Source organism: Kosakonia beeri (genome assembly GCF_054165705.1).
In genome coordinates, this window is the sequence record NZ_CM135106.1 from 2,007,132 (window position 1) to 2,064,457 (window position 57,326).

54 protein-coding genes, 3 tRNA genes and 1 pseudogene (2 of these 58 cut by a window edge) are annotated in these 57,326 nt (G+C 53.1%); 40 read left to right on the plus strand and 18 right to left on the minus strand.

Going from position 1 to position 57,326, the window contains the following annotated elements; all coding sequences use genetic code 11:
• A protein-coding gene (locus tag ACUY4S_RS09595; RefSeq protein ID WP_458024261.1) for a flagellin N-terminal helical domain-containing protein crosses the window boundary here: on the plus strand, positions 1-324 show its end. The gene continues 582 nt to the left of window position 1, outside the view; 324 of the gene's 906 nt are visible here — the last part of the coding sequence; its start codon lies off the left edge, out of view; the stop codon is at positions 322-324.
• Between the two features lie 184 nt (positions 325-508).
• Positions 509-4,159: a glycosyltransferase gene (locus ACUY4S_RS09600; RefSeq protein ID WP_458023075.1), complete on the plus strand. Its 3,651-nt coding sequence runs from the start codon at positions 509-511 to the stop codon at positions 4,157-4,159.
• A 38-nt stretch (positions 4,160-4,197) separates the two neighbouring features.
• Here ACUY4S_RS09600 and ACUY4S_RS09605 read toward each other — a convergent pair whose 3' ends face one another.
• Positions 4,198-4,980: a class I SAM-dependent methyltransferase gene (locus tag ACUY4S_RS09605; RefSeq protein ID WP_312691571.1), complete on the minus strand. Its 783-nt coding sequence runs from the start codon at positions 4,978-4,980 to the stop codon at positions 4,198-4,200.
• Between the two features lie 105 nt (positions 4,981-5,085).
• Positions 5,086-8,652 (minus strand): glycosyltransferase, encoded by a 3,567-nt coding sequence (locus ACUY4S_RS09610; RefSeq protein WP_458023076.1) that lies wholly within the window; start codon positions 8,650-8,652, stop codon positions 5,086-5,088.
• A gap of 249 nt (positions 8,653-8,901) precedes the next feature.
• On the opposite strand from ACUY4S_RS09610, the gene ACUY4S_RS09615 reads away from it, so the two are divergent.
• Positions 8,902-10,053 carry a DegT/DnrJ/EryC1/StrS family aminotransferase gene (locus ACUY4S_RS09615; protein WP_312691573.1) on the plus strand — a complete coding sequence of 384 codons (1,152 nt, stop codon included), beginning with the start codon at positions 8,902-8,904 and terminating at the stop codon, positions 10,051-10,053.
• Positions 10,054-10,096: 43 nt separating this feature from the next.
• On the opposite strand, the gene ACUY4S_RS09620 is transcribed toward ACUY4S_RS09615, so the two are convergent.
• The 9 genes from ACUY4S_RS09620 to ACUY4S_RS09660 form a co-directional block, all read right to left on the minus strand.
• The gene (locus ACUY4S_RS09620) at positions 10,097-11,290 is read right to left on the minus strand and encodes an acyl-CoA reductase (RefSeq protein ID WP_458023077.1); all 1,194 of its coding nucleotides are present in this window, start codon (positions 11,288-11,290) and stop codon (positions 10,097-10,099) included.
• Positions 11,274-12,359 carry a LuxE/PaaK family acyltransferase gene (locus ACUY4S_RS09625; protein WP_458023078.1) on the minus strand — a complete coding sequence of 362 codons (1,086 nt, stop codon included), beginning with the start codon at positions 12,357-12,359 and terminating at the stop codon, positions 11,274-11,276. The genes ACUY4S_RS09620 and ACUY4S_RS09625 overlap by 17 nt, the downstream gene beginning before the upstream one ends.
• Entirely contained in the window at positions 12,343-13,725 is a 1,383-nt protein-coding gene (locus tag ACUY4S_RS09630) for an AMP-binding protein (protein ID WP_458023079.1), read from the minus strand. Before ACUY4S_RS09630 ends, ACUY4S_RS09625 begins: the two co-directional genes overlap by 17 nt.
• Positions 13,722-14,687: a transketolase family protein gene (locus ACUY4S_RS09635; RefSeq protein ID WP_458023080.1), complete on the minus strand. Its 966-nt coding sequence runs from the start codon at positions 14,685-14,687 to the stop codon at positions 13,722-13,724. The genes ACUY4S_RS09630 and ACUY4S_RS09635 overlap by 4 nt, the downstream gene beginning before the upstream one ends.
• Positions 14,680-15,498 (minus strand): transketolase, encoded by an 819-nt coding sequence (locus ACUY4S_RS09640; RefSeq protein WP_458023081.1) that lies wholly within the window; start codon positions 15,496-15,498, stop codon positions 14,680-14,682. The genes ACUY4S_RS09635 and ACUY4S_RS09640 overlap by 8 nt, the downstream gene beginning before the upstream one ends.
• A complete protein-coding gene (locus ACUY4S_RS09645; protein ID WP_458023082.1) occupies positions 15,495-16,238 on the minus strand; it encodes an SDR family NAD(P)-dependent oxidoreductase in 744 nt (247 codons plus the stop codon). The genes ACUY4S_RS09640 and ACUY4S_RS09645 overlap by 4 nt, the downstream gene beginning before the upstream one ends.
• 10 nt (positions 16,239-16,248) lie before the next feature.
• Positions 16,249-16,992 (minus strand): SDR family NAD(P)-dependent oxidoreductase, encoded by a 744-nt coding sequence (locus tag ACUY4S_RS09650; protein WP_312691580.1) that lies wholly within the window; start codon positions 16,990-16,992, stop codon positions 16,249-16,251.
• Between the two features lie 3 nt (positions 16,993-16,995).
• Positions 16,996-17,238: an acyl carrier protein gene (locus tag ACUY4S_RS09655; RefSeq protein ID WP_312691581.1), complete on the minus strand. Its 243-nt coding sequence runs from the start codon at positions 17,236-17,238 to the stop codon at positions 16,996-16,998.
• Positions 17,239-17,321: 83 nt separating this feature from the next.
• The gene (locus ACUY4S_RS09660) at positions 17,322-17,966 is read right to left on the minus strand and encodes an acetyltransferase (protein ID WP_312691582.1); all 645 of its coding nucleotides are present in this window, start codon (positions 17,964-17,966) and stop codon (positions 17,322-17,324) included.
• Positions 17,967-18,454: 488 nt separating this feature from the next.
• Here ACUY4S_RS09660 and ACUY4S_RS09665 point away from each other — a divergent pair, with 488 nt between their 5' ends.
• The 4 genes from ACUY4S_RS09665 (at position 18,455) to sdiA (ending at position 22,078) form a co-directional block, all read left to right on the plus strand.
• Entirely contained in the window at positions 18,455-19,174 is a 720-nt protein-coding gene (locus ACUY4S_RS09665; protein WP_061494319.1) for an RNA polymerase sigma factor FliA, read from the plus strand.
• A gap of 64 nt (positions 19,175-19,238) precedes the next feature.
• On the plus strand, positions 19,239-19,790 hold the full coding sequence (fliZ, locus tag ACUY4S_RS09670; RefSeq protein ID WP_312691583.1) for a flagella biosynthesis regulatory protein FliZ: 552 nt from the start codon (positions 19,239-19,241) through the stop codon (positions 19,788-19,790).
• Between the two features lie 247 nt (positions 19,791-20,037).
• Positions 20,038-21,024, plus strand: a complete 987-nt coding sequence (gene dcyD / locus ACUY4S_RS09675) for a D-cysteine desulfhydrase (RefSeq protein ID WP_458023083.1) — start codon at positions 20,038-20,040, stop codon at positions 21,022-21,024.
• Between the two features lie 331 nt (positions 21,025-21,355).
• Entirely contained in the window at positions 21,356-22,078 is a 723-nt protein-coding gene (gene sdiA, locus ACUY4S_RS09680; protein ID WP_312691585.1) for a quorum-sensing transcriptional regulator SdiA, read from the plus strand.
• A 62-nt stretch (positions 22,079-22,140) separates the two neighbouring features.
• On the opposite strand, the gene ACUY4S_RS09685 is transcribed toward sdiA, so the two are convergent.
• Entirely contained in the window at positions 22,141-22,365 is a 225-nt protein-coding gene (locus tag ACUY4S_RS09685) for a DUF2594 family protein (protein ID WP_312691586.1), read from the minus strand.
• Positions 22,362-22,433 (minus strand): hypothetical protein, encoded by a 72-nt coding sequence (locus tag ACUY4S_RS09690; protein ID WP_458023108.1) that lies wholly within the window; start codon positions 22,431-22,433, stop codon positions 22,362-22,364. Before ACUY4S_RS09690 ends, ACUY4S_RS09685 begins: the two co-directional genes overlap by 4 nt.
• A 394-nt stretch (positions 22,434-22,827) precedes the next feature.
• On the opposite strand from ACUY4S_RS09690, the gene uvrY reads away from it, so the two are divergent.
• The 6 genes from uvrY (at position 22,828) to ACUY4S_RS09720 (ending at position 26,368) form a co-directional block, all read left to right on the plus strand.
• Positions 22,828-23,484, plus strand: a complete 657-nt coding sequence (gene uvrY / locus ACUY4S_RS09695) for a UvrY/SirA/GacA family response regulator transcription factor (protein ID WP_312691587.1) — start codon at positions 22,828-22,830, stop codon at positions 23,482-23,484.
• Positions 23,481-25,313, plus strand: a complete 1,833-nt coding sequence (uvrC, locus tag ACUY4S_RS09700; protein WP_458023084.1) for an excinuclease ABC subunit UvrC — start codon at positions 23,481-23,483, stop codon at positions 25,311-25,313. The genes uvrY and uvrC overlap by 4 nt, the downstream gene beginning before the upstream one ends.
• A 56-nt stretch (positions 25,314-25,369) precedes the next feature.
• Positions 25,370-25,918, plus strand: coding sequence for a CDP-diacylglycerol--glycerol-3-phosphate 3-phosphatidyltransferase (pgsA, locus tag ACUY4S_RS09705; protein WP_312691589.1), 549 nt, complete (start codon positions 25,370-25,372; stop codon positions 25,916-25,918).
• A gap of 147 nt (positions 25,919-26,065) precedes the next feature.
• A tRNA-Gly gene (locus ACUY4S_RS09710) sits at positions 26,066-26,141 on the plus strand.
• Positions 26,142-26,194: 53 nt separating this feature from the next.
• Positions 26,195-26,268 (plus strand) — tRNA-Cys (locus ACUY4S_RS09715).
• Between the two features lie 13 nt (positions 26,269-26,281).
• A tRNA-Leu gene (locus ACUY4S_RS09720) sits at positions 26,282-26,368 on the plus strand.
• 137 nt (positions 26,369-26,505) lie between these two features.
• On the opposite strand, the gene tyrP is transcribed toward ACUY4S_RS09720, so the two are convergent.
• Positions 26,506-27,717: a tyrosine transporter TyrP gene (tyrP, locus tag ACUY4S_RS09725; RefSeq protein WP_458023085.1), complete on the minus strand. Its 1,212-nt coding sequence runs from the start codon at positions 27,715-27,717 to the stop codon at positions 26,506-26,508.
• Between the two features lie 224 nt (positions 27,718-27,941).
• Between tyrP and ACUY4S_RS09730 the strand changes: the two are divergent.
• Both ACUY4S_RS09730 and ACUY4S_RS09735 read left to right on the plus strand, forming a co-directional pair.
• A pseudogene (locus ACUY4S_RS09730) lies at positions 27,942-28,295 on the plus strand (PM0253 family protein).
• A 67-nt stretch (positions 28,296-28,362) separates the two neighbouring features.
• Positions 28,363-28,602 carry a YecH family metal-binding protein gene (locus tag ACUY4S_RS09735; protein WP_458023086.1) on the plus strand — a complete coding sequence of 80 codons (240 nt, stop codon included), beginning with the start codon at positions 28,363-28,365 and terminating at the stop codon, positions 28,600-28,602.
• Between the two features lie 38 nt (positions 28,603-28,640).
• Here the strand turns inward: ACUY4S_RS09735 and ftnA are convergent, their stop codons facing one another.
• Together ftnA and yecR are read right to left on the minus strand one after the other, a co-directional pair.
• Positions 28,641-29,138, minus strand: coding sequence for a non-heme ferritin (ftnA, locus tag ACUY4S_RS09740; RefSeq protein ID WP_312691592.1), 498 nt, complete (start codon positions 29,136-29,138; stop codon positions 28,641-28,643).
• 207 nt (positions 29,139-29,345) lie between these two features.
• Positions 29,346-29,678, minus strand: coding sequence for a YecR family lipoprotein (gene yecR / locus ACUY4S_RS09745; protein WP_312691593.1), 333 nt, complete (start codon positions 29,676-29,678; stop codon positions 29,346-29,348).
• Positions 29,679-30,017: 339 nt separating this feature from the next.
• Here yecR and ACUY4S_RS09750 point away from each other — a divergent pair, with 339 nt between their 5' ends.
• Complete coding sequence (locus ACUY4S_RS09750) at positions 30,018-30,656, plus strand: RpiB/LacA/LacB family sugar-phosphate isomerase (protein WP_312691594.1); 639 nt, start codon at positions 30,018-30,020, stop codon at positions 30,654-30,656.
• Positions 30,657-30,705: 49 nt separating this feature from the next.
• Here ACUY4S_RS09750 and ACUY4S_RS09755 read toward each other — a convergent pair whose 3' ends face one another.
• Complete coding sequence (locus tag ACUY4S_RS09755; protein WP_458023087.1) at positions 30,706-32,127, minus strand: MFS transporter; 1,422 nt, start codon at positions 32,125-32,127, stop codon at positions 30,706-30,708.
• A gap of 212 nt (positions 32,128-32,339) precedes the next feature.
• Between ACUY4S_RS09755 and azuC the strand changes: the two genes are divergently transcribed.
• The 8 genes from azuC to otsA all read left to right on the plus strand — a co-directional run bounded on the left by azuC (position 32,340) and on the right by otsA (position 39,755).
• A complete protein-coding gene (gene azuC, locus ACUY4S_RS09760; RefSeq protein ID WP_017458329.1) occupies positions 32,340-32,423 on the plus strand; it encodes a stress response protein AzuC in 84 nt (27 codons plus the stop codon).
• A 121-nt stretch (positions 32,424-32,544) separates the two neighbouring features.
• Positions 32,545-32,796, plus strand: a complete 252-nt coding sequence (locus ACUY4S_RS09765; protein WP_312691596.1) for a DUF2766 family protein — start codon at positions 32,545-32,547, stop codon at positions 32,794-32,796.
• Between the two features lie 130 nt (positions 32,797-32,926).
• Positions 32,927-33,484 (plus strand): DJ-1/PfpI family protein, encoded by a 558-nt coding sequence (locus tag ACUY4S_RS09770; RefSeq protein WP_458023088.1) that lies wholly within the window; start codon positions 32,927-32,929, stop codon positions 33,482-33,484.
• Between the two features lie 317 nt (positions 33,485-33,801).
• Positions 33,802-34,782 (plus strand): arabinose ABC transporter substrate-binding protein, encoded by a 981-nt coding sequence (locus ACUY4S_RS09775; RefSeq protein WP_312691598.1) that lies wholly within the window; start codon positions 33,802-33,804, stop codon positions 34,780-34,782.
• Between the two features lie 70 nt (positions 34,783-34,852).
• The gene (gene araG, locus ACUY4S_RS09780; RefSeq protein ID WP_458023089.1) at positions 34,853-36,367 is read left to right on the plus strand and encodes an L-arabinose ABC transporter ATP-binding protein AraG; all 1,515 of its coding nucleotides are present in this window, start codon (positions 34,853-34,855) and stop codon (positions 36,365-36,367) included.
• Positions 36,368-36,382: 15 nt separating this feature from the next.
• The gene (gene araH / locus ACUY4S_RS09785; protein ID WP_458023109.1) at positions 36,383-37,363 is read left to right on the plus strand and encodes an L-arabinose ABC transporter permease AraH; all 981 of its coding nucleotides are present in this window, start codon (positions 36,383-36,385) and stop codon (positions 37,361-37,363) included.
• Between the two features lie 186 nt (positions 37,364-37,549).
• Positions 37,550-38,356: a trehalose-phosphatase gene (gene otsB, locus ACUY4S_RS09790; RefSeq protein ID WP_458023090.1), complete on the plus strand. Its 807-nt coding sequence runs from the start codon at positions 37,550-37,552 to the stop codon at positions 38,354-38,356.
• Positions 38,331-39,755, plus strand: a complete 1,425-nt coding sequence (gene otsA, locus ACUY4S_RS09795) for an alpha,alpha-trehalose-phosphate synthase (RefSeq protein WP_312691601.1) — start codon at positions 38,331-38,333, stop codon at positions 39,753-39,755. The genes otsB and otsA overlap by 26 nt, the downstream gene beginning before the upstream one ends.
• A 31-nt stretch (positions 39,756-39,786) precedes the next feature.
• Here otsA and uspC read toward each other — a convergent pair whose 3' ends face one another.
• Positions 39,787-40,212, minus strand: a complete 426-nt coding sequence (gene uspC, locus ACUY4S_RS09800) for a universal stress protein UspC (RefSeq protein WP_312691602.1) — start codon at positions 40,210-40,212, stop codon at positions 39,787-39,789.
• A 779-nt stretch (positions 40,213-40,991) separates the two neighbouring features.
• On the opposite strand from uspC, the gene flhD reads away from it, so the two are divergent.
• From flhD to cheZ, 16 genes are all read left to right on the plus strand, one after another.
• Positions 40,992-41,342: a flagellar transcriptional regulator FlhD gene (gene flhD, locus ACUY4S_RS09805; protein WP_061494343.1), complete on the plus strand. Its 351-nt coding sequence runs from the start codon at positions 40,992-40,994 to the stop codon at positions 41,340-41,342.
• Between the two features lie 2 nt (positions 41,343-41,344).
• Entirely contained in the window at positions 41,345-41,923 is a 579-nt protein-coding gene (flhC, locus tag ACUY4S_RS09810) for a flagellar transcriptional regulator FlhC (protein ID WP_061494345.1), read from the plus strand.
• 124 nt (positions 41,924-42,047) lie between these two features.
• Complete coding sequence (gene motA, locus ACUY4S_RS09815) at positions 42,048-42,935, plus strand: flagellar motor stator protein MotA (protein ID WP_094420765.1); 888 nt, start codon at positions 42,048-42,050, stop codon at positions 42,933-42,935.
• Positions 42,932-43,879: a flagellar motor protein MotB gene (gene motB / locus ACUY4S_RS09820; RefSeq protein WP_312691603.1), complete on the plus strand. Its 948-nt coding sequence runs from the start codon at positions 42,932-42,934 to the stop codon at positions 43,877-43,879. The genes motA and motB overlap by 4 nt, the downstream gene beginning before the upstream one ends.
• A gap of 4 nt (positions 43,880-43,883) precedes the next feature.
• Complete coding sequence (gene cheA / locus ACUY4S_RS09825) at positions 43,884-45,947, plus strand: chemotaxis protein CheA (protein WP_312691604.1); 2,064 nt, start codon at positions 43,884-43,886, stop codon at positions 45,945-45,947.
• Between the two features lie 22 nt (positions 45,948-45,969).
• A complete protein-coding gene (gene cheW, locus ACUY4S_RS09830) occupies positions 45,970-46,473 on the plus strand; it encodes a chemotaxis protein CheW (protein WP_312691605.1) in 504 nt (167 codons plus the stop codon).
• 390 nt (positions 46,474-46,863) lie between these two features.
• Positions 46,864-47,433, plus strand: coding sequence for a Csu type fimbrial protein (locus tag ACUY4S_RS09835; protein WP_409429830.1), 570 nt, complete (start codon positions 46,864-46,866; stop codon positions 47,431-47,433).
• Positions 47,434-47,524: 91 nt separating this feature from the next.
• The gene (locus ACUY4S_RS09840; protein ID WP_458023110.1) at positions 47,525-47,998 is read left to right on the plus strand and encodes a Csu type fimbrial protein; all 474 of its coding nucleotides are present in this window, start codon (positions 47,525-47,527) and stop codon (positions 47,996-47,998) included.
• Between the two features lie 14 nt (positions 47,999-48,012).
• Positions 48,013-48,783 carry a fimbrial biogenesis chaperone gene (locus ACUY4S_RS09845; protein ID WP_458023091.1) on the plus strand — a complete coding sequence of 257 codons (771 nt, stop codon included), beginning with the start codon at positions 48,013-48,015 and terminating at the stop codon, positions 48,781-48,783.
• On the plus strand, positions 48,759-51,164 hold the full coding sequence (locus ACUY4S_RS09850) for a fimbria/pilus outer membrane usher protein (protein ID WP_458023092.1): 2,406 nt from the start codon (positions 48,759-48,761) through the stop codon (positions 51,162-51,164). The genes ACUY4S_RS09845 and ACUY4S_RS09850 overlap by 25 nt, the downstream gene beginning before the upstream one ends.
• On the plus strand, positions 51,164-52,126 hold the full coding sequence (locus ACUY4S_RS09855; RefSeq protein WP_458023093.1) for a Csu type fimbrial protein: 963 nt from the start codon (positions 51,164-51,166) through the stop codon (positions 52,124-52,126). The genes ACUY4S_RS09850 and ACUY4S_RS09855 overlap by 1 nt, the downstream gene beginning before the upstream one ends.
• Before the next feature lie 86 nt (positions 52,127-52,212).
• Positions 52,213-53,868, plus strand: coding sequence for a methyl-accepting chemotaxis protein II (tar, locus tag ACUY4S_RS09860; protein WP_458023094.1), 1,656 nt, complete (start codon positions 52,213-52,215; stop codon positions 53,866-53,868).
• A gap of 564 nt (positions 53,869-54,432) precedes the next feature.
• Entirely contained in the window at positions 54,433-55,302 is an 870-nt protein-coding gene (cheR, locus tag ACUY4S_RS09865; RefSeq protein WP_312691610.1) for a protein-glutamate O-methyltransferase CheR, read from the plus strand.
• Complete coding sequence (gene cheB, locus ACUY4S_RS09870; RefSeq protein ID WP_312691611.1) at positions 55,299-56,348, plus strand: protein-glutamate methylesterase/protein glutamine deamidase; 1,050 nt, start codon at positions 55,299-55,301, stop codon at positions 56,346-56,348. Before cheR ends, cheB begins: the two co-directional genes overlap by 4 nt.
• 17 nt (positions 56,349-56,365) lie before the next feature.
• The gene (gene cheY / locus ACUY4S_RS09875; protein WP_023480048.1) at positions 56,366-56,755 is read left to right on the plus strand and encodes a chemotaxis response regulator CheY; all 390 of its coding nucleotides are present in this window, start codon (positions 56,366-56,368) and stop codon (positions 56,753-56,755) included.
• A gap of 11 nt (positions 56,756-56,766) precedes the next feature.
• Positions 56,767-57,326, plus strand: partial view of a protein phosphatase CheZ gene (gene cheZ / locus ACUY4S_RS09880; protein ID WP_312691612.1) — the 5' portion only. It continues 85 nt past the right edge of the window; only the first 560 of its 645 coding nucleotides appear in the window; the start codon lies at positions 56,767-56,769; the stop codon falls past the right edge of the window.

Consider the following 57,326-nt stretch of genomic DNA (forward strand, 5'->3'; position numbering starts at 1 on the left):
GAAGGCTTTGATGTTCTGAGCGGTACTGTGACCACCGGTGGTACCGTTGACGGCAGCCCGCTGGCAGACATCGATGCGGCCATCAAAGCGGTTGACGATCAGCGCAGCCTGCTGGGTGCGTCTCAGAACCGTTTCGAGTCCACCATCACCAACCTGAACAACACCGTGAACAACCTGTCTGCAGCGCGCAGCCGTATTCAGGACTCCGACTACGCGACCGAAGTATCGAACATGTCGCGAGCGCAGATCCTGCAACAGGCCGGTTCTTCTGTACTGGCGCAGGCCAACCAGGTTCCGCAGACCATGCTGTCCCTGCTGCGTTAATTCGCCATTCTTTAAAAAGGCATCCTCGGATGCCTTTTTTTATGGTCAATCGCCAGATATAACCCCTTTTCTGCAAGCTGTTTTTCCTCTCAATCTTTCCTTCGTCGCCCACAATATTGCATAACGACAGGACCGCCTTTTGCCATTGCCCGGCACTCCGCGCCCGGTGATATGAGGATGACAGATGCGAAGCATACTACTCAGCGTTGATAAATTTGACGCCTTTACCCCCCACAGCAGCGAACTGCTCGACATTACCGACGCCTTGCTGGCGGACGGCTGGCGTGTGGATGTAATTACCAGCGCGGCAGGGCAGGCACTGGCCGGGGAAATCGCACGCCTGGAAGCAACCGGGCGCTTTACGGTGATCACCGACAAACAGGGTGAGCCGGAAACGCATTACGACGTTATCTGGGTTTACCGCGGTTTCTTCAGTGAAAAACTGCTGCGCGCGATAGATGAAGGGCAACTGTCCGGGGCGATGGTTTTCCGTCATTTTAGTGATTACAACGATGTCTATATTCCGTGGGGTGTGGCGCTGGAGAACCAGTTTGCCGCGCTGACGCTCGATCTCTCACCGCGTACCTCTGCGCTGTTGCTGCAGACGGGTATCGAACCCGCGCAGCTTCAGACGCTACCGTGGACGGTGCCGGCTGCGTTTGGCCATTACACTCGCACCCGTGAGTCGCAGGCGTTGAGCCGCGTGCTCTACATTGCGGTGAAAATGTCCGCCGAAATGTATGAAGTGCAGCAACGTGTGCGCGATACCGGGATCCAGTTTGAGTGGCTCGATCTCAGCCAGCAGGTGCAGCGCATTGAGCCAGCCTGGCTTGAGCAGTATGACGTTGTCATTGGCAATGAAGACAGTGTGGCAAAAGCCCTGACGCTGGGTATTCCTGTTTTCCTCGTTAACGATGGCTACGTGGAAGGCTATCTCACGGAAGATAACGTTGCCCGACATGAGGCGGAGCACTTCTGCGCCTTATCGCTGCGTGACTGCCCGGACGCTGATGAGTGGGTGGATTTGCTGCAAAACGGCTATGCCAGTGCACTGGCATGGGCGCAGGCGCAGCGCCCGTATTATGCGGTCAAATGGCAACTCGAGGCGGCACTTACGGCCATTTTCGCTCAGAAGCTGGTCGAAAAACCGTTCGTACTGGATGAGAAATCCCGCTACACCCTCAGTTTTCACAGCAAAGCCGTGCTGGCGCAGCAGCAAACCAGCGATTACTCCTTTAATCGCTGGCTGGAAGACCGGCAAATCAGTGATGCCCGGCGTGAAGCACTGCTTACTTTTGCTAACGCATGGCCAGACAAAGCCAGTATTGGCGTGATTATCCTTGGCGATAATGAACACAGCGCATGCACGCTCGCTTCGGTGAAAAGCCAGTCGCTGGCACCGTCCAGTGTGGATGTGGTTGCCGATGATGCCCGTTGGGTTGCGACCGTCAATCAGCTTTTGGCCACACGCGATGCCGAAGCGCTGCTGCTCATCCCGGCAGGCTACACGCTGCGCGACGACGCGTTATTGCGTTTTGCCGAACAACGTATGCAGCAACAAAAGGCGTGGCTATTTTACTGCGACGAAATGACACGGGCGGAGAATGGCGAACCGATCCTGACCCTGCGCCCGGAGGTCAATATCGACCTGCTGCGCGGCCTGCCGTATATCGGTCGCGTCCTGCTGTTTAACCGCGACATCGCCCGGCAACTGGGTGGCCTGAACAGCCAATTCCCGCAGGCGGCGATGATCGATCTGCTGTGGCGTTTTGTAGAAGGGCAGGGGACAGAGGCGCTGGGCCATGTAGCAGAGGTTCTGGTCGAAAGCCCGCACCCGGCAACGCGCTGGAGTGAGACGCCGGAAGTCACTGGCGAATGCGAGCAGATCCTGCTGGCGCATATGCAGCGTCTTGGCATTAACGCCACGCTGGAAGCGGGGCTGGCACCGCAGATCAAACGGCTGCGTTATCACTGGCAGGCTAAGCCGCTGGTATCGATCATTATTCCAACCCGTGACCGATTTGCCTTACTCAAGCGGTGTATTGAAAGTCTGATGGAAAAGACCCGGTACCCGCACTACGAAATAGTCATTGTCGATAATCAGTCGGTGGACGAGGATGCCTGTCGCTTCCTGAATGATCTGGCCGCGTTGGGGATCGATCAGGTGCGTATTCTGCGTTATGACGCGCCGTTTAATTTTGCCGAAATTAACAATGCGGCGGCGCAGCAAGCGCGCGGCGATGTGCTGGTTTTCCTCAATAACGACTGCGAAATCGTGGACGGAGACTGGCTGGACGCGCTGCTGGAGCATGCACTCCGCCCGGAAATTGGTCTGGTTGGTGCCCGGCTGGAATACCACGATGGACGCATTCAGCATGGCGGCTATCTGCTGGGCGTGCAGCATGGCGTGGAAGTTGCTTTCGAGGGCGCCGATGGTCAAAGCAACGGCTTCCAGTACTATCTGAAAACCCCGCGTAACCTCGCGGCGGTCAGCGCCTCCTGCATGATGGTGCGTAAAGAAGTGTTCTTCGCGCTGAATGGCTTTACCCAGGAAACTTACCCACTCTATTTCGCGGATGTCGATCTGGGCCTGCGTGCGCAGAAGCAGGGCTTTCTCAATGTCTGGACGCCATATGCCCGCGTCCGCCATATGGGGGGCGCGACGCGTCTGCTGGGTAATAAATTCCATGTGCAGGAACGCCCGTTACTGCAGGACTATTCCACCCTGCGCCGCGAGTGGCAGCAGGGGCTGCTGGCAGAGCCGTCTTACCATCCGTTAATGCAAAAAATGGGCAAGGCCTTTAGCCTGAGCGCCAGCAGTGCGCGATTGCATGCTCCGTTGCCAGGGCGACCGTTACCGGTGGTGCTGGCACACCACATTAACTGGGTTGGCGGCGGTCACCACCGGGTGATGCAGCCGTTTAAAGCAATGGAACGGCACCTGATGCTTGAAGGCGGGTTAACCAACACCATCCCAGGCGTGATGGAAGTGGCGCAACTTCAGCCGGATGTCATCCTGCTGGAGCTGATTACCGGCAGCCGTTTCCCGGATATCTTTAAGCAACTGCGCGAAGTCAGCCAGGCGAAAATTGTGCTGGAATATGACGACTATTTACTGAATGTGCCGATTAAAAACGGCAACCGTCAGCACTTCCCGCAACAGATGCTGAAAAGTTTCCGGAAAGTGATGGACAGCGCCGACTGGATAGTGGTGTCCACGCAGCCGCTGGCCGAAGCCTATAGCCGTTTCCATTCTGATATTCGTATTGCGCAAAACCGCCTTGCGCCGAATCAGTGGGAGCACTTGCGCAGCGCGCGCGGCGTGGGGAAAAAGGTTCGCGTTGGCTGGGCAGGCGGCAGTTCCCATTCGGGCGATCTGGAGATCCTGTTACCGCTGATCAAAGAGCTGGAAGGAAAGGTGGAATGGGTATTTATGGGGATGAAACCGCGCAATGTACGCTGCGAGTTTCACCCTGGCGTGGCATTTGAAATGTACCCGGAAAAACTGGCGTCGCTGGATCTCGACCTGGCGCTGGTGCCGCTGCAAATCAACCAGTTCAACGAATGTAAGAGCAACCTGCGTCTGCTGGAAATTGGCACCTGCGGCGTGCCGATCATTGCCACCGACATTGAACCTTATCGCTGTGGTTTGCCGGTTACCCTGGTTGAAAACCGTTTCAAAGACTGGATGAATGCGGTTCTGGCTTATATTAACGATGCAGCATTACGTGAACGCCAGGGCGATGCGCTGCGCGAGGCTATCCTGCAAAACTGGTATCTGCGCGATGCCGGGCTGGATGACTGGCGTCAGGGCTGGTTACCTGCCGGGAAATAAAAAAAGGCGCTGCAAAGCGCCTTTTTTCATCGGCAGATTTAGCGGGTTTTCCAGTAATCAACAAAACCCTCTTTACCGAACAACCATTCAGTTTGCAGCTCCGCGTTAATGCTCTCTACCAGAGCCTGGACCTCTCTGTACGGCTTACGCAGCAGCACCCAGGCTTTACTGACAGGGCTATAAATGGAGGACTTGTACCCCCACTGCGCCATCAGCCGCTCCATGCTCTGGTTTGTATGCACGGCAGTATGCACCGGCGTGTCAATGTAGAACCAGTTCGGATCTTTCGGCACGCGTTCCACCACCACGGTATGGATCATCAGTGCCCCGGTATCGGAAACCAGGTCGTTGACCGCATCCAGGTCTGCACGCGTCAGGACATGCTCAAACATGGCCGAGTTAATCACCAGCGACCACGCTTTTTTCTGCGGATTGTCGATATAGTGCTGTTCCGGGTTTCTGACGTACTTATCGTAGCAGGTGATGCCCCGGTTAAAATATTTACGCTGGATATGGCTCAGTGAACCGTAACCGGCGGCATAATCGAGGATGGCACTGTCATCAATAAGACCGTTGCGTGCCAGCAGTTCAACCATCATTGCCTGTGCAAGGTAGGGCGGTTGATTAAAATCGTGCGTCTTGCGCCCTTCTGTTTCAGCATAATGATGCAGGTCGTGATTCAGTTTTTCCCACACCTGCGCGGGTAACGACTGGTGCGTTCGTGAACTGAGAAAATGGCACGCCGGGCATTCATCAAACTGTACGGGAACCAGCTGTTGTGTGAAATTGCGGGTTGAAGGTGCGAGATACGCCTCCTTCACGAAATATAGCCTCATCTCTGTGCCACAAATAAGGCATGTGCTTTTAGACATAACTGTCCTTTATATAATCGATTTGCTGAAAATTGCGGTCCCGGCACCTGACCATCATGCGTCAGGTAGCCAGCTGCGCGCGTGCTGAAGCAAATTCTCACCCCGTAACATGCCATGTTCACGGACCCAGGCTTGCAGCGCATCGCCCTGTTTCCACGTTGCCGGTAAATCGTGCAGGTGCATTTCAATGGCTTCTCGCCATTTCTTCGCTGAACTGGCCACACGGGTGACCGGCAAATCGTTGCGATAGCAGATATTATCGCTGCAAATCACCGCATAGCCGCACGCGCCATACTCGAGCAAACGCAGCGGGCTGAGGTTGCGGTTGAAGAGATTATCGGCCAGTGGGGCCAGCGCGAGGTCCAGATTGAGCGAAGCCAGCCGCTGTGCATACACTTCGCTGGACCAGGATGCGTGATACTCCTTCAGATAAGGGCGCAGTGCCGGCGGGCAATAGCCAAAAAAGATCCAGTCAACCCGGTCGGCAAGCTGGCTGATTAAGGGGTATATCACATCCAGATCGGCGCTGCGTTCCGCGCTACCCACCCAGCCAACGCGCGGCTTCTGCCCGATGCCGCGCAGGCTGGTCAGCCTGGCCCACTGTGCAGGATCAAGGCGTGTAGGGACAACGCGAATATCGTGATTCCAGCCAGCGCAGGTTTCGGCAAGCACATCGCTTGCGACCACCAGACGATCGGCGCTGGCGACCGTGCCGCGCAGAACCTGCTGGAAATCCGCCGGGAATTTTTCCCGTAGCGGCGATTTGGCAGGTAAGGCGGGCAGGTACTCGTCGATATCAAAAACGGTGAAGACCTGGGTCACTTTGCGCAGGCGCTGCAGCCACTCCTGCAGAAACGGCGAGCACTGGCGCGACAGGATCAACGCATCCGGCGCGTAACGCACAATTTCTGCAAACGAGGTGGCGCGGTAGGCGTTTTGTCCATCAGCCAGTGCGGCGGCTTTCAGGCGATCCAGCGGTTGTACCAGCCGCTGTTGCGTCTCCCGGTGATCGCTTAACGGATAGGTAATAAAACGCGGTAGCGGTTTCCAGTGCAACGGCTGCCAGGTATCGTGTTCACCGAGCGTAAACTGGAAGCCTTCGCCCTCCAGCGTCAGATTGGGGTTGTAAGCCGGATCGCTGGCAATCAGCGGCATCCATTTTTCGTACATCGCGTCCTGCTCGCCTATAAAGCGAATGCGCTTCTTCTCCTGCGCGGTTTTGTCCACTTTGTTCTGGCTCACGCTGCCTTCGTGCATCACCATCGCATGTGGCGTCCAGACCGTCAGATACCCGGCTTCGCGCACTTTCAGGCATAAATCGACATCGTTATAAGAGACTTTGAATTTCTCTTCATCCAGCCCGCCCACCTGGTCATAGACCGATTTACGGATCAGCAGGCAGGCGGCCGTCACAACGTTGTAGTTCTGATCAACCTGCAGGCGGTTCATGTAGCCGCTGCGCTCGGACTCACTGCCGATAAACGGATGGTCGGCAGGGCCGCGCAGGCCAAGCACCACACCGGCATGCTGCACTTTGCTGGTTGGATAGAGCAGTTTTGCGCCGGTAATGCCCACTTCCGGGCGCAGGCCATGGTTAAGCAGGTTATCCAGCCAGTTAGCGCTGATGATGGCGGTATCGTTGTTAAGCAACACCAGATACTCACCGCGCGCTTCCCGCGCCGCCATATTGTTAATCGCCGAGTAGTTGAAAGGGTAGGGGTAACGCAGTACACGGATACGTTGTGGATCGATGGTGGAAAGCCCTTCCAGCCATTGCAGGGCTTCCGGGGTTTCGCTGTTGTTGTCGACGATCAGCAGTTCGTAATTCGCGTAGCGTGTTTTTTCCAGCAGGCTCGTGACGCAGGGGATCAGCATCGAAAGCTGGTCTTTGGTCGGGATAATAATTGACACCAGCGGCTGCTGCTCATGCTGGTAGCGCAACGCATACAGACCTGGTTTTGGCGCCTCCACGCGGCCCTGCGGATAACCACGCTGGTGCAGGTGGCGAGTGAGGATCGCCACCTCTTCCGCCTGCGTCATTTGCTGGGGATCCTGTGCGATAACAAAAATTTCCGGCAGATGACCAGCAAACTGAATGCCTTTTTGTTCAATCAAACGCACGATGTAATCGAACTGCCACGCCTGTTGATATTCCGTATTGAAACCCCCTAGCTCGAGCAGGGTCGCACTGCGGAAAATCCAGTGGCGCGCCATCTCCGACGGGTGGCTCAACAGCAGGTCGAGGTTAAAGTCCGGACGGAAGGCCGAGCCGGTCAGTTCGCCGTCAGCGGCCTGGTAAAACGCATCGCCGTACACGGCGTCGCAGCCTGCCGCACTGTCCAGCGCCAGGTCAAACATCAACATGCCGCTGCTTTGTAACGTTTCTCCGGCGTCCAGGCACAACAGCCAGTCGCCGGGGCGGGCGGCAATATACTGATTAACCGCAGTGGCGCGTAGCGCATACGGACAGATGAGCGTCGGTGCTGTTGCGGGCGCTGCTTGCGGGTTTTCGCAAATCACCACCGGGCTGATGGTCAGTCCCACACTTTGGTACGCTGCGATGCTGGCCAGTGTTTTTTCACAGGCAGCGGTGTTGTTGCCCGGTTGAAAAACAAAGACGGTGAGGGTTTGCGTGGTACCGCGTGCTTCCTGAAAAGCCTCCACTAACGGACGATATTGTGCAGGCAGCGTACGCCCAGCAAGCCATTCATGGATTTTGCCGCTGCGAAAATGCGTCAGCGAACGCTGGGCGGAGAGTAACATGGCGTGGTGCAGGTTCTGCTGGCTGAACTGCGTTGGTGCATGCATTGGGGCCACATTGACCCACTGATTCTGTTCAGTATCGCCTTTGTACCAGCCCAGCTCGCGGATCACGATTGGCATGCGTGTATAGGTGCGGGTGACCTGATCCTGGCGTGTCTGGTTCAACTGGCTTTGCTGGTTTCCTGAAATACGGAAAGCGGAAAGTGTCTCAGCGACAAAGGCCAGATTGCCCAGCGCCAGCAGTTTTAATGAAATGGTCATATCGGCCAGAAACGGCATGGCCTCGCCGTTCAGGAGGAACAATCCCTCACCAAACGCCAGTAAATCGTCGCGGTAACATAGGATTACGCTGGGTTCACCAATAAAGTTCACCAGCGTGTCGGCAAAGTAAGCAATGACATCGCGCCCGTCGAGGATCACATCTTCAGCAAACGGCGCGGCAGTGGCGACAATGTCCGCCAGCGGTTTATCGTATTCATCAACGCGTAAACGGCGTGACGTGGCCAGCCGGTTGCCAGGGGCAGACTCCAGTGCGTTCACCAGCCGGGTGATACAGTGTTCGAAGAGGATGTCGTCGTCGTAGAGGAACTTGATGTAATGACCCTGCGCCTCGCGCACGCAGCGCAGGGTGTTATTCTCTTCGCCCAGCGCCGTCTCATTTTTGAAGTATTTTATCGGTGTGGCGGCCTCACGGGCGTAACGCTCGCTGATCAGTCGGATGGTGTCGTCGCGGCTGTCATCGCTGATAATGATTTCGCAATTCGGCCAGCTTTGATTGAGCGCGCTGCACAGTGCGGTTTCGAAGAAATCCGGCTTATACGCCGGAATGATGATACTCACCAGAGCGTGTTCGTTCATTATTCATCCATTGGTTGCGCTTCGCGCGCGAAGCGCTGACTGATCGGTGTGAGGGTATGACTCTGTCATACACTGCCCTTAACTCAGCAGCTAAACATCTCAATTTTTATAGCCCTATTCTGATGATAGTGAGCCGGAAGAGGATTTGTTTAGATTAATTGGCACCGAAAATAGACGTTGTTTTGCCGATCGAAAGTGATTGCTCATCGCTAAGATGAGGGCATTCCTCTTAAATATGCAGGTTCGCTTATGGGCGATAACATCTTTGTCACGAGTCCGCTTTTGCCTCCTCTTGAGGAGTTCATACCCTACATGGAGAAGATTTGGCAAAACCGCATCCTGACCAACGGTGGCGCTTTTCATCAACAGCTTGAAGACGAGCTGGCGAACTACCTTGGCGTAAAACACGTGTGCCTGTTTTCCAATGGTACGCTGGCACTGTTGACGGCATTGCAGGCTTTGCGCGTGACTGGTGAAGTGATCACCACGCCTTACTCTTTTGTCGCGACCTCGCACACCTTGTTGTGGAATGGGCTGACGCCCGTCTTTGCCGATATCGATCCGCAGACTTTTAATATTTGCCCTGAGCGCATTGAAGAGCTGATTACGCCGCAAACGACGGCTATTATGCCGGTGCACTGCTACGGTATTCCTTGCGATGTCGATAAAATCCAACAAATTGCCGATGTCTACGGACTGAAAGTGATTTACGACGCAGCGCACGCCTTTGGGGTTCGTCAGGACGGCGTCAGCATCCTCAATCATGGCGATCTGTCGGTGCTCAGTTTCCACGCCACCAAAGTGTTTAACACCTTCGAAGGCGGGGCGATCATCTGCCACGATGCGCGTACTAAACAGCGCATTGATTACCTGAAAAACTTTGGCTTCGCCGGGGAAACGCGTGTCGTTGCGCCGGGGATCAACGCCAAAATGAACGAAATGGAAGCGGCGTTTGGCCTGCTGCAACTGAAATACATTGATGGCGCGTTAGCTGCCCGTTCGGCGATTTATCAGCGTTACTGTGAAGGGTTGCAAGGCATTCCGGGTATTAACTGGTTTGACGCCGCCGGACGTTTTGACTGGAACCATGCTTATTATCCGGTGCTGGTGGGCGGCGAGTATGCCTTAACCCGTGACGGACTGTACGATGCGCTAAAAGCCGAGGGGATCTACTCGCGGCGCTATTTCTACCCGCTGATCAGCTCCTTTGCGATGTACCGCCATTTAGCGACTGCGTCGGTGGATCATTTACCGGTAGCCAATGCCATCGCAGAACAAATTTTGTGCCTGCCGATCTACCCGGATTTGAAAGAAGCCGATCAGTTGCGGGTGATTGATATCATCCGCAGCCATGCTCAGAAAACGAAAAAGCCCGGTAAATCTGTTCGCCACGTTGCCTGATAAAAAAACGCCGGTTATCCGGCGTTTTTTGTCTCATCCGCCATTAACTGACGACGGTGCGCGTCAACATCGCGACCAGGTCATAGCCATCCCATTGCAGGGTGAAATCCAGCGTTCTGCCAAAGGGTACTATGCGGTCAATACCTTGTGGGCGACGCGCTGCCAGCCACGCATTTACGGTTTCTTTATCAATGCCAAACGTTGCCAGCGTCTGACACCGCTCGCCACAGACCGGCACGATTTCATCCAGTGAACGGGCAACATATTCCAGGAAGAAACCACAATTGCCGCGTAAGTCCATTATCGCGCTATTGACCTCGGGCAGTTCAACGCGCACCAGTAAATTATCTTCACCCGGCACTTGTTTAACGCCCGGCCAGGTTGCGCCCAGCAGGCAAAGCCGTGTCAGTTTATTCACAGCGGCCACCGGCTCCAGGGTGTAAAAGCGTGACGCGAAGGCATGAAAATGTTGCCAGAATACGTCGCGAGCGCTCTGAGTCTCTTTGCCCAGCCAGACCAGCAGCGACGGTGAAGAACAGGCGTTTTGATCGTTTAGCAGCGTGTCGTTAAAGAATGCCTGCGCCAGTTTATCTTTGTGTGCATGCGCCAGATAGCTGTCTGCGTCAATGGCGGCAATGGAGTAGCGGTCGGCAAAAGCGATTTCCCGCGCGCGCGGTTTCAGCGGCGAGCGACGGATCTGCGCGATAGTTTCATCGCCGCCCCAGATAATACGGGTATCGCACAGTGCAGAAAGGGCGTCAGTCACGGACTGCTGGCGTTCATAACGCAGCAGACAGATATAGGGCGCCAGCGCAGGATGCTGCGTTAACGCACCCGCCAGCAATCGCACAATGATCGCCACCTGCGGGTGATCACGCCCCGGTAAACGAACAATATTGGCATTGCCGGTCAGTAAGCCGGTAAACAATGAGTAAGCGAAGTTGGCAGCCACATTGCCGGGGGCGATATGAAAAGCGACGCCGCGGCCATAGCAGTGAGTCAGATCGGCGTAAGCTGCACGCATTTGCATCAGCGAGGCTTCCCGGCACCAGAAACCAAGGCTGATCACATCCGGCCACGCTTTTGCTTCAGCATCGTGCAATGCCAGCCGGGAAAAGGTGTACAGCAATGCCAGAATTTCCGGGGCAAAAGCCGGGTACGTTGCCTGTTCAGGCATCGCCCGCAGTTGCGCTTCGTTGCCCATAATAAAGGTCAGACCGTTAAAACTCTGCTGCATATGTGTCGCTACACCCGCGTAATTCGGCCTTTTTCAGGCGGCCAAGGATCCGGAAATATTTGCCTTTGCGTCCGCACAGGCAATCGTCTTCGCCAAGCAATACGCCTTCGTCTTCTGTCAGCAAAGAGTGGCCTGGGTACGATTCAGGCAACAGCGACAGCACCTGGATGATCCCCGGCTTCCCGACGGGAGCGCAGGAAAAATTCAGGGGATCGCGAATAATCACATCGGAGAAAATCGATGCGTGCAGATGGCCCTGCTCGCATTGCATATAGATACAGCCGGTTTGTTCGACCATGCCGTAATAATCGTGCACCGCAGGTAAACCGCAGACATCCTCTAACCGCCGTGCGAAGTCGGCGGGCGACACGGCTTCATGCTGTAACTTTTTCCAGCCGCCACCGTGGATCAGTAGCGCATTGTTCAGCGCCAGTGTTTTACCGCTGGCGACCAGCGCTTTATAAAAATGCTGCCACACCATAAATGTGAAGCCGAAGAGCAGAATGCGCTTACCCTGGTGTTTTTCCAGGAACGCCTCGATCACCGGCATGTTCAGCGCCATGTTTTCATCCAGCGCCCAGGCGCGATCGGCACCAAACAGCGAAAAGCCAAGAATGCCCGCACCGCGTGCTGAAAATTGCAGACGGTCTTTCAGAACATCCGGGGAGTCGATAATTAACATTGGCAGACGGCTGGCGCCTGTAAACTGGCTGACGATCTTTACCAGCACTTTTTGCTGATGAGAAGCCGTGCTTTTATCGAGAAAGATACGCGATACCTGCTGGCCCGTGGTGCCGGACGATGTCATGGTTTTGACAATCTCATCGTCCGGGATGCTTTTCAACGCCAGCGATTTAAACAGCGAAACAGGAAGAAAGGGAATATCTTCCAGCGTAGCAACAGATGCAGGACGCACGGACTGCGCATCCAGCATGCCGCGATACGCTTCGCAACGTGCATAGTGCTGCGTGGTTAAGGCCTGCAATCGTGCCTGTAATAGCGCACGTTTTTCCTCGCGAGCCAGCGAGTAGGGCGCAATGTTAAGGATCGCTTCAAACGGCAGGGACATAATCTTTCAGCTTATGGTAGAGCGTCTTGCCTGCCGGATTTTTGGGGATCCCGGCAAGGGGAATAACGCGAAATGCCGACGGGTGAAGTTTGCTGATGTCCGCCGCATACTGTTTAGCCGCCGTAGCAAGCGACGCATCGGTAATAAAGATGCACAGCAAGTCATCACGCCCATCGCAGGCGATTGATGTATCCGGAAAGGCTGTTTTGAGCAGTGCTTCCATTTCGTCCAGCCCTACGCGGTTGCCGAATATTTTCAGGAAGCGTTTTTTACGCCCGACAATCCGATAAAAACCCTCGCTGTCGACAGTGGCGATATCACCGGTATGCAACCGGCCGGCAAAATCGTCGCCGAGGGCGAGATCTTCGCCGCGCTCAGCATAACCGAGAGCCACGTTTTCACCGTGGTAGATCAATTCGCCGTGCACCCCAGGCGTGGTCACCGGGTGGTTATCCTCCCCGAGCAGCAGGAATTCACCACCGGGGATAGGCTTGCCGATAAAACCGTAACGCGACGCGGCGTCTTCTGGCGGTAGCCAGGCCATACGCGAAGTGGCTTCTGCTGCGCCGTACATCACGATAAAGCGTTTACCTTGTTGAGCGGCGAATTCGGTGTACTCCTGCTGTAAAGCGGGCGCCAGCTTACCGCCTGCCTGAGTCAGCGTGCGTAAATCCGGCAGATCCATGCGCATAAACCGCAGTTTACGCAGCATCTCCCAGGTGTAAGGCACGCCAGCGAAGGAGCTGGCACGCTCGCTGCGGACAAAATCCCACAGCTCACGCTGCATCACGCTGTGCCCGGTCAGCAGCAGGCTGCCTCCGGCATGAAGATGGCTGTTGATAATCGACAGCCCGTAAACGTAGTTCACCGGCAGACTCACCAGACCGCGCTCGTGGCGATCAATTTGCAAATAATGCGCAATGCTGGCGGCATTACTTTGCAGGTTGCGTTTAGTGAGTCTCACCAGTTTCGGGCTGCCTGTTGAGCCGGATGTCGTCATCAGCAACGCGAGAGAATCATGCAGCGGCCAGGGCGTTAACCCTGTCGTCTTCAGCCGGTAGCTGCCGTCGTGCGGTTGCCAGAGATAGGACGGGCGATAGGTGTCAATAAGCTGCTGCGCGAGTGCGGTATCAAGGGCGTCATCCAGCAATAACGCTACCGCATCTTGTTTCAGACAGGCCAGATAGCCGGTGACGGTTTCGGCCTGGTTACGGCAAAAAATAAACACCAGCGCGCGGGGTGGAATGTGCTGCGCCAGTTCGTCAACGCGTGCGGTCAACTCTCCGTAACTGAGGCTTACGCCACGATCGTCTTTCAGCGCCAGTTGTGAAGCCGGGTGCTGGTGGGTATGCCAGAAAGCATTCATTGCAGTGCGTCCATGACCTGTGCTGTGAGGTTTTCTGCTGTCAGACCGCTTTGCTCCAGCATCCAGCCATAATCGCCCGCATGCGGGTAACCTTGCGGAATACCGAGGGTTAACTGTCTGGGGCGTTGTGTTTGCGCGCCGACATATTCGGCGACAGCGCTGCCGAGACCGCCAATAATGCTGTGCTCTTCAATAGTCACCAGCAGCTTTTTACCGAGATGGACGGTGATAGCGGCTTCATCGAGCGGTTTCAGGGTATGCATATCTACGACTGCGGCATCAATCCCGCGGTCCGCCAGTTGACCCGCACTGGTCAGGGCAACATGCACCATGCTGCCGGTGGCAATAATGGCGATATCTTTGCCTTCACGTAAGGTAATGGCTTTGCCGGGGATCAGTTCAAAATCATCTTTATACACGATAGGTGCGCGCATACCGCCGGTAAGACGCAGGTAGACCGGGCCATCATAGGCGAGTGCGGCCTGGGTCATTTTGACGGTGGCGGTACAGTCTGCCGGGGAAAAAATAGCGATATTAGAGACTGAGCGGAGCATTGCCAGCTCTTCAATACCGTGGTGTGTGGCACCAAACATGCCGGTTGCCAGACCCGATGCCAGGCCAACCAGCTTAACGTTTTCCTGCATGTAACCGAGATTCAGGCGTACCTGCTCTGCGGCACGCAGGGTCAGAAAGTTAGGGAACGAGGTGGCAAAAGGAACATAGCCGCTCGCTGCCAGCCCGGCAGCAACGCCGATCATGTTCTGTTCGGCGATGCCAGTATTGAAGAAACGCTCGGGGTACGTGGTGCTAAAGCGATCCAGACCGGAAGATTTGCACAAGTCGCCGGACAGGGCGACGATGCGATCGTTATCGTGTGCGAGTTCCAGCAGCGCCATGCCAAATGTGCCGCGCGAGCCGAGCATCGCCCAGGAGCGAATGGTAGCGGGTTTAAACTCAATCATGCTGGCCCCCATTCAGTTCATTCAGCGCATCCGTCAACTGCTGAGCAGAGACGCGGTTACGGTGGAACTCTTTATTGTTTTCCATAAATGAAAGGCCTTTACCTTTCACCGTATTGGCGATGATCACTTTCGGTTTACCCTGGTGCGGTGCGTCGAAAGCCGCCTGCAACGCGGTAATATCATGACCATCGCAAACCCGCGTTTCCCAACGGCAGGCGCGCCACAGCGCTTCAAGATCCATCGACATGACGTCGCGGGTGAATCCATCAGATTGCAAACCGTTGCGATCGACAATCAGCGTCAGGTTATCAATGTTATGGTGTGCTGCCATAAACGCGCACTCCCAGATAGCCCCTTCGTTGCATTCCCCATCGCCGACCAGCACATAGGTCTGCCACGTTTCGCCTTTCAGGCGACGCCCCAGCGCCAGCCCGGTAGCAAAGGAGAGTCCCTGTGCCAGGCTGCCGCCCGAGAAGTCGATGCCGTATTCCGGGTGTTTGGTGGGATGAACCTGCAACACGGATCCGTTGATCTCAAACTCATTGAGTTGATCTTCGCTAATAATGCCGTACTCGCACAACGTGGCGTACAGCCCCAGCGCCGCGTGGCCTTTACTCAGAATAAACTGGTCGCGCTTGCGGCTGGTGATGTTCTGTGGGTCATAACGCATGACACTGCCATACAGTGTACTCAGAATGTCGGTCATCGACAGAGCAGGGGAGACGTGTACTCCATCACTCGGCGCGTGGTGCGCCACATTGACGATACGGGTACGAATGCGTCGGGCCGCATCCTGAATTTTTTGCGTCATTTGAGACCACCATCCACGCGAATTGTCTGGCCTGTGATATAGCTGGAGAGATCGCTGGCGAGGAATAACGCCGCCTGAGCAATTTCCGCCGGTTCGCCGGCACGGCGCAAGTCAGCGCCATTTTTGGCATCTTCAACCACTTGTGCCGGCATGGTGAGCAGCATCTCAGTATCGGTAATGCCCGGCGCGATGCAGTTGGCGCGAATGCCTTTCTCACCCAGTTCAGCAGCAATGGATTTTGTCATGGCAATCAGCGCCGCCTTTGATGCGCCGTAAGCAGACTTGCCCGGATTACCATCTTCTCCTGCCGTCGACGCAATATTGATGATGCTGCCATGTTGATGGCGGGTCATCAGTTTGGCGACGTACTGCGTAAAGAGGTACACCGAGAAGAAGTTCACTTCAAACTGGGCGCGGAGTTGCGCTTCGCTGGTCATCTGGAACAGACTGTTTAGCGTAATGCCGGCGTTATTCACCACAGCATCCAGCGGGCGTTTGTCGGACATGATACGTTTGACCGCCAGTTTCATGGCCTCGTAGTCAGTCATATCAAAGCCAAGCGACCAGATTTGTACATCGTAACGGGCAGCGACCTGCGCCATTTCCTGGGTAAAGGCTTCATCGGCTTCACGTGCGTGGGCATAAATATTTGCACCACTGGCGGCAAATACGTCCACCATGGCGCGGCCCATACCGCGACGGCAACCGGTGATCAGTACCGTTTTTCCTTGCATCAACATGTTTATTTCCTCAACCCATGCCGCCATCAACGCGGATGACCTGGCCTGTGGTGTAACTGGAAGCGTCAGATGCCAGCCACAACAATGTGTTGGCCACTTCTTCCGCGAGTCCAGGACGCTTCAGCTCGCAGCGTGACATTTGTCGCGCCATGACTTCTTCAGACAGCGATGCCGTCATCGCGGTACTGATGACACCCGGTGCTACAGCATTGACGCGCACACCTTGCGGCCCTAACTCGGCAGACATTGTTTTGGTCGCTGCAATCCACGCCGCTTTGGCACTGGCGTAAGCCAGTTGGCCCGGATTACCGTCCAGTGCCGAAATGCTGGAGATGTTAATGATGCTGCCTTTTTTCTGGCGCAACATCAGGCGGGCAATGTACTGGGTAAAAGCGATCTGCGAGAAGAAGTTAATGGTGAAGGTTTTTTGTAGCTGTTCCAGCGTCACCATCTGGAAATTGGCATCGAAATTAGCCCCCGCGATATTCACCAGAATATCGACCGGTTTCTTTGCTTTCTGAATCGACATCGCCGCCTGTTTTATCGCGTCGTTGTCGCTCAGATCGAAGTAAACCGGGACGATCTCGACCTGATGCTCAGCGCTCAGTTGCGCAATAAATTGGGTGAACTCTGGCGTTTCGGCCTGACAACAGGCGAAAACATCGGCTCCCGCTTTGGCGAAGGTTTCCAGCGTTGCCTTGCCAATGCCCTGCAGGCAACCGGTGATAACGGCGGTTTTCGCTTTTAGCAACATGGCTTAGTCCTGAAGTTCAACGTCGTATTTCTTCAGGATCTCTCTGCCTTTTTCCCAGGAAGAAAATTCGATGATGTCATCTGTGTCCATCATGATGTCGAATGCATCTTCCAGCGAGGCAATCATCGTCATATGGCCTACCGAGTCCCAGGACGGCGTGTCCTGATATTTGTATCCGGCAAGAATGGCTTCATCAACTTCGAAGGTTTCAACGAAGATGCGGTTATAAGTTGCTAAATTTGACATCGTGTTTCTCCAGAATAGCGTGGAAATTAAATCTGTATCTGTCCCGCGTTATCGCGTACGACCGCGCGGGGGAATAGGGTTGCTTAACGAAAAACTTTTTTATCGTCGTTTGCGCGGATCGCGCGTGCCGGGTTGCCCATCGCAATCACGCCGGCGTTGATATTGGCAAATACAGCGGCACCCATGCTAATGATGGCGTCTTCGCCAATAACCGTGCATTCGCGAACGACTGCATTCATACCAATAAATGTACGCGCACCCACCTGACACTGACCCGCCAGATTGGCATAAGAAGAAATGACGCAATCGTCACCAATCTGGCAGTCATGGCCGAGACTGGCGTTGGGTTGCAGATGCACATTACGACCAATCACCGTGTCACAAGAGATAAATGCCCCGTAACAGACCACGCAGCCTTCGTTAAAGGTGACATCCGCACTGACTTGCGCACCGGGATGCACCAGCACAGGCAACGTAAAACCGGCGGCACGTGCTTTATCAGCTAATTTCTGCCGTAATGCTGGCTCACCCACCGCGATCACCACTTCATATTCATTGGTGTCCAGCGCGTCCAGTGTGACGACAGGGTGGCCTTTAAGCAGTCGGTCTGCGTGCAAATCGTCGATAAAGCAGAATGCGTCCCAGCGCGGGTGGGCGGCGTTGATGTGTTTCGCCAGCTCGAGGACTTCTCGTCCCAGCCCGCCTGCACCATAAATTGCCAGTTTCATCGTATCCTCGAAGTGCGGTATTTCAGGGTATGCCCGGTTATCTGACCGTCCTGCTTGCGTCGGCGAGTCTTGCGCGGGCGTAATAAGAGGCAGTCGGGATCAATGCCCTAATGTAAATGACCAGGGGGTTCTATCAGGGTGGGAATAACCATCATTTTCTCTCGCTTATTAGCGGATAGAAAGCTGCATAAACATTGGTCAACAGCTAAAATTTCAATTAGGGTAAAAAGGCTAGGGGCGGTTTGTTAATAACAGTGACAATACCGGGCAACATTTGCAGAGTAAAAAGTGAAGAATGACGCGTTTTTAGCCTTGCTCATTTATTGCATTGATAATTCGGTGTTTCTTCATTTCAAGAGTTGTTGGATTCATTGCAATTCTTTTATTAATGCAAATAAACCCCCATTTCACCCATTATTCATCCGATTAAAACTACTCCAGAATCGGATAATCATGCCGATAACTCATTTAACGCAGGGCTGTTTATCGTGAATTCACTGTATACCGCTGAAGGTGTAATGGATAAACACTCGCTATGGCAGCGTTATGTTCCGCTGGTGCGTCACGAAGCATTGCGCCTGCAGGTGCGCTTGCCGGCGAGTGTGGAACTGGACGACCTGCTACAGGCGGGCGGCATTGGGCTACTGAACGCAGTAGACCGTTATGACGCCCTGCAAGGAACGGCATTTACCACTTACGCAGTGCAGCGTATTCGTGGGGCGATGCTGGACGAATTGCGCAGCCGTGACTGGGTGCCGCGAAGTGTCCGGCGTAATGCCCGCGAAGTGGCGCAGGCTATGGGGCAACTTGAGCAAGAGCTGGGACGTAACGCGTCGGAGACGGAAGTTTCGCAGCGTCTTGGCATTCCTGTAGAGGAATACCGTCAGATGTTGCTCGATACGAATAATAGTCAGCTTTTCTCCTACGATGAGTGGCGGGAAGAGCACGGCGACAGTATCGAGCTGGTGACGGACGATCATCAACAGGAAAACCCGTTATTCCAGTTAATGGAAAGTAATTTACGTCACCGTGTGATGGAGGCTATTGAATCCCTCCCGGAACGTGAACAACTGGTGTTAACACTGTACTATCAGGAAGAACTCAATCTGAAAGAGATTGGTGCTGTTCTTGAAGTCGGGGAATCACGGGTCAGCCAGCTTCATAGCCAGGCCATTAAGCGCTTACGTACCAAGCTGGGTAAGTTATAGGTCGGTGATTCTGCATCGCCTCCTGGGAAAATGCCGTACAACGCATTGACAACCAGGAGTTATCATGACGGTGCAGCAACCTAAAAGACGGCCTTTAAGCCGCTACCTTAAAGACTTTAAACACAGCCAGACGCATTGCGCCCATTGTCACAAGCTGCTTGACCGCATCACTCTGGTACGTCGGGGCGAAATCGTGAACAAAATCGCGATTTCGCGCCTGGATACACTGTTGGATGAAGCGGCCTGGCAGCAGGAACAAAAAGAGTGGGTTGCGCTATGTCGCTTCTGTGGTGATTTGCATTGCAAAGAGCAGAGTGATTTCTTTGACATCATCGGCTTTAAGCAATACCTCTTTGAACAGACCGAGATGAGCCACGGCACGGTGCGCGAATATGTTGTGCGTTTGCGCCGGCTGGGGAATCATCTTAGCGAGCTGAATATCTCCCGTCAGTTGCTGGAAGAAGGCTTCCTTGATGAAAATCTGGAGCCGTGGTTACCCGCGACCAGCACCAATAATTATCGGATTGCTCTGCGCAAGTACGCGCAATTTAAAGCCCAAATGCGTTTTGCAACGGTGCAAAAAATCGCCGTCGGCGCTACGTCCGATCTCTATTAAGCAACGATTCGTCGCAGGGTGCGGTTATGCGCACCTGCGGCGTTATGCTGCAACAGGCTGATGCTGCTGCCATCACGGCCTGGCGACACACGGCTGCCTGAAAAGGAAGTGTGCCCAGGGTGGGGCTTAACTCACCGGGACATTGTGGTTCGTAAAAAAGGCGCTGAAACCAGCGCCTTTTTTATCAGGCTGGTTTAAGGTGCATAATCAAACCCATACCTAACCTTACCCCGCCTCCGGAGGACCTATGCCGCTGCACAACGTGACCCGCTTTCCCCGTCTGGAATTTATTGGCGCGCCGACGCCACTTGAGTATCTGCCGCGACTTTCTGATTACCTGGGCCGTGAGATTTTTATTAAGCGGGATGATGTCACGCCGGTCGCTATGGGAGGCAATAAGCTACGCAAACTGGAGTTTCTTGCCGCCGATGCGTTACGCGAGGGCGCAGATACCCTGATTACTGCCGGTGCGATCCAGTCCAACCATGTACGCCAGACGGCAGGCGTCGCCGCAAAACTCGGCTTGCACTGCGTGGCGTTACTGGAAAACCCCATCGGCACACGGGCGGAAAACTATCTGACCAATGGCAACCGTCTACTGTTGGATCTGTTTAATGCACAAATTGAGGTTTGTGAGGCGTTGACCGACCCCGTCGCGCAGTTGGAGGAACTGGCGACGCGCGTTGAAGCACAAGGGTTCCGCCCGTATGTGATCCCGGTGGGCGGCTCAAATACCCTGGGGGCCATGGGCTATGTGGAAAGCGCGCTGGAGATAGCGCAGCAGTGTGAAGGTGCGGTCGCGCTCTCCTCGGTGGTTGTTGCATCGGGCAGTGGCGGAACCCATGCCGGGCTGGCCGTTGGGTTAGAGCAGGTGATGCCGGATGTCGAACTGATTGGCGTCACCGTGTCCCGCGCTGTTGCTGAACAAAAACCGAAAGTAGTTACCTTGCAGCAGGGGATTGCGCAGGCACTGGACGTCGAAGCGAGCGCCGATATCCTGCTGTGGGACGACTATTTTGCGCCAGGTTATGGCATGCCGAATGATGAAGGCATGGAGGCGGTAAAGCTGCTTGCCAGGCTTGAGGGAATTGTTCTCGATCCTGTGTACACCGGGAAAGCAATGGCAGGCCTGCTTGATGGTATTGAGCAACATCGTTTCAAAGATAACGGGCCGATTCTGTTTGTGCACACTGGCGGAGCGCCAGCGTTATTTGCCTATCATCCTCATGTTTAACTCGCAACAGCCAGCAGCGATAGTGGATTGATATAGAAATAATGACTGCGATCCGGGTAATAATGTTAGCTGGATCGCATAAATTTGGCTTAGGTGAGATTTTATGCTGGTTGATTAATGACATAGACAATGCAGGGGAATATTTTGGCCGTGACCTTGCCTGACTGAAAACGCCCCCAGATCTTCCATCCTGCCGCCGCTGTTAAAGTCGGTAATAAAACCAACTTATTTCCAGAAACGCCGATATTTTATATTTATAATTAAGTTTTATGTGTTAGTTTATTGTATACAAAATAATGATTATTAAAAACCAGGGGTATTACCGGTCGGTATGCAGGAGAAAGATTTTTTTAACTGGCGTCGCGATATCTTGGCGCGATTCCAGGAGATGACAACCGCGGAAGAAATTTATTCCGAGTTACAGCGGCAGACGCAGCAGCTGGAATTCGATTATTTTTCGCTTTGTGTTCGCCATCCGGTGCCGTTTACCCGGCCGAAGATCAGTGTGGAAACCACCTATCCCGTAGCGTGGATGCAGCACTATCAGGCGGAGAATTTTTTCGCCATCGATCCGGTGTTGAAAGCGGAGAATTTTATTCAGGGACATCTGCCATGGAATGACAAACTCTTCCAGGACGCCATGACCTTGTGGGATGCTGCCCGCGACCACGGTTTGCGCAAAGGTATTTCCCAGTGTCTGATGTTGCCGAATCATTCGCTCGGTTTCCTGTCGGTTTCCCGTAGCAGCATGCTGGCAAAAATGATGCCTGATGATGAAATCGAAATGCGCCTACAGACGCTGGTGCAAATGAGCCTGCTCATGTTGTCCCGACTGGGGCACGAGCTGGTTGTGACGCCGGAAATGAAATTCAGTAAGCGGGAAAAAGAAATCCTGAAGTGGACGGCTGAAGGGAAAACGTCGGCGGAAATCGCGATGATCCTGTCGATATCGGAAAATACCGTCAACTTTCACCAAAAAAACATGCAGAAAAAATTCAACGCGCCGAATAAAACCCAGATTGCCTGCTATGCGGCCGCGACTGGCATGATTTAAGCCGACTTTGGGCAGTGCATGCCAGACAAACGGCTGCCGGAAATATCCGACAGCCGGCTTAATTACTGGCGATAAGCTTGTTTAATTTGTTTAACAGTGCTGGAAAAAACGGCCGCCTGCGTTTCATCTTCCATCTGATCGATTTGTTTTTCCATTTTAATGATGACGCGGCCTGCGTCAGCCTGTCCCATTGCCTGTAACATCAATGTCATCAATGATTTCAGGCAGGAAACTTCCAGTGCCAGTTCCTTTGCATTATCAGCAGTGGAAAAATCAGGTGTGCTCAATTTATTTTCCTCGTTACGTTGCCGCGCCTCTGCGCGACGATCACTGTCAAAGCGCGCGAGTATACCATATTGCCCGCAAAAGAAAGCAGAGGATGTTTTTTATCCTGACAGGGGTTATTAAATTAAACTTGCGATGCATTAAAAATGAGCAGTTATTTTGCCCCGGAAAATATATGATCTATCGAAGCGGGATGAGTTTAATAGTTGTTACAAATTTCATGGCTTAATTATTGATAACGGAAATACATTTTTTCGGTAACTTTATGAAAAATGGCGCCAAAATTTTCCCGCGCTGCGCTTGAAAACAGAAGATGCGTTTCCACTTTTTGTACAATCTAATTTCCAAAAACGAGAGCAAAATCCGGCTGGCACTGTTTTTAGTCATTCACTGTTGGGTAAAAAAACGCTAATATATGGCGAGTTAATTTTCAGCAGCGTTATCCCTATTTCGGAGATACTCCTTTGATCAACGTACTACTTGTTGATGACCATGAGCTGGTGCGCGCAGGGATACGACGCATTCTTGAAGATATTAAGGGCATAAAAGTCTCTGGCGAGGTCTGTTGCGGTGAAGATGCCATCAAGTGGTGTCGCGCCAACTCCGTCGATGTTGTCTTGATGGACATGAACATGCCCGGTATTGGCGGCCTTGAAGCTACGCGCAAAATTGCACGCGGCAATGTCGACACCAAAGTTATTATGCTCACGGTTCATACAGAAAACCCTCTGCCGGCAAAAGTGATGCAGGCGGGTGCAGCAGGCTATCTCAGCAAAGGTGCCGCGCCGCAGGAAGTGGTGAATGCCATCCGCTCTGTCCATTCCGGCCAGCGTTATATCGCTTCAGATATCGCTCAGCAAATGGCGCTAAGCCAAATCGAACCTGAAAAAACGGACTCGCCGTTCTCCAGTTTGTCTGAACGAGAATTGCAGATTATGCTGATGATCACCAAAGGCCAGAAGGTCAATGAGATCTCAGAGCAGTTGCATCTGAGCCCGAAAACAGTGAACAGCTATCGCTACCGCATGTTCAGTAAATTGAACATTCATGGTGATGTCGAACTGACGCACCTCGCGATTCGCCATGGTTTGTGTAATGCGGAGACGTTAACAAGTCAGTGACTGAAGTTTTTGATTCTAAAGCCTTTCTTAAAACGGTTACCAGTAAACCCGGTGTCTATCGTATGTATGATACCGGCGGTATTGTCATCTATGTCGGTAAAGCGAAAGACCTGAAAAAACGGCTTTCCAGCTATTTCCGGGGCAACCTGGCATCGCGTAAAACCGAAGCGCTGGTCGCGCAAATCCAGCAAATCGATGTCACCGTTACGCACACCGAAACAGAAGCGTTATTGCTTGAGCATAATTACATCAAGCTCTATCAGCCGCGTTATAACGTGCTGTTGCGTGACGATAAATCCTATCCCTTTATTTTTCTCAGCGGCGATACTCACCCGCGTCTGGCGATGCACCGGGGTGCAAAACATGCCAAAGGTGAGTATTTCGGCCCGTTCCCCAATGGTTACGCTGTGCGCGAAACGTTGGCGTTGCTGCAAAAAATATTTCCGGTGCGCCAGTGTGAAAACAGCGTTTACCGTAACCGCTCACGTCCCTGTTTACAGTACCAGATTGGCCGCTGTCTTGGGCCCTGTGTGGCCGGGCTGGTCAGTGAAGAAGAGTATGCGCAACAAGTTGATTACGTGCGCATGTTCCTTGCGGGCAAAGATGATCAAGTGCTTACGCAGCTTATTGCCCGCATGGAGAAAGCCAGCCAGGCACTGGAGTTTGAGGAAGCCGCGCGGATCCGCGATCAGATTCAGGCCGTTCGCCGGGTCACTGAAAAACAGTTTGTTTCCAATAATGGCGACGACCTGGATGTCATTGGCGTGTCGTTTGATGCCGGTATGGCGTGTGTGCACGTACTTTTTATTCGCCAGGGTAAAGTGCTTGGCAGCCGCAGCTACTTCCCGAAAGTACCGGGTGGCACGGAGCTTGGCGAAGTGGTGGAAACCTTTGTTGGCCAGTTCTACTTGCAGGGGAGCCAGATGCGCACGTTGCCAACGGAGATCCTGCTCGACTTTAATCTCAGCGATAAAACTCTCCTGAGCGACTCATTATCGGAACTGGCGGGACGGCGCGTTAACGTGCAGACCAAACCGCGCGGTGACCGGGCGCGTTATCTTAAGCTTGCACGAACCAATGCGGCTACAGCGCTCAGCACTAAGCTTTCTCAACAGTCGACTGTGCATCAACGCCTTGCAGCGCTGGCCAGCGTGCTTGAACTGCCTGAAATAAAGCGTATGGAGTGTTTTGACATTAGCCACACCATGGGTGAACAAACCATTGCCTCCTGCGTGGTGTTTGATGCAAACGGTCCGCTGCGTGCCGAGTATCGCCGCTACAACATCACCGGCATTACGCCGGGGGATGATTATGCCGCGATGAATCAGGTGTTGCGTCGTCGTTATGGTAAGGCCATCGAAGAGAGTAAAATCCCGGATGTTATTTTAATCGACGGCGGGAAGGGACAGCTTGGTCAGGCAAAAGCGGTGTTTGCCGGGCTGGAGGTCGAGTGGGATAAAGACAGACCGTTGTTACTGGGCGTGGCGAAAGGGGCAGATCGCAAAGCCGGGCTTGAGACGTTGTTCTTCGAGCCGGAAGGCGAGGGCTTTAGCTTGCCGCCGGATTCACCCGCGTTGCATGTTATTCAGCACATTCGTGACGAGTCCCACGATCATGCGATCAGCGGGCACCGAAAAAAACGTGCGAAAGTGAAAAATACCAGTACGCTGGAAACGATTGAGGGTGTGGGTCCCAAACGCCGGCAAATGCTGCTGAAATATATGGGCGGCTTGCAAGGTTTACTCAATGCCAGCATTGAAGAAATCTCAAAAGTGCCGGGGATCTCTCAGGCGCTGGCAGAAAAGATCTACTACTCGTTGAAACATTAAGGGCTCTGTAGCACCATAGAGCGAATATTCACGGACAACAGACAGTTAACGCCGCTATGCGATTCAATATCCCTACGTTGCTCACCCTTTTTCGCGTCATCCTGATCCCGTTTTTCGTGCTGGCGTTTTATCTTCCTTTTCAGTGGGCTCCGTTTGTCTGCGCCCTGATTTTTTGTTGTGCCGCCGTCACCGACTGGTTTGACGGCTTTCTGGCGCGCCGCTGGAACCAAAGCACGCGTTTTGGCGCTTTTCTCGATCCGGTTGCGGATAAGGTGCTGGTAGCGATTGCGATGGTACTGGTTGCTGAGCATTATCACAGCTGGTGGGTTACGTTACCGGCTGCCACGATGATTGCCCGCGAGATCATCATTTCCGCATTGCGTGAATGGATGGCCGAAATGGGTAAACGCAGCCGTGTGGCGGTGTCCTGGATCGGTAAAGTCAAAACGACATCGCAAATGGCGGCGTTGGTGTGGTTGCTGTGGCGTCCCAATGTATGGGTAGAATACGCCGGGATTGCGCTGTTCTTTGTCGCTGCGGTGCTGACGCTGTGGTCCATGTTGCAATACCTGAACGCGGCGCGCGGCGATTTGCTTGAACAGTGATCGTTTCGTTGTAATTTTCAGCAAACGATCCGCCTTTTGAAAAATATCGTTGACTCAGTGCGTCAGGTAAGTAGAATGCAACGCATCGGAAGGCAGCGTAGCTCGCCAGAAGATAATAAAATCAAGTGATTACAACAAGCTTGATAAGCGGGAATAGCTCAGTTGGTAGAGCACGACCTTGCCAAGGTCGGGGTCGCGAGTTCGAGTCTCGTTTCCCGCTCCAGTTTAATGCATCGGCTGTTTTAGCGGATGCCGGCTGAAAAGCCTGAAGAATCTGGCGCGTTAGCAAAGCGGTTATGTAGCGGATTGCAAATCCGTCTAGTCCGGTTCGACTCCGGAACGCGCCTCCAATTTCTTCCCGAAGCCCGGATGGTGGAATCGGTAGACACAAGGGATTTAAAATCCCTCGGCGTTCGCGCTGTGCGGGTTCAAGTCCCGCTCCGGGTACCATTGGGAAAGAACAGAATAATCAAAGCAATAAGCAGTGTCGTAAAACCACCGAAAGGTGGTTTTTTTGTATCTGTTATCTGGCAGATATAAAAAAACCGCGCAGAGCAGCAAACTCCCGCGCGGTTTGTCCTCGTCTGTTAACCCACCTCGGGTAGCACACCCGCAACGATGGCGAACTGAATCGCAATAATCGCTATACCGCAGGCAAAAATCAGGCATAGCGCCGGTTTGCCCCCCAGCACGCGGTAAGCGCTGTGCGGATGATGCTTACGGCTTTGCCAGGCCAGCATTGACGGCAGCAACAGTGCCAGTACGGAAAGCGCCACACCGGCATATCCCAGCGCCATAACAAAACCTCGCGGGTAGAAGAGGGCAAAGGCCAGCGGCGGCAGGAAAGTGATAAAACCGCTTTGCAGGCGACCGAAGGCGTTATTACGCCGCTGGAACAAATCTGCGAGATAGTCGAATAACCCAAGCGAAACGCCCAGGAAAGAGGTCGCCAGCGCCAGGTCTGCGAACAGGTGCACCGCAAGCTCCACATGTGGCGATGCGACCACTTCACGTAAAGCTTGCAGTAACCCATTTAATCCTGCCTGAGTCGCGAGTAAGCCCATAAAAGTGGAAGAGCTGATACTACCCAGCGTTGCCAGTTGCCAGAAAATATACGCAACCAGCGGGATTGCGCTGCCCGTGATAAAGATCATTCGCAGTTTACGAATGTTTCCGCCCATATAACTGACAATACTCGGTACACTGCCGTGAAAGCCAAATGAAGTGAAAATCACCGGCATCGCAGAAAGCGCCAGACCCTTTTCCAGCGGCATTGTCAACAAATTGGCCTGGTGAACATGCGGCATCAACAGCACCAGCATCAACACCAGGAAGAGTATTTTGGCGCTGAATAAAAAGCGGTTGAACAAATCGACCAGCGATGTTCCCACGCAGACAACCCCGCCTGCCACCAGGGTGAAGATCATTACGCCCGCCACGGGGGAAAGATTAAGCGCAAGCCATTGATTCAGGCTTGAAGCCAGTAATTCCCCGGCACCGCTGATATAAGCCGCTGTCAACGCGTACATCAAAAACATCATGCTAAAGCCGGTGATCCACTGACCGTAGCGTCCTAAATAGCGATGCGCGAGCGAACCTAAGCCGGTGTCTGCTGGCACATGTTGGTAAACTTCCAGCAGTAACAGGGCGGTGTAACACATCACAGCCCACAGGGTGAAAAGCAAAACCAGCGTCGTGGTAAAGCCCACGCCAGCTGCCGCCAGCGGCATCGCCAGCATTCCGGCACCAATCGTGGTACCCGCTACGATAAAAACACTCCCAAGTGTTCGATTTTTCACGCTTTCCTCTGAAATAAAACGTATAGCCCAATCAATCTGCGGCGCAGAGTAAGGGAATTCAGTGATTTCGTCAAACGGCCGTTACAATGGGTGTAATTTATTCTTTACGGTTCGAGGCAATGTATTTGCCTCAAGGGACCCAAGAGTTTAACCACTTCATCAGGGGGATGTTTTTTGCCCGCCATTCTTCATGGCATAAAAAGCAGTGGTAAGTTTTCAAAATAATGAGAAAGGTGATAGGGAGTACGAATCCCTTTACAGCACATTGGTCTCGAGGCGGAAATTTGCTGTGCCACGGTCACTGAATCATTCGCTGGCATGACGGGCCAATGGAATGACCAGAATGGCGTGGGGAGAAGGATATGGGCACCTGGGGCATTTACTCGGTTATTGACCCGGTGGATGAGACGTTTGCCGAGGGAGCAGAAGAAGATGCCTGGATTATTGAAAATGTCGACTGGCTGACCGATGTCTTCTGTGTGCATGGCATTGCGCTGGAGACGGAAAATTATCGCTATTTTTACCGCGCAGTAAATCAACAGGACGGGCGCTGCACACGTGGCGCCGGATGTATGTAAACCTGTTTTAACGCAATGTTCGTAAGCAAAGAGGTGTCTATGATGCACCTTTTTGCGAGGGCTATTTATGGCGTCAATTCACGGTCATGAAGTATTGAATATGATGATTTCTTCAGGCGAACACTATTCACATGAGAGCCTGGTAGCGGCAATCGTTGCCCGCTTCGGTGCGGAGGCGCGTTTTCATACCTGTTCAGCAGAGGGGATGACGGCGAAGGAGTTGGTGCTGTTTTTGGCCGCAAAAGGAAAGTTTATTCCCGTCGAAGAGGGGTTCTCGACGCAAGAAAGTAAAATCTGCCCGCATTAATAAAAAAGGCGGTAAAGCAAACTTTACCGCCATGGTAATTAATTCTGTGCGTCGAGCGTCGCCAGTTCTTTATCGACGAAGTAAAGGCCTTCGCCGCTTTTACCCACCAGAGATAATTTATCAATAACGGATTTAAACAGTTTCTCTTCTTCATGTTGTTCCGCAACATACCATTGCAGGAAATTAAAGGTCGGATAATCCTGCGTGGTCATTGCAACATGCGCCAGCTCATTAATTTTCTGCGTGATCAGTTGTTCGTGTTCGTAAGTCGCGCGGAACAAAACATCCAGCGATGCATAATCCGCAACCGGCGAGTCAATGGTGCTGATGCGCGGCAGGCTGCCAGTATCGGTCAGGTAGTCGAACAGGCGTTGCATATGCGTCATTTCTTCCTGAGCATGGCGACGCAAAAACGCGGCAGCACCTTCAAAACTATGGAAGCTGCACCAGGCGCTCATTTGTTGATAGAGCAGGGAAGAAAACAGTTCCAGATTCATTTGTTCATTTAATTTTTCAATCATCTCTGCTTTTAACATGGTGCGGCTCCGGAATTTATAATGGTGATTAGCAGCGGCCACTATAATTTGTTATTTAATTATTTGCAAAAGGTAAAATAAAAATTAAGTCTCGAAAAAAAAGAGAATGAGAATAAAACGCATTGCAGGAAATAATATAATTAAATGAGAATTGTTTTGATTATTAATAAAAGAAAAAGCCAGCATTGTTATGCCAGCTTTTAGCGATTACCAGGTTGCCGTGCCGTGATTAAAAGCCATGCCCCGGCACTGATACTGGATAGTGACCTTGGTGTTCATGCAGACAGAACCGCTAATCAGACTACAGGTTTCGACTGGCCTGCCATACGACACGGCAGTGGCATAGCCCATCTGCTGGCACTGTTTGTTGGCAGTGCTTTGCGCGGCGCTTTGGTCGTAACTCGCGGTTTGCAACATCTGCTGGTTGAAACTGAGCCGCACCAGACCGCTGATGGGATCCACTTCACTGACTTTCGCCTGTTTGGTAAAGCTACAGCCACTGAGCATTATCAGTGAAGCCGCAATAACTATTTTTTTCATCAAATCGCCCTGATTCATTTTGGCATCTTCGCATCTTATCGTGTTGATGTAGAGGCAATCGGTGGAATAACCTGCAGAACCTGCATTACTTATCGTAACGGGGGCGATTTGCGTCCTAACCATAATAGTGCCTTAACTCCCCGGCGCTCCTGCGTCGCTATTGAAGACAGCCCGCGCGTTAACGCTTTCCGTCAATGGGATCTTCCTCACAACCCATCAAAACTGTGAGCCGCCCTTTGATTTTTAAAACCATTTTTCATTAAATTTGAAAGTATGTTTGTCAGGTAGTAAGGTTTATGCAACCTTTGCTATCTGAAGTCTGTTCACAGGAGATAAAAAATGAAAATCGCACTGATGATGGAAAACAGCCAGGCTGCTAAAAACGCCATCATCCTGAAAGAACTTAAGAGTGTTGCTGACGAGAAAGATTTCCCGGTATTCAACGTGGGGATGAGCGACGAGAACGATCATCATCTGACCTACATCCATCTTGGGATTATGGCCAGTATCCTGCTGAACGCGAAAGCGGTGGACTTTGTGGTGACCGGTTGTGGTACCGGGCAGGGCGCGCTGATGTCCCTGAACATTCACCCAGGTGTGGTATGCGGATATTGTATCGATCCGGCTGACGCCTTCCTGTTTGCCCAGATCAACAACGGTAACGCGCTGGCGCTGCCATTTGCCAAAGGTTTCGGCTGGGGCGCGGAACTGAACGTACGCTTTATTTTTGAAAAAGCGTTTACCGGTCGCAAAGGCGAAGGCTATCCGCCGGAGCGTAAAGAGCCACAGGTACGTAACGCCGGTATCCTGAATCAGGTTAAAGCTGCAGTAGTGAAAGAGAACTACCTTGATACGCTGCGCGCTATTGACCGCGATCTGGTGAAAACAGCGGTTTCCGGTGAACGCTTCCAGCAGTGCTTCTTTGAAAATTGCCAGAGCAAAGAGATCGAAGCGTTTGTGCGCGAAATCCTTGCCTGATGTAAAAAAGCCGCAACGTCTGTTGCGGCTTCTCTTCCTTACTCACTCACTACGCTTTTTTCTGCGACACCGTGCTGCCAGCATGCTTTGTCAGCCGCAGTGTATCCACCATGCCGACCAGGCAAATCAGCGCAATAAAGACAAATGCCAGACGGAAACTGCTTCCCTCAATAGCGGTCATATTCAGCCATGCGCTGACATGCTCGCCAATACGAATACCTATTGCCCCAAGCGTAATGCCAAGGCCAACCGCAAGTTGTGTGGCGGTACTGAATAACGTGTTGGCGTAACTCATCTGTGCGGAGGGCACATCGGCGAATGCCAGGGTGCTCACCCCGGTAAACTGAATAGAACGAAACACGCCGCCAAGGTAGAGGATCAAAAAAGTTAGCCACACTGGGGTGTGGGAGGTCAGCAGCGCGCAAGCCAGTAACGCCAGCACGTTCAATGCGCCATTAATCAGCAGCAACTTTTTAAAACCCAGCCAGCGAATCAATGGTGTGGTTGCGGGCTTAATACTGAGATTCCCGGCAAAAACCGCCAGCACTAACAACCCGGCATGGAACGGATCCATTCCGAAGCCCACCTGGAACATCAGAGGTAGCAAAAACGGCACGGCACTGATAGATGCGCGAAATAACGAACCGCCATACAAAGTTACGCGAAACGTCGGGACTGTCATGGCGTCCAGGCGGATCATCGGCCAGCGCGCACGCCGGAAATGGCGCAAAGTAAAGGCCAGCGTAACGCCACCCAGCACCAGCAGACCTGCAGTCAGTAGGCCCTGGGGATGTTCTGACCCGAGGGCTTCCATTGCATAGACCAGGCTGACCATGGCCACAGCCGTGGCAATAAAGCCCGGTACATCGAACGGGCGTCGCTCTTCTTCGCGAATGTCAGGGATAATCCGCAACGCCAGCGCAATAGCCAGTACGCCAAGTGGGACATTAATAAAGAAGATCCAACGCCAGTCGGCATAGTGAGTAATAAAACCGCCGAGCGGTGGACCAATAATCGGCGCAACCAGCGCTGGCCACGTCAGGGTGGCAATGGCTGTGATCAGTTGATGTTTTGGCGTGGTGCGCAGTACCGCAAGCCGACCAACAGGGACCATCAACGCGCCACCAACCCCCTGCAGAATGCGCATGGCCACGAACATGTCGGCGCTGGTAGACAGCCCACATAACACCGAGGCAAGGGTAAAAATGAGCAGCGCCATAGAAAATACATTGCGTGCGCCAAACCGATCTGCAATCCAGCCACTAGCGGGGATCAACACCGCCAGAGTGATCAGATAAGCACTAATACCAATATTGAGCGCCACGGCTTCGACGCCGAAGCTTTTTGCCATATCCGGTAAGGCGGTGGCGATCACCGTGCCATCAATAAACTCCATAAAGAAAGCGCCGGCGACCAGGAGCGCTGCGGGAGAAAGACCTGCTGTCTTTCGCGAAAGGGTACTTTCACGCATGTTGTGATCTGCCATTTAAAAAAAGTTGAGAATACTAAAGAAATTTTTAGCGAGCTAACTCTCAGATTTATAATCCTATTTTTAACAAAGCTACTGCATTTTCATTTTTTGAAACGTGATTTCTATCACAGAAGACTTGATTTATGTGATAGAGGTCATATTATGTGCACATAGAGACGTAACACCTGCATAACAAATCGCCGGAGCAACACATGAAATTGCGTAAAATCCTGAAACACATGTTCGAAACCTACTGCAAAACTTTCAAAGACGTACCGCCAGGCGCTATGTTCTGATGATAAAGAAACCTGCTGAGGCAGGTTTTTTTATGCCTGCAATTCACCGCCACGAATGCGCAAAACTACTCTTAACCTGCGATTCCCGGTACTATGACGCCCTTTCGTAAAGGAGCCTCATATGACGCAGAATTTTTCAGAAGATCAGGAACTGGTGTCCGATATCGTTGCCTGCCAGTTAGTGATTAAGCAGATCCTCGATGTCATCGACGTTATCGCGCCGGTAGAAGTACGTGAAAAGATGGCCAGCCAGCTTAAAAACATCGATTTCTCCAGTCACCCTGCCGCCGCCGATGCGGTGACACGTCGTGCTATTCAAAAAGCGATTGCCTTAATTGAACTGAAATTTACCCCGCAAGGCGAAGCTCACTAAATCGCAGGTGCTTCCTGCCATCCTTCACGCTGACTGCCCACGTTGTGACGTGTCTATGATTTTTGAAACGTTGTTTTGATCAACAATAAACTCCGTTTGGTTAATCAATCTTCAACGTGAGGAGTCAGAAATGAAAAAAGTGGCGGTGTTGTTGGCGCCCGGTTTCGAAGAGGCTGAGGCGATTATCAGCATTGATATTTTGCGCCGCCTGAATATTGAAGTGGAAACGCTGGCCTGCGCGGAGTCACGTGCAGTGGTCAGCTACCACAACATTCCTATGGTGGCGGATAGCACCCTTACTGAACGCATAAATGCACTTTACGACGCCGTGATCCTGCCAGGCGGCCCCCAGGGAAGCGTGAACCTTGCTGCTAACCAGGAGGTGTTGCAGTTTGTTGAACGCCACGATGTTGCAGGCATGCTGATCTGCCCAATTTGCTCTGCTGCTGCGCGGGTGCTGGGGGGCAACGGTTTACTGAAAGGGCGGCGTTATGTCTGCTCTGGTGAGTTGTATGAAACCGTGCGTGATGGCGAGTATGTAGACGCACCGGTGGTCGAAGATGGCAACATGATCAGCGGCAAGGGATTAGGCCTGGCGTTTGATTTTGCCTTTACTGTCGCTTCACGTTTGCTGGGCGATGAAATCGCGGCGCGAGATCACGCCGATCATATCTACTATAGCTGGTAATTTTTCCGCCCGGATGCACCCTGTATCCGGGTACAAGGATAAGCTGGCTGACGTTATGGATAATCCTGCTTTTACCTGCCGCATTTGTCCGACAAAAACGCCTGATTTTATGTGAAATATCGCTGAATTTATGTACGGAATTACTGTAATTCTGCGGTGTGATGGCGCTCTCCTATGGAGAATCAATTTCCCGCTAAAACTATTTCCAGCACCAGCGTCCAGGGAAACATGGTCGCTAATGCCTTGTTTTATGAACTTTTAAAGAAACCTTTATTTGATTTCCCCTACATAAAAGAAAGCTAAAGCTGGAGTTTACCATGCACAAATTCACTAAAGCGTTGGCGGCCATCGGCCTGGCTGCCGTTATGTCACAATCCGCTATCGCTGAAACCATGAAGCTGGGCTTCCTGGTGAAGCAACCAGAAGAACCGTGGTTTCAAACTGAATGGAAATTCGCCGATAAGGCAGGCAAAGATTTAGGTTTCGAGGTGATCAAAATTGCCGTGCCGGATGGTGAAAAAACGCTGAATGCCATCGACAGCCTCGCCGCCAGTGGGGCGAAAGGCTTCGTCATTTGTACACCTGATCCAAAACTGGGTTCGGCAATTGTCGCCAAAGCCCGTGGTTACGACATGAAAGTCATCACCGTTGATGATCAGTTCGTTAATGCTAAAGGCGAACCGATGACCACCGTGCCGCTGGTCATGATGGCCGCAAGTGAAATCGGTGCCCGCCAAGGCCAGGAGCTGTATAAAGAGATGCAAAAACGCGGCTGGAACGTCAAAGAGACGGCGGTAATGGCGATCACAGCCAATGAGCTGGATACCGCGCGTCGCCGTACGACGGGCTCAATGGATGCATTGAAAAAAGCCGGTTTCCCGGAAAAACAGATCTACCAGGTGCCTACCAAATCTAACGATATCCCCGGCGCTTTTGATGCCGGTAACTCGCTGCTGGTGCAACACCCTGAAGTCAAACACTGGCTGGTGCTGGGCATGAATGACAACACCGTGCTTGGCGGAGTGCGTGCGACCGAAGGGCAAGGCTTTAAAGCCGCTGATGTTGTTGGCATTGGCATTAATGGTGTGGATGCGGTAAGCGAACTGTCTAAAGCGCAGGCCACCGGCTTCTTTGGTTCTCTGCTGCCAAGCCCGGATGTGCACGGTTATAAAACCAGTGAGCTGCTGTACAACTGGGTGACCAAAGGCGTAGAGCCGCCGAAATTCACAGCGGTGACAGATGTGGTACTGATCACCCGCGATAACTTCAAAGAAGAGCTGGCGAAAAAAGGACTGTAATTCTCTGTTGGTTGTGCTCCCCGCTTAAGCGGGGAGCCAGAGGTCCAATGAACTGCTTCACGGAGACGTTATGCAACAGTCTACCCCTTATCTCTCGTTTCGCGGCATCGGCAAGACGTTTCCCGGTGTCAAAGCGCTCAGCGAGATCAGTTTTGATTGCCATGCCGGGCAGGTTCATGCCCTGATGGGCGAGAACGGCGCCGGTAAATCGACGCTGTTAAAAATACTCAGCGGCAACTACGCACCGACTACCGGCACACTGGCCATTAAAGGCGAAGAGGTGTCCTTCGCCGACACCACCGCGGCACTCAACGCGGGTGTGGCGATCATTTATCAGGAGTTACACCTGGTGCCGGAAATGACCGTGGCCGAGAACATTTATCTTGGTCAGCTACCTCATAAAAGCGGCATCGTGAACCGCTCATTGCTGAACTATGAAGCGGGACTGCAGCTGAAACATCTTGGGCTGGATATCGATCCACAAACGCCGCTGAAATATCTCTCTATTGGGCAGTGGCAGATGGTCGAAATCGCCAAGGCGCTGGCCCGCAATGCCAAAATCATCGCCTTCGATGAACCGACCAGTTCGCTCTCCGCCCGCGAAATAGACAATCTTTTCCGGGTGATCCGCGAATTGCGTAAAGAGGGGCGTGTGATCCTGTATGTCTCGCACCGCATGGAGGAGATTTTTGCCCTCAGCGATGCCATTACCGTCTTCAAAGATGGCCGCTATGTCCGCACCTTCACCGATGTGCAGCAGGTCAGCCATGATCAGTTAGTGCAGGCGATGGTCGGCCGTGAACTGGGGGATATTTATGGCTGGCAACCACGCGAGTATGGCGAAGAACGCTTGCGGCTGGATCAGGTCAAAGCGCCAGGCGTGCGTACGCCAATCAGTCTGAGCGTGCGCAAAGGCGAAATCGTAGGCCTGTTCGGGCTGGTGGGGGCCGGGCGCAGTGAACTGATGAAAGGCCTGTTTGGCGGTACGCAGATCACTGAAGGGCAGGTGTTTATTGACGATGAGTTGGTAGACATTCGTAAACCGGCCCATGCGATTCGCGCTGGCATGATGTTGTGTCCGGAGGATCGCAAAGCCGAGGGCATTATCCCGGTGCACTCGGTGCAGGAGAACATCAATATCAGTGCCAGACGGAAATATATTCGCGCTGGTTGCCTGATCGATAACGGCTGGGAGAACCAGAACGCTGAACACCACATTCGCTCGCTCAATATCAAAACCCCCGGCGCCGATCAGCTGATTATGAATCTCTCGGGCGGTAACCAGCAGAAAGCCATCCTTGGGCGCTGGTTATCAGAAGAGATGAAAGTGATCCTGCTGGATGAGCCGACCCGCGGTATTGATGTCGGGGCAAAACATGAAATCTATAACGTGATCTATGCGCTGGCTGCCAGAGGCGTTGCGGTGCTGTTCGCCTCCAGCGATTTGCCGGAAGTGCTCGGCGTGGCGGACCGCATTGTGGTAATGCGGGAAGGCGAAATTGCCGGTGAATTGTTACACGGTCAGGGCGATGAACAGCGGGCGCTGAGCCTCGCGATGCCTAAAGTTAGCCAGGCTGTCGCCTGAGTGAAGGAGAGAATGATGTCATCTTTAACTACGTCCCGCACGGCAAAATCGGCTTTTAGCTTTGGTCGGATCTGGGATCAGTTCGGCATGCTGGTGGTGTTCGCAGTGCTGTTCCTGGGCTGCGCCGTTTTTGTGCCGAACTTTGCCAGCTTCGTCAATATGAAAGGGCTGGGGCTGGCCATTTCCATGTCTGGCATGGTGGCCTGCGGCATGTTGTTCTGCCTGGCGTCGGGGGACTTTGACCTCTCCGTCGCTTCGGTTATTGCCTGCGCTGGTGTGACCACGGCTGTGGTGATCAACATGACCGAAAGCCTGTGGATTGGCGTTTTTGCCGGTTTACTGCTGGGCGTGATCAGCGGTTTAGTCAACGGCTTCGTGATTGCGCGTTTAAAAATCAATGCCCTTATTACCACGCTTGCCACTATGCAGATTGTGCGCGGTCTGGCCTATATTATCTCGGATGGTAAAGCGGTGGGCATTGAAGACGAACGTTTCTTCACGCTGGGTTACGCCAACTGGCTGGGGTTGCCTGCGCCAATTTGGTTAACCGTGGCCTGCCTGGTTATTTTTGGTTTCCTGCTTAACAAAACCACGTTTGGCCGTAACACGCTGGCTATCGGTGGTAATGAAGAAGCCGCGCGACTGGCTGGTGTGCCCGTGGTGAGAACCAAAATTATCATCTTTGTGCTTTCTGGTCTGGTGTCGGCGGCGGCGGGGATTATTCTTGCGTCACGTATGACCAGTGGCCAGCCGATGACCTCGATTGGGTATGAGCTGATTGTGATTTCGGCCTGCGTGTTGGGTGGCGTCTCGTTGAAAGGCGGGATCGGGAAAATCTCATATGTGGTGGCGGGTATTCTGATCCTGGGTACGGTCGAAAACGCCATGAACTTGCTGAATATTTCTCCTTTCTCGCAGTACGTGGTACGGGGCCTGATCCTGCTGGCAGCGGTGATTTTCGACCGCTACAAACAAAAAGCCAAACGCACAGTCTGATCGCAACGACAGACATTTTTTACCCAAACTTTAAGTCTACCTCCACTTCCTTACCAGCCGTTAATTCGGCTGGTAAGTCATGCTTAAAATGGCGAGCAGCGTCACACTGTCTATACTTACATGGCTAATGAAAATGAGATGTTAATGAATAACAGCTCTCATCAAGACTGTAAGGAGGAAACCAGGGTGGAAGACGCGTTATCAGTACCGCCTCTCTTTTCCGGAAATTTTGCTTTTTTTTTCGATTTGGATGGCACCCTCGCAGATATTCAATCGCACCCGGATGAGGTATTTATCCCGGCTGATGTCCTTGCCAGACTGGCGCGGCTTGGCGAGATAAATGACGGGGCGCTGGCATTGATTTCAGGGCGTTCAATCACTGAGCTTGAACAGCTCATCAAGCCGTATCGCTTCCCCCTTGCTGGTGTGCATGGTGCGGAGCGCCGCGATATCAATGGTCAAACCGAGCGAGTCACGTTACCGGAAAATATCATCGCGCCACTGGAGCGTGAACTGCGACAGGGAGTATTGTCGCTCGACGGTGTGGAGATTGAGGCCAAAGGTATGGCATTTGCATTGCATTATCGCCAGGCGCCGCAACATGAAGAGGCGGTGTATGATCTGGCTACAAAGATGGTCACACACTTTCCGCAACTGGCTATGCAGCCTGGTAAATGTGTGGTCGAGCTGAAACCGTCCGGTATTCATAAGGGCGCCGCGATTGAAGCCTTTTTGCAGTCGCCGCCGTTTACCGACAAGACCCCGGTGTTTGTTGGTGACGATCTTACCGACGAACATGGATTTAAAGCCGTTAACCGTCTCGGCGGTGTGTCGATTAAGGTCGGGGCAGGTGAAACCGAGGCGAAATGGCGGCTTGAAGGGGTCAACGAGGTTTATCAGTGGCTTGAATCCATTACCGATTATCAACAACAAAAACAACGGGCGCTAACAAACAGGAGAGATGGCTATGAGTCGCTTAGTCGTAGTATCTAATCGAATTGCACCGCCTGATGACAAAAAGACCAGCGCTGGCGGGCTGGCTGTAGGGATCCTCGGGGCGTTAAAAAGCACCGGCGGATTATGGTTTGGCTGGAGCGGTGAAATTGGCAATGAGGACCAGCCGTTAAAAAAAGTCACCAAAGGGAACATTACCTGGGCTTCTTTTAACCTGAGTGAAGAGCATTACGATCAATATTATTCGCAGTTCTCGAACGCCGTATTGTGGCCTGCATTCCATTACCGTCTGGATTTGGTGAACTATCAGCGTGAAGCCTGGGAAGGCTACCAGCAAGTGAATGCGCTGCTGGCGGAAAAACTATTACCGCTCCTGAAGCCGGACGATATCATTTGGATCCATGATTACCATCTGTTGCCATTTGCAAGCGAACTTCGACAGTTAGGCGTCAAGAATCAAATCGGCTTCTTCCTGCATATTCCATTCCCGACACCGGAAATTTTCAACGCCTTGCCGCCGCATGCGGAACTGCTGGAGCAGCTCTGTGATTACGATTTATTAGGCTTCCAGACTGAAAGTGACCGACTGGCGTTTCTCGACAGTTTGTCAGTGCAAACCCGGCTTACCACGCGCAGTGGTAAAAACCACATTGCCTGGGGTAAAAACTTCCGCACCGAGGTTTACCCGATTGGCATTGAGCCGGAAGAGATTGCGCAGCAGGCTGCCGGGCCGCTACCCGCCAAGCTAGCGCAGTTAAAGAACGAGCTCAAAAACGTGAAGAATATCTTCTCTGTAGAACGGCTCGATTACTCCAAAGGGCTGCCGGAGCGCTTTCTTGCTTACGAAACTCTGCTGGAGAAATTCCCGGAGCATCACGGCAAAATTCGTTATACGCAGATTGCGCCAACTTCACGTGGAGAAGTACAGGCGTACCAGGATATTCGGCATCAATTGGAAACCGAAGCAGGGCGTATCAACGGTAAGTACGGTCAACTTGGCTGGACACCGCTCTACTATTTGAACCAGCACTTCGATCGCAAGATACTGATGAAAGTTTTCCGCTATGCGGAAGTGGGGCTGGTAACACCGCTGCGCGATGGGATGAATCTCGTGGCCAAGGAGTACGTTGCCGCGCAGGATCCGGCAAACCCAGGGGTGCTTATTCTGTCGCAATTTGCCGGGGCGGCGAATGAACTCACCTCCGCGCTGATTGTTAACCCTTACGATCGGGATGACGTCGCTTCCGCAATGGACAGGGCGCTGAAAATGCCACTGGCGGAGCGTATTTCACGTCACTCTGAAATGCTGGAAATCATCAAGGAAAATGATATTCAGCACTGGCAGCAGAGGTTTATTAGCGATTTAAAGCGCATAACGCCACGTAGCGAGCAAAGCGAGCTACAACACAATGTGGCGACCTTTCCAAAGCTGGCATGACACACAGGGCTCCCGTGTAAGCGGGAGCTTCTTACACTCCCAGCGGTACCAGCAATACGTCTACTTCACTGGCACGGACAATGCTTTTTGCGGAGCAGGCTGCGCGCGAAAAAAACGTCTGGTTATGATTCCCGCACAACACCAAATCCACACCCCGCTCGCGGCAGGTGTGCAGAATGTGTTCGCTTAATTCACCCGAGGCGATAATAGCGCGCTCTATGGGGTAACCGGCGTTGTGCATCAACTCGTCCATAAATTGCTGTGTCTCTTCTTGTAACACTTCACGCACATTTTCCATCATCGGCGCGGCGAGTTGGTTGTAGAGTTCGGGATCGGCAGCCAGGGTAATCAGGGTGATTCGGGCATTGAAAGGACGGGCGATATCGATAGCTTTGGCCAGCAATTGCCGGCTCTCCGGCGTGATCGCCACAGCGACCAGAAGATGAGCATAGGGCATGTCTCTCTCCTTTTTGAATCAAATTTTTCTCACCATTACTCCCTTTCCGCAGGCAGTGCAAGCCAGAAATATTGCCGCGTTGTGAAGGTTATCATAAATATTCATTAATTATTCTAACGTAACGGCATGGCTACCGATTGAGCGGGTTAATCGAATTTAAATTCTTAACTAAAATTAAGAGAATTTAAGATCAAATTGTTAAATTATTGATAGTACTGATTAAGAGCAACTTAATGATAACGGGCCCTAATTAATTAGACATCATTAAATAGTAATTTATTGTTTTTTATAAGATTTTATTATTGTTTCTGATTTAGACACGCGAAATTGAATATTTATGACGCAGGAGGGTAAACCTCCGACCAGTTAACAATGTTTAGACGCTGCTTTGCATGCCTATTCGTGTCGAAGGAATAGAAAAGATGCTCAATCGAGTAATAAAACGTCAATTCTGAAGCGAGACTGATAGATTTCTTACCCAGAATAGCTTAAATTATGTGACGTGGATCACAAAAATTTCAAAATTTCGCTCTGGTCAGATTGTATGTAAGGACACCTACGAGTACAGTTGCGTCGAATTAGGAAAAATCTTAGTTCTTTGTAAGAAATGATTAAGAAGTTAGCAAGGCAATAACATTTGAGCGAAGCGCCTTGCTGAACCGATCCTAAGTCAGTTATGCATTTAGCCTTTCTTTTTTTATACCGGGTTTTTTCCCGGCGACATCACGGGGTGCGGCTCAGCCGCATAAGATACAAGTTGGTTATTCGGGATGGGAAAAATGCATACATCCGAGTTGCTGAAACATGTTTACGACATCAACCTGTCGTATTTACTCCTTGCTCAGCGTTTGATCAGCCAGGACAAAGCCTCCGCAATGTTCCGTCTTGGCATTAATGAAGAAATGGCGACCACGCTGGGTGAGTTAACCCTTCCGCAAATGGTTAAACTGGCTGAAACCAATCAGCTGATCTGTCAGTTCCGTTTCGACAATCACCAGACTATTACTCGTCTGACTCAGGAATCTCGCGTGGATGATTTACAGCAAGTCCATACCGGGATCCTGCTTTCCACTCGTCTGCTCAATGAGTCTTCGCAGACCGGCGATGCGGCCAGAAAGAAAAGGGCGTAATCATGAGCGAAAAAAGCATTGTTCAGGAAGCCCGCGATATTCAGTTAGCAATGGAACTGATTACGCTTGGCGCACGTTTGCAAATGCTGGAAAGTGAGACGCAGCTGAGTCGTGGTCGTCTTATTAAACTCTACAAAGAGTTGCGTGGTAGCCCGCCGCCGAAAGGTATGCTGCCATTCTCCACTGACTGGTTTATGACCTGGGAGCAGAACATTCACGCTTCCATGTTCTGTAACGCCTGGCAATTTCTGTTGAAGACTGGTCTGTGCAGCGGTGTTGACGCTGTGATCAAAGCATACCGACTCTACCTGGAGCAATGCCCTCAAGCCGAGGAAGGACCGCTGCTGGCGCTAACCCGCGCCTGGACGCTGGTTCGTTTCGTGGAAAGCGGAATGCTGGAGTTGTCTCGCTGTAATTGCTGTGGCGGTAATTTTATTACGCACGCACACCAGCCCGTTGGTAGTTTCGCCTGCAGTTTATGCCAGCCGCCTTCTCGCGCGGTAAAAAGACGTAAACTTTCCCGGGATGCTGCCGATATTATTCCACAACTGCTGGATGAACAGATCGATCAGGCTGTTTGACCGAATCAGGTGGAAAACACTCCAGCAGCGGTGCAGTAATGCCGCTGCTTTTTTTTTACCTCCGATTCGTTAACCCTCTGAAATGTTTATCCCTAGCCTTAGTCATTAGCAGAAGGATGATGTCGTGCTTATCGTTTTAGGTTACCTGATTGTAGTTGGTGCTGTTCTCGGTGGTTACATGATGACCGGCGGGCACCTTGGGGCACTTTATCAGCCGTCTGAACTGATCATTATCGGCGGGGCGGGTGTCGGTGCATTCATTGTAGGCAACAACGGTAAAGCCATCAAAGGTACGATGAAAGCGTTACCTTTGCTCTTTCGCCGTTCGAAGTACACCAAAAGTATGTATATGGATTTGTTGGCGCTGCTCTATCGCCTGATGGCGAAATCACGTCAGCAGGGCATGTTCTCTCTGGAACGTGACATTGAGAACCCGAAAGAGAGCGAGATTTTCGCCAGCTATCCACGCATTCTGGCGGATGCCACCATGCTTGAATTTATTGTGGATTATCTGCGACTTATCATCAGCGGCAATATGAATACCTTCGAAATTGAAGCGTTGATGGATGAAGAGATTGAAACCCACGAAAGTGAAGCTGAAGTTCCGGCTAACGCCCTGGCGGCAGTGGGGGATTCTCTTCCGGCGTTTGGTATCGTGGCAGCGGTGATGGGGGTGGTTCATGCACTGGCGTCTGCGGATCGCCCGGCGGCAGAACTCGGGGCCCTGATCGCGCATGCAATGGTGGGGACGTTCCTCGGCATCCTGTTGGCGTATGGTTTTATCTCTCCACTGGCCAGCGTATTACGCCAGAAGAGTGCTGAAACCGCCAAGATGATGCAGTGCGTCAAGATCACTTTGCTGTCGAACCTTAATGGTTATGCACCGCCTATCGCGGTTGAGTTCGGTCGTAAAACGTTGTACTCGAGTGAGCGTCCATCGTTTGTCGAGCTGGATGAACACGTGCGTGCGGTGAGAAACCCTAACCAACAGACAACGACCGAGGACGCATGAAAAATCAGGCCCATCCCATCGTTGTTGTAAAACGAAAGAAACATAAAGGCCACGGCGGCGGAGCACACGGTTCCTGGAAGATTGCCTATGCCGACTTTATGACGGCGATGATGGCGTTCTTCCTGGTGATGTGGTTGATCTCCATCTCCAGCCCGAAAGAACTCATCCAGATTGCGGAATATTTCCGCACGCCGCTGGCAACGGCAGTCACGGGTGGGCCGAGAATTTCTAACAGCGACAGTCCGATACCGGGCGGTGGCGATGACTACACACAGCAAAAGGGCGAAGTGCAAAAACAGCCCAATATTGATGATTTAAAAAAACGCATGGAGCAATCGCGCCTGAATAAATTGCGCGGTGACCTGGACCAGTTAATTGAAGCCGATCCGAAACTGCGCGCATTGCGCCCGCATTTGAAGATAGACCTGGTGCAGGAAGGGCTGAGAATTCAGATTATCGACAGCCAGAACCGGCCGATGTTTAAGACCGGCAGCGCGGAAGTTGAGCCCTACATGCGTGATATTTTACGGGCGATTGCGCCAGTGCTGAATGGGATCCCTAACCGGATCAGCTTATCGGGCCACACGGATGATTTCCCTTACGCCAATGGCGAAAAAGGATATAGCAACTGGGAACTTTCTGCCGACCGCGCTAATGCGTCGCGCCGTGAGCTGGTTGCGGGTGGCCTGGATAACGGCAAGATCCTGCGGGTCGTGGGCATGGCAGCAACCATGCGCCTGGCCGACAGGGGGCCGGATGAAGCAATCAACCGCCGAATTAGTCTTTTGGTTCTTAATAAGCAGGCAGAAGAGGCCATTCTGCATGAAAACGCCGAAAGTCAGAATGCGCCAGTAAGCGCGATTTCACAGCCAGAGGCCGCAGGCGCTAACGCGCCCGCATCTCCGGTAGCAGTTTCCACATCGCCACAAGCCGAACCGAGGTGATAGCGTGAGCATGGATATTAGCGATTTTTATCAGACATTTTTTGATGAAGCTGACGAGTTGTTGGCCGATATGGAACAACACTTGCTGGATCTGGTGCCCGAAGCGCCAGATTCCGAACAGCTCAACGCCATCTTTCGTGCGGCGCACTCTATTAAAGGTGGTGCAGGCACATTTGGCTTCACCATCTTGCAGGAAACCACGCATTTAATGGAAAACCTGCTTGATGAGGCCCGGCGTGGAGAGATGCAGCTCAACACCGACATTATCAACCTGTTTTTGGAAACCAAAGATATTATGCAGGAACAGCTCGACGCCTATAAAAGCTCTCAAGAGCCAGATGCTGCCAGCTTTGAATATATCTGCAATGCTCTGCGCCAGCTGGCGTTGGAAGCAAAAGGAGAGGTTGTTCCCGCGGCCGCAGGCGGCGCGAAACTCTCTGTTGTAGAGACCGCTGCGCTGGAATCTGAAACCGCTGCCGCACCGGCCGCTGAAAGCGACGGTAAACTGCGTATTGTCCTCTCTCGCCTGAAGGAGAGCGAAGTCGGGTTGCTGGAAGAGGAGTTAAGCAATCTCGGTACGCTGAGCGATGTCGTAAAAGGGAGCGATACCCTGAGCGTCACGCTCGATGGCGGTGTCGGTGAAGACGATATCATTGCGGTGTTGTGCTTCGTTATCGAAGCTGACCAAATTGCATTCGAAAAAACGGCTGCTGCGCCCGCCGCCGCACCTGCTGATGAAGCGGAAGCCGTCGCTGCTGAGGCCGCGCCGCAAGACGCGCAGGCTGCGGTGCCTGCGGCTAAACCGGCTGCTGCTCCGGCACTGAAAGCTGTAGCGAAAGAGGCTCCGGCCGGCCGCGAAAAACCCGCGGCGCGCGCCAGTGAATCAACCAGCATCCGTGTTGCGGTAGAAAAAGTCGACCAGTTGATTAACCTGGTCGGTGAACTGGTGATTACCCAGTCGATGCTGGCCCAGCGCTCCAACGAGCTGGATCCGGTCACTCATGGGGATCTGATCACCAGCATGAGCCAGCTGCAACGCAACGCCCGTGACCTGCAGGAATCGGTGATGTCCATTCGTATGATGCCGATGGAATACGTTTTCAGCCGCTTCCCACGCCTGGTTCGCGATCTGGCGAGCAAACTGGATAAGCAAGTAGAGCTAACCCTGCAAGGGAGCTCGACTGAACTGGATAAGAGCCTGATCGAACGCATTATTGACCCGTTAACGCACCTTGTGCGTAACAGCCTCGACCATGGTATAGAGTCGCCGGAAAAACGTGTTGAAGCAGGTAAATCGCCGATCGGCAACCTGATTCTGTCTGCTGAACACCAGGGTGGCAATATCTGCATCGAAGTCACCGATGATGGCGCAGGTCTGAACCGTGACCGTATCCTCGCAAAAGCACTGTCGCAGGGGATGGCGGTACACGAAAACATGACTGATGAAGAAGTCGGGATGCTGATTTTCGCCCCGGGCTTCTCTACCGCTGAGCAGGTAACGGACGTGTCGGGTCGTGGCGTCGGTATGGACGTGGTGAAACGTAACATCCAGGAGATGGGCGGCCACGTTGAAATCAAATCGAAACAGGGTACGGGCACAACCATCCGAATCCTGCTGCCACTGACGCTGGCCATCCTCGATGGTATGTCAGTGAAAGTGAATGACGAAGTCTTCATTCTGCCGCTGAATGCGGTGATGGAATCTCTGCAGCCGCGCGAAGAAGATCTGCATCCGCTGGCGGGTGGCGAGCGTGTACTGGAAGTGCGCGGTGAATACCTGCCGCTGGTAGAACTGTGGAAAGTGTTTGACGTTATGGGTGCCAAAACCGAAGCCACGCAGGGGATTGTTGTTATCCTGCAAAGCGCCGGTCGCCGCTATGCCCTGCTGGTTGACCAACTGATCGGTCAGCACCAGGTCGTAGTGAAAAACCTGGAAAGTAACTATCGCAAAGTGCCGGGTATTTCTGCGGCCACTATCCTCGGTGATGGTAGCGTCGCGCTGATTGTCGACGTATCGGCGCTGCAGGGCTTGAATCGTGAACATCGTATGGCGCACACAGCCGCCTGATTTAGTTAAGAAGGTATAAAACATGACCGGTATGAGTAATGTAGCAAAACTGGCGGGCGAGCCATCAGGTCAGGAATTCCTGGTATTTACGCTGGGCGATGAAGAATACGGTATCGATATTCTCAAAGTTCAGGAAATTCGTGGCTATGATCAGGTGACCCGTATCGCCAATACCCCCGACTTTATCAAAGGTGTCACCAACCTGCGTGGCGTGATTGTGCCGATTGTTGACCTGCGCGTGAAGTTCAGCCAGGGCGACGTTGAGTATGACGATAACACCGTTGTTATCGTGCTGAATCTCGGCCAGCGAGTTGTTGGTATTGTTGTGGATGGCGTGTCTGACGTGCTGTCTCTGGCATCAGACCAGATTCGTCCGGCACCGGAATTCGCCGTCACCCTGTCGACAGAATACCTCACTGGCCTCGGCGCACTGGGCGACCGTATGCTGATTCTGGTGAATATCGAAAAACTGCTGAACAGCGATGAAATGGCGCTGCTCGACATCGCGACTTCTCACGTAGCGTAATTCGAAATAATCAGGCGGGTGAACACAGTTTCACCCGCTTTTCTTTGGCTGCTCTGCAAAAAATATCCTGCATCCTCCTCTGCTTACCGCTGAATACACGGTGGAAAATTCATTTACCATCCGTAATATTTTGAGACATTTATCACATATTAATCCATATATCCTTTGCACGAACCCATTTCGATGCTGTTTTTCTGTTCTAATTTATTGATTTAACAGCATTAAAAAGCAAAGCCGCGCGTTGCAATAGCCTCAGCAACATAAGTGGTTGAACCGCTACGCATAAACTAAATTTCTGATATTCCTGCTCTGAACTTTGATTTCTTGCGTGTTTTTCGGGTGGTACTTTCACTTCAAGATGAACAGCACGCTTCATTACCGGAGGCGACGATGAACAGAAAACTTCTTCTTGTCCTTGCAAGTGGAGTGCTAGTGATGGCCGGGCAACAAGCTCGGGCGGTGACCAGCAGTGGTACCATCGGTGCGACATTGACATTGACGAACGGCTGCCTGATCAACGGGTCTCCCAGTCAGAATGGTATTAATTTTGGTACCCTCGACTTTGGTACCCATCCCGCGACCTTCTCGCAACTCACCACCCAATTAACCGGGGCCAGTGGCGGTAACAGCTTCGGCATCCAGTGCACCACCACAGATTACACCGTGCAGATCACCGGCAATACCAACTCAACCGCGCCGGGTACCGTCGTCGGTACGCCAGGTACGCCCGCGCGCTACCTGGTCAACGCGGCTAACACCACCCAGGGTGTGGCGTACAGCCTCTACAGCGACAGCGGCTTCAGCAACGTTATTGCCAACAACACCACGATCCCCCGCGCATCGACAACGGGCGGGGTAGATAACTACACCCTCTTTGGCCGGATAACTGGCGGGGGTAACAGTGTGAGTGTGGTACCGGGCACCTACACCGATACGATTAACGTGAGCGTAACGTACTAATTCTCCTCACATGACGTCTGTTGACGCTGACGCTTCCCTTCGCGGAAGCGGGGGATGCCTGCGCGCGATTTCAGGGCTGATACTGTTAGGGATGCTGGCGCAACAGCAGGCGCTTGCGGTGACCTCGCAGACCTTCACCGTGGGCGCAACGATAGCGCCGGGCTGCGCAGTGGTCAGTGGCAGCGGCGGGGTACTGGGCTCGCTCAATTTTGGTACCCGCAGCGGCGTACAAACCGGCCAGGTGACTACCAGTTTTGTACCTAATGCCTCGTTGTCGCTGGGATGTACCCCTGGCGTCACGCTCAGCATGAGTATCAATGGGGGGGCGAACTATTCAACGGTAAGGAATATGCAACGTACGGGCGGCACCGAACGCGTACCTTACCGGCTTTACCGCAGCAGTACCCTGGCGGCTAACACAGAAATTGGCGTTAACCAGGCCGTCTCTGTCGCCTATACCGACAGCAACAATATCGCATTAGCCATCTTCGGCGCCGCGACAATGACCGGCTTCAGCCCGGCGGGAACCTATACCGATCAACTCACTGTGACCTTGTCATGGTAATAAGGGAGAAGTGCATGAAAGCCATCTTGTCTAACCGGACGGTGGGATCATTGCTGGCAGCCGCGCTGTTGCTAACGCTGGTCGTACCCAGGGCACAGGCGGCAGCGACCATTTTGCTTTGGCCGATTGATCCGTGGATGGCAAGCAACACCAACGCCAGCGAGTTATGGATCCAGAACCAGGGGGAAACGCCCACTACCATGCAGGTGCGGATTGTACGTTGGCGCCAGGATGGTGGGCTTGAACGTTACCAGCAGCAAAGTGATGTGGTTGCCAGTCCACCCATCGTGCGGATTGAAAAGGGCAGTAAGCAGCTGATTCGGTTAATCAAGCAGGGGCAAATTCCGGCGGGCGTTGAACAGGCATACCGCATTATCGTGGATGAAATACCGCAACCCGACGATCCCGCCACGCCGAAAATTGGCCTGAAGCTGCAAATGCGTTACTCCATACCATTGTTTGTTTATGGCCAGGGGATGATCACCTATGCCCAGGGCGCACACCATGCCCTCGTGGACACGCAGAACTTAAGCTGGCGTGTGGTGCGCGCCGACGGTAAGCCCGCGCTGGAGGTTCGCAATACCGGGGATGTGCACGTTCGTTTAAGTAAAGTGACAGCGCGTCAGGGCGGGCAGACATATCAGGTTGCCGATGGGTTATTAGGGTATGTGTTACCACACAGCACAAGAAGCTGGCCATTACCCGCCGGGGTGACACGTCCAGCAGAGATGAAGGCGACGATCAATGCCAGGGATAGCGAATGGCAGTCGTCCGCGGGCAACTGATTCTGGCTGTCACATTGATGCTGCCATTGCAGTGGGCATGCGCGGAAGAGGGCGATGATACCTTACCGCCGCCGCCAGATGCACGTGCAATCAATGAACAGGCTGTGTTTCATCTCAGTTTGGTTATCAACCATTACGATACGCAGCAGGTAGTGCCGGTGATCCAGCGGCAACACCAGTTTTATGTGTCCAGTGCGGATTTGCTGCGGGCAGGGCTGGCCGCGGAACATGTTCCACAAGGTGACGTGAATGTGTCGGCCTGGCCGGAAGTGCGAACGGAGTATGATAGTGAGCGGCAACGATTAATGTTGTCGGTCCCGTCGGCATGGGTGCCTGAGCGTTTGACCGCCTTTAATACCGGGGTCGGGCGTAGCTCGTTGCATTACGGCCAGGGCGCGTTAATCAACTACGACATCTACTCCAGCACCACAGAACATATTGGAACACAGGCGGCGTTATGGCATGAGTTTCGGTATTTCAAGGATAACGGGGTACTCTCTTCCACCGGCTCCTGGCGAAAGACGCTTTCCGGCGATCTGCGACAAAAAGAGGGTTACATCCGTTATGACTCTACAGTGACCTTTACTAATGAAGATGACGCGACTGAGTGGAATCTCGGGGATGTGATATCTGATGCATTGAGCTGGAGCAGTAGTGTGCGTGTTGGCGGCATCAGTTTTGGCCGCGATTTTTCACTGCGCCCGGATCTGGTGACCTGGCCGCTTCCCGCTTTCTCTGGTGAAGCGGCAGTACCGACCTCCGTGGATGTTTTTATCAACGGTTATCGCGCCGGGAATACGCAACTTCAGCCGGGGCCATTCACCCTGACCAATATGCCCTATATCAACGGGGCGGGCGATGCCGTGCTGGTCACCACCGACGCACTGGGCCGCCAGGTCAGCACCACATTGCCATTTTATGTGGCCAGCGACTTGATGAAAGCGGGCCTGAGTGATGGCGCTGTGACGGTTGGCTCGCTGCGGCGCAATTATGGCATTGATAATTTTGACTATGGGCCGCTGGTGGCAAGCGGCTCGTACCGCTATGGCTTAACGGACTACCTGACGCTTGAAGGCCATGCCGAGGCGGCCGAGTCGCTCGCGCTTGGCGGCGCTGGAGCGGTCGTCAAACTGGGCCGGCTCGGGGTTGTTAACGGTGCGTGGACACAGAGCCAGATGTTTAGCGATCGCGGTAATCAACGTAACTGGGGCTATCAATACAACGCCAGTCTGTTTAGCGTCAGCACCCAGCACAGCCGTCGCACCCGAGAATTCGGCAATCTGGCACTTTACGATCAACGTGCCAGTTATAACCGAGAGCGTGACATGCGCACCGGCTCCAGCCAGCACATCTTCGCCAGCTTAAGTCGCAACACTGATCAGTATTCGCTGACATTTCATATGGGGGATTACGGCAACGTCGGCGCGGCGTGGATTGGCGTACGCAGTTTCGACAACAGCCGAACTGAACTGTTGAACTTGTCGTGGAGTCGCAACCTGTGGGGAAGCAGCAGTCTCTATCTGGCCGCCAGCCGTGATAACCAACAGGGCGACTGGACTTTCGCCATGTCGCTGCAGATCCCGATCGGTGACAGCGACAACGCAGCCGTCAGTATGGAGAAAACGCCTGATGCTGGCTCGACTCAACGAATTAACTACAACCATGCCATGCCCACGGATGGCGGTTTCAGCGGGAACATGGCGCTGGCCAATCAGTCCCAGTCACGTACGTATCAACAAGGCACGCTGGGGTGGCGCAATAATAATGTTGAACTTCAGGGTGGCGGTTATGGCGAAAATAATATGATGACCTGGTGGGGCGAAGCGCTGGGCGCGGTGGTGCTGATGGACGGCGAGTGGTTTGCCGCCAACCGAATCAATGACGCCTTTGCAGTAGTGAGTACCAGCGGTCGTGCCGGGGTACCGGTGAATTATGAGAATCAACCCGTGGGTGAAACAGACCGTAATGGTTATCTGCTGGTGAGCGGCGTCTCGGCTTATTATCCGGCCAGCTACAGTATCGATACGCTTAACCTTCCGGCAGATACGCGGATCATGGATACCGAACGCAGAGTCGCGTTGCGCCGTCACAGTGGCTATCTGGTTGAATTTCCGATGCAGGAGTCGCGTGTTGCCAGCGTCATTTTGCATGATGAGGCGGGGGAGGCGCTCCCTGTCGCCAGCCTGGTGTCGCGCCCCGGCAACGTGGATGCCCTTGTCGGTTACGACGGCATTGCCTGGCTGGAAAATCTCGAGGCGGTGAATGTGCTGCATGTGCGTATGCCGGATGGTTCCCGCTGTGATACCCGTTTTAGCCTGATGGCCAACCCCGAACATAAACTGCAGACATACGGGCCGTTAACCTGTAAGAGGAGCCCCTAATGCGCCGACTGTTGTTGCTTGTGCTGTTATTCAGTTCAACGCAGGTCTGGTCGGCCTGCACCGTTAGCACCACGAATGGCGCTTTCGGTACTGTCACGTCATTTGTGCTGAACAGTACTGCACAAACCACAACCGCGAACCTGATCGTCAAATGCGATGCGGCGCTGAACGTGCTAACCAATGATTCCGTCACCCTGACGCTGACGGGGGCATCGGCCACCACCGCCAACCGCGGAACCCTGAAACGTACCGATGATACGACGGTAACCGATATCATACCGGTACGGGTTTGCGGACAGTCCGGATGCCCCGCGAACAGCGAAGCGACCATTACCGGCAACAGTTATACCTGGAGCGGATCCGTTCTGCTGGCGCTGCTGGGAAGTAAAACCTATACCCTGCCGCTCTATTTTCAAACCGTGGCAGGGCAAAATGTCAGCGCCGGACCCTATCAAGTGACCCTGAATTTCAACGTCGCCTATAACGTTTGCGCGGCGGGTGCGGGGGGCTTATGCGGTTCGCCTCAAACCGGTACGGTAGCCACCAGCCTGCAACTGAACATGACGATAACAAATGACTGTTCGACGATCAGCGCGCCAAACGTCAATTTTGGCAGTGCGCCGCTGGTGCGTAACTTTCCAACCGTCTCGCAATCTATTGCCATTACCTGCACGAAAGGCAGTACTTATACCGTCGGCATTAATAATGGCGCGTATGCCAGCGGCAGCGTGCGCAATATGGCCAGCGGCAGTAACCGACTGGGCTACGACATCTATAAAGGTGCCACCACTTCGCGCTGGGGCAGCGTGGGAGCGGAGCGCTGGTCAAGCGGCGTGTCAACGCAGATCAGCACCGATGGGCTGTTACGAACCTATAACTACACCGCAAAAGTGTTAACGACGCAGACCACGCCGCCGGGGGGAACCTACAGCGATACGTTGACCGTGGATATCGCTTTTTAAGCAGTAATTTAATTCCCTTTCGCAAATGTAAAGTTCCCTCATCGGATGCCGATAACACCGTTAAGAACTTATCAAGAAGGTGTTGTATGTTGAACCGTATCCGCGTCGTTACAATGCTTATGAGCGTGTTGCTGGTGTTTGCCCTGCTGCAACTCGTTTCTGGCGGGCTTTTTTTCTCCTCGCTTAAGCAAAATCAGCAGAGCTTTGCCGTCTCCAATGATCTGCGCATGCAACAAACCGAACTGGGCAAAGCCTGGGAACTGATGCTGCAAACCCGCATTAACCTCAGTCGCTCTTCCGCGCGTATGTTGTTGGATCCCAGCAACCAGCAGAGCAGTGCGAAAACCGATCTGCTCAACAGCGCGAAAAATTCTCTGACCGAGGCGGCGAAGCATTATGACGCTTTCCGTGCATTGCCCTCGTTGCCAGAGATGGACGCTGCCCGCCAGACGCTGGACGATAAGTACCGTACCTATAACGCCGCCCTCACTGAACTGGTCCAGTTCCTTGAAAGCGGCAATATGAACGCATTTATGGCGCAACCGACCCAGGGGATGCAAAACGCCCTCGGTGAGGCGATGGCGAAATATGCAAGCTTAAGTGAAAACTTGTATCGCAACGCCTGGGAACAAAGCGTGAGCGACTACAACTTTGCCAAATGGCAGATGGCAATCCTGGCGCTGGCGCTGGTGATTGTTCTCACCGCCGTTTGGTATGGCATTCGCCGCATTCTATTGTCTCCATTGTCGTCAGTTATTCGTCATATTCGCGAGATTGCCGGCGGTAATCTGGCGCATACTCTGACCATTGCCGGACGCAGCGAGATCACCGAACTGGCGCAAAGCGTTGATCATATGCAAAACGCATTGATCGAAACAGTCACCAATGTGCGTCAGGGTTCTGATGCAATTTACGCCGGCACCAGTGAAATCGCTGCGGGAAATAACGATCTCTCTTCGCGCACTGAAGAGCAGGCTTCCGCGCTGGAGCAGACCGCAGCCAGTATGGAAGAGTTAACGGCCACGGTGAAACAGAACGCAGAAAACGCCCGTCAGGCCTCGCTGCTGGCGCAGAGTGCGTCGGAAACCGCAGAACGCGGTGGCAAAGTGGTGGACGGTGTAGTGAAAACGATGCATGAAATCGCTACAAGTTCACAGAAAATCGCCGACATTATTAGCGTTATCGACGGCATAGCCTTCCAGACCAATATTCTGGCATTAAACGCCGCAGTTGAAGCTGCACGTGCTGGTGAGCAAGGGCGTGGGTTCGCCGTGGTAGCCGGTGAAGTGCGTAATCTGGCCAGCAGAAGTGCGCAGGCGGCCAAAGAAATTAAAGCTTTAATTGAAGATTCTGTCTCCCGTGTCGATACCGGATCAGTACTGGTCGGTAGCGCAGGCGAAACCATGCTGGACATTGTTAACGCTGTAACGCGGGTAAACGACATTATGGGCGAGATCGCATCGGCCTCGGATGAGCAGAGCCGCGGAATCGATCAGGTTGCGCTGGCGGTATCCGAAATGGATCGCGTTACGCAGCAGAACGCCTCACTGGTACAACAATCGGCCGCCGCAGCGGCCGCCCTGGAAGAACAAGCCAGCCTGCTGACGATGGCGGTATCCACTTTCCGCCTCTCAGCGGCAGCCGGCACACCGGTACGACCAGCGTCTGCCCCTGTGGCGACGGCCCCGGCGCGAAGCCGCCCGCAGTCCGGCGGTCAGGAAGCGAACTGGGAAACATTTTAGCAGTGCCTGGGCGGTAACGTTGCCGCCCGAAAAGAGCAGGGATGTTGAACAGGTTGCCCAATAAAAAAGTGAATGTGTTTTGGCATGTTGTAGGTTGGCAGTAAAAAGTTGTCTTTCTCAGCAATTAAGGAAAGCACGTCACATCTACAGGACGTAGTAGAAATAACCATCAGCGCAGTGCGCAGGCGGTAGAAGAGAGTAAAGCCTGGTTTAACGACGGTTTCATGGCTGCTGTACAAAGCCCGAAGCCGCTGTGTGGACGAAGAATGATGTCGTCTGCGCCGTCACCCTGGACCACGACATATGGGCGAAACTGCCGCCGCGACAGTGCAATAACGTCGCAAAACGGGGCAGAACACGCATGCCATAAGCCTGATGGAACGGGTGATGCAACGGGGTGCTGCGCGTGTAGAAAAGAGATCTGCCGCCGGCCCGTGACAAAACCCGGCGGATAAACTGACCGCGTTGGTGGCAGTGTTTAAGAATGAAGAGCGGGTCGGCAGACCTGAAGTGGCACGGCAAAGCGCGTGCCTGTTACATCCTGAACCTAGTTGAGAAGGCGCTATGACATCATCACTGCCCAGTGGGCAAACGTCATCAATATTACAGCAGATGACTCAGCGCCTCGCGCTGTCCGACGCGCATTTCCGTCGGATCTGTCAACTGATATACCAGCGAGCGGGGATAGTCCTCGCCGATCATAAACGTGACATGGTCTACAACCGGCTGGTCCGCCGTTTGCGCACGCTGGGGCTGGATGATTTCGGTCGTTATCTGAGCATGCTGGAAGCGAATCAGAATAGCGCCGAGTGGCAAGCGTTTATTAACTCGCTGACCACCAACCTCACTGCATTTTTCCGGGAAGGGCATCACTTTCCGGTACTGGCTGAACATGCGCGTAAGCGCACAGGAGAGTATCGCGTCTGGAGTGCCGCCGCTTCGACGGGTGAAGAACCCTATTCGCTGGCTATTACGCTTGCTGACGCGCTCGGAATGGCGCCAGGTCGCTGGAAGGTGTTCGCCAGCGATATCGATACTGAGGTGCTGGAAAAAGCCCGTGCCGGTATCTATCGCCAGGATGAGCTGAAAACCCTTTCGCCGCAGCAGATGCAGCGCTATTTCATGCGCGGCACCGGGCCTCACGCCGGACTGGTGCGGGTACGTCAGGAACTGGCGAACTACGTTGATTTCACGACCGTGAACTTGCTGGATAAGCAATACAACGTACCGGGGCCGTTTGACGCTATTTTCTGCCGTAACGTAATGATTTATTTTGATAAAACGACGCAACAGGACATTCTGCATCGTTTTGCTCCGCTGCTTAAGCCGGACGGATTATTGTTTGCCGGGCATTCGGAGAATTTCAGCAACCTCGTGCGCGAGTTTAGCCTCCGTGGGCAGACCGTTTATGCGCTGAGTAAGGATAAAGCATGAGTAAAATCAGGGTATTGTCCGTCGATGATTCCGCATTGATGCGTCAGATCATGACAGAAATAATCAATAGCCACAGTGATATGGAAATGGTCGCGACGGCGCCGGATCCGTTGGTCGCCCGGGATTTAATTAAAAAATTCAACCCGGACGTGTTAACGCTGGACGTCGAAATGCCGCGCATGGACGGACTGGACTTCCTGGAAAAATTAATGCGCTTACGCCCGATGCCGGTCGTGATGGTTTCTTCACTGACTGGAAAAGGGTCGGAAGTGACGCTGCGTGCGCTGGAGCTGGGGGCGATTGATTTCGTCACTAAGCCGCAGATCGGTATTCGCGAAGGTATGCTGGCCTACAGCGAGATGATCGCTGAGAAAGTGCGTACCGCATCGCGTGCGCGTCTGGCTGCGCACAAACCGATGGCCGCACCGGTGACATTAAAAGCCGGCCCATTGCTGAGCTCGGAAAAATTGCTGGTAATTGGCGCGTCAACCGGAGGAACAGAGGCAATTCGTCATGTACTCCAGCCATTGCCGCTCTCAAGTCCGGGTATTCTTATCACTCAGCACATGCCGCCGGGATTCACTCGCTCTTTTGCAGAACGTCTGAACAAGCTGTGTCAGATCAGCGTTAAAGAGGCGGAAGATGGTGAGCGCGTATTGCCTGGCCATGCCTACATTGCCCCCGGCGACCGACATATGGAGCTGGCGCGCAGTGGAGCGAACTATCAAATTAAGATCCATGACGGGCCGCCGGTTAACCGGCATCGTCCTTCCGTGGATGTGCTGTTTCATTCGGTAGCGAAATTCGCCGGGCGCAACGCCGTGGGAGTTATTCTCACGGGGATGGGCAACGACGGCGCGGCCGGAATGTTAGCGATGCATCAGGCTGGCGCCTGGACCATCGCGCAAAACGAAGCGAGTTGTGTGGTGTTCGGCATGCCGCGCGAAGCTATCAATATGGGTGGCGTTAGCGAAGTGGTCGATCTTAGCCAGGTAAGCCAGCAGATGTTGGCGAAAATCAGTGCCGGACAGGCAATACGTATTTGAACTAGGAGTAAAAATTTATGGCGGACAAAGAGCTCAGATTTCTGGTTGTGGATGACTTTTCCACGATGCGTCGTATCGTACGCAACCTGTTAAAAGAGCTGGGGTTCAACAACGTCGAAGAAGCCGAAGACGGCGTTGACGCGCTGAATAAACTCCAGGCCGGTGGGTTTGGTTTTGTTATCTCTGACTGGAACATGCCTAACATGGACGGTCTGGAGCTGCTGAAAACCATTCGTGCCGACAGCAATATGGCCTCTATGCCGGTGCTGATGGTTACGGCCGAAGCGAAAAAAGAGAACATCATCGCTGCAGCTCAGGCGGGCGCGAGCGGCTACGTGGTGAAACCGTTTACCGCTGCAACCCTGGAAGAGAAACTCGGTAAGATCTTCGAGAAACTTGGCATGTGAGGACTGGATAAATGATTCAACCTTCAATTAAACCAGCGGATGAACATTCACCCTCCGACATTATTGCCCGGATAGGCAGTTTAACGCGCATGTTGCGCGACAGTCTGCGTGAATTAGGCCTTGATCAGGCGATTGCTGAAGCAGCGGAAGCGATTCCCGATGCTCGTGACCGTCTGGATTACGTCGTACAGATGACTGCGCAGGCTGCAGAGCGTGCGTTGAATAGCGTCGAAGCCTCTCAGCCGCATCAGGATGAGATGGAGCGCGGTGCGAAAGCGCTGACTAAACGTTGGGACGAGTGGTTTGAAAACCCAATCGAACTGGCGGACGCGCGTGAACTGGTGACGGATACCCGTAAGTACCTGGGTGAAGTACCGGATCACACCAGCTTCACCAACGCGCAGCTGTTGGACATTATGATGGCGCAGGATTTCCAGGATCTGACCGGTCAGGTTATCAAACGTATGATGGATGTGGTCCAGGAGATCGAACGTCAACTGCTGATGGTTCTGCTGGAAAACATTCCGGATCAAAGTGCGCGTCCGAAACGTGAAAACGACAGCCTGCTCAA

What these genes read in the sequence shown, in the direction of transcription:
- araH (WP_458023109.1), top strand. Translation starts at nt 36,383, where the DNA reads ATGTCATCTTTAACTACGTCCCGCACGGCAAAATCGGCTTTTAGCTTT.
- ACUY4S_RS09750 (WP_312691594.1), top strand. Translation starts at nt 30,018, where the DNA reads ATGAAAATCGCACTGATGATGGAAAACAGCCAGGCTGCTAAAAACGCC.
- otsA (WP_312691601.1), top strand. Translation starts at nt 38,331, where the DNA reads ATGAGTCGCTTAGTCGTAGTATCTAATCGAATTGCACCGCCTGATGAC.
- ftnA (WP_312691592.1), bottom strand. Translation starts at nt 29,138, where the DNA reads ATGTTAAAAGCAGAGATGATTGAAAAATTAAATGAACAAATGAATCTG.
- uspC (WP_312691602.1), bottom strand. Translation starts at nt 40,212, where the DNA reads ATGCCCTATGCTCATCTTCTGGTCGCTGTGGCGATCACGCCGGAGAGC.
- ACUY4S_RS09855 (WP_458023093.1), top strand. Translation starts at nt 51,164, where the DNA reads ATGCGCCGACTGTTGTTGCTTGTGCTGTTATTCAGTTCAACGCAGGTC.
- dcyD (WP_458023083.1), top strand. Translation starts at nt 20,038, where the DNA reads ATGCCGCTGCACAACGTGACCCGCTTTCCCCGTCTGGAATTTATTGGC.
- ACUY4S_RS09610 (WP_458023076.1), bottom strand. Translation starts at nt 8,652, where the DNA reads ATGAACGAACACGCTCTGGTGAGTATCATCATTCCGGCGTATAAGCCG.
- tar (WP_458023094.1), top strand. Translation starts at nt 52,213, where the DNA reads ATGTTGAACCGTATCCGCGTCGTTACAATGCTTATGAGCGTGTTGCTG.
- ACUY4S_RS09660 (WP_312691582.1), bottom strand. Translation starts at nt 17,966, where the DNA reads ATGAAACTGGCAATTTATGGTGCAGGCGGGCTGGGACGAGAAGTCCTC.
- cheW (WP_312691605.1), top strand. Translation starts at nt 45,970, where the DNA reads ATGACCGGTATGAGTAATGTAGCAAAACTGGCGGGCGAGCCATCAGGT.
- ACUY4S_RS09835 (WP_409429830.1), top strand. Translation starts at nt 46,864, where the DNA reads ATGAACAGAAAACTTCTTCTTGTCCTTGCAAGTGGAGTGCTAGTGATG.
- ACUY4S_RS09755 (WP_458023087.1), bottom strand. Translation starts at nt 32,127, where the DNA reads ATGCGTGAAAGTACCCTTTCGCGAAAGACAGCAGGTCTTTCTCCCGCA.
- ACUY4S_RS09645 (WP_458023082.1), bottom strand. Translation starts at nt 16,238, where the DNA reads ATGTTGATGCAAGGAAAAACGGTACTGATCACCGGTTGCCGTCGCGGT.
- cheR (WP_312691610.1), top strand. Translation starts at nt 54,433, where the DNA reads ATGACATCATCACTGCCCAGTGGGCAAACGTCATCAATATTACAGCAG.
- ACUY4S_RS09840 (WP_458023110.1), top strand. Translation starts at nt 47,525, where the DNA reads ATGCTGGCGCAACAGCAGGCGCTTGCGGTGACCTCGCAGACCTTCACC.
- ACUY4S_RS09775 (WP_312691598.1), top strand. Translation starts at nt 33,802, where the DNA reads ATGCACAAATTCACTAAAGCGTTGGCGGCCATCGGCCTGGCTGCCGTT.
- cheB (WP_312691611.1), top strand. Translation starts at nt 55,299, where the DNA reads ATGAGTAAAATCAGGGTATTGTCCGTCGATGATTCCGCATTGATGCGT.
- fliZ (WP_312691583.1), top strand. Translation starts at nt 19,239, where the DNA reads ATGACGGTGCAGCAACCTAAAAGACGGCCTTTAAGCCGCTACCTTAAA.
- ACUY4S_RS09615 (WP_312691573.1), top strand. Translation starts at nt 8,902, where the DNA reads ATGGGCGATAACATCTTTGTCACGAGTCCGCTTTTGCCTCCTCTTGAG.
- ACUY4S_RS09620 (WP_458023077.1), bottom strand. Translation starts at nt 11,290, where the DNA reads ATGCAGCAGAGTTTTAACGGTCTGACCTTTATTATGGGCAACGAAGCG.
- cheY (WP_023480048.1), top strand. Translation starts at nt 56,366, where the DNA reads ATGGCGGACAAAGAGCTCAGATTTCTGGTTGTGGATGACTTTTCCACG.
- azuC (WP_017458329.1), top strand. Translation starts at nt 32,340, where the DNA reads ATGAAATTGCGTAAAATCCTGAAACACATGTTCGAAACCTACTGCAAA.
- ACUY4S_RS09765 (WP_312691596.1), top strand. Translation starts at nt 32,545, where the DNA reads ATGACGCAGAATTTTTCAGAAGATCAGGAACTGGTGTCCGATATCGTT.
- pgsA (WP_312691589.1), top strand. Translation starts at nt 25,370, where the DNA reads ATGCGATTCAATATCCCTACGTTGCTCACCCTTTTTCGCGTCATCCTG.
- ACUY4S_RS09600 (WP_458023075.1), top strand. Translation starts at nt 509, where the DNA reads ATGCGAAGCATACTACTCAGCGTTGATAAATTTGACGCCTTTACCCCC.
- ACUY4S_RS09625 (WP_458023078.1), bottom strand. Translation starts at nt 12,359, where the DNA reads ATGTCCCTGCCGTTTGAAGCGATCCTTAACATTGCGCCCTACTCGCTG.
- ACUY4S_RS09650 (WP_312691580.1), bottom strand. Translation starts at nt 16,992, where the DNA reads ATGTTGCTAAAAGCGAAAACCGCCGTTATCACCGGTTGCCTGCAGGGC.
- flhC (WP_061494345.1), top strand. Translation starts at nt 41,345, where the DNA reads ATGAGCGAAAAAAGCATTGTTCAGGAAGCCCGCGATATTCAGTTAGCA.
- ACUY4S_RS09845 (WP_458023091.1), top strand. Translation starts at nt 48,013, where the DNA reads ATGAAAGCCATCTTGTCTAACCGGACGGTGGGATCATTGCTGGCAGCC.
- ACUY4S_RS09770 (WP_458023088.1), top strand. Translation starts at nt 32,927, where the DNA reads ATGAAAAAAGTGGCGGTGTTGTTGGCGCCCGGTTTCGAAGAGGCTGAG.
- flhD (WP_061494343.1), top strand. Translation starts at nt 40,992, where the DNA reads ATGCATACATCCGAGTTGCTGAAACATGTTTACGACATCAACCTGTCG.
- ACUY4S_RS09850 (WP_458023092.1), top strand. Translation starts at nt 48,759, where the DNA reads ATGGCAGTCGTCCGCGGGCAACTGATTCTGGCTGTCACATTGATGCTG.
- yecR (WP_312691593.1), bottom strand. Translation starts at nt 29,678, where the DNA reads ATGAAAAAAATAGTTATTGCGGCTTCACTGATAATGCTCAGTGGCTGT.
- ACUY4S_RS09630 (WP_458023079.1), bottom strand. Translation starts at nt 13,725, where the DNA reads ATGAATGCTTTCTGGCATACCCACCAGCACCCGGCTTCACAACTGGCG.
- ACUY4S_RS09735 (WP_458023086.1), top strand. Translation starts at nt 28,363, where the DNA reads ATGGCGTCAATTCACGGTCATGAAGTATTGAATATGATGATTTCTTCA.
- sdiA (WP_312691585.1), top strand. Translation starts at nt 21,356, where the DNA reads ATGCAGGAGAAAGATTTTTTTAACTGGCGTCGCGATATCTTGGCGCGA.
- ACUY4S_RS09640 (WP_458023081.1), bottom strand. Translation starts at nt 15,498, where the DNA reads ATGACGCAAAAAATTCAGGATGCGGCCCGACGCATTCGTACCCGTATC.
- ACUY4S_RS09655 (WP_312691581.1), bottom strand. Translation starts at nt 17,238, where the DNA reads ATGTCAAATTTAGCAACTTATAACCGCATCTTCGTTGAAACCTTCGAA.
- ACUY4S_RS09635 (WP_458023080.1), bottom strand. Translation starts at nt 14,687, where the DNA reads ATGATTGAGTTTAAACCCGCTACCATTCGCTCCTGGGCGATGCTCGGC.
- araG (WP_458023089.1), top strand. Translation starts at nt 34,853, where the DNA reads ATGCAACAGTCTACCCCTTATCTCTCGTTTCGCGGCATCGGCAAGACG.
- motB (WP_312691603.1), top strand. Translation starts at nt 42,932, where the DNA reads ATGAAAAATCAGGCCCATCCCATCGTTGTTGTAAAACGAAAGAAACAT.